The following is a 57671-nucleotide window of genomic DNA, read 5'->3' on the forward strand; positions in this document are numbered from 1 at the left end:
AAACGCTCTTGTAATTTTTCTTTATCGTAGTCTGAAGTAGTGGTCTCAATTTGAGCTTTGATTTGGCCCACACGAGCTTTGATATCTTCAGTTTTACCAGAACCGTTAATTACAGTTGTATTGTCTTTGTCGATAACTACTTTCTCTGCAGTACCTAAGTAAGTTAAATCAGCATTTTCTAATTTGTAACCTCTTTCTTCAGAAATTACGATACCACCAGTTAAGATAGCGATGTCTTCTAACATTGCTTTTCTTCTGTCGCCAAAGCCTGGAGCTTTAACAGCAGCCACTTTCAGTGAGCCACGGATTTTGTTTACTACCAAAGTAGCTAAGGCTTCGCCATCTAAATCTTCAGCAATAATTAAAAGCGGTTTACCAGTTTGAACTGTTTTTTCCAATACTGGCAACAATTCTTTCATGTTGCTGATTTTTTTATCGTAAATTAAGATGAAAGGAGAATCTAACTCTGCTTCCATTTTATCTGCATTGGTTACAAAGTATGGAGAAAGGTAACCTCTGTCGAACTGCATACCTTCTACCGTTTTCACTTCAGTTTCAGTACCTTTTGCTTCTTCAACAGTAATAACGCCATCTTTACCTACTTTTTGCATTGCTTCGGCAATTAACGAACCAATTACCTCGTCGTTGTTAGCAGAAATAGAAGCAACTTGTTTGATTTTGTTGTTGTCTTCGCCAACTGCTTGCGATTGCTCTTTTAAGTTAGCTACTACCGTAGTTACCGCTTTGTCGATACCACGTTTCAAGTCCATTGGATTTGCACCAGCAGCAACGTTTTTAATACCAGCAGCCACAATTGCTTGCGCTAAAACAGTAGCAGTGGTAGTTCCATCACCTGCAATATCAGCAGTTTTAGAAGCTACTTCTTTCACCATTTGAGCACCCATGTTTTCAATTGGGTCTTTTAAATCAATTTCTTTAGCTACCGAAACACCATCTTTAGTAATTGCTGGTGAACCGAATTTTTTATCGATAATTACGTTACGTCCTTTTGGACCTAAAGTTACTTTTACTGCATTTGCTAAAGTGTCAACACCTTTTTTCAGTGCGTCACGAGCTTCAACGTTATATTTTACTTGTTTTGCCATTTCTTTATGAAATTTTGAATGATTGTATGAGAGAATGATTAAATATTCCCTCGGGTTTTATTTAAAATTTTGAATGATTGAGTTTTGAATGAATGAATATAGGTAAGGCGTACATCCTATTCTATCATTCATTAATTCTAAATTCAGTCATTATTTTTATCCAATTACAGCGTAAATATCGCTTTCACGCATAATTAAATACTCTTTTCCTTCGTGAGATACTTCAGTACCAGCAAATTTGCCATAAAGCACTACGTCGCCAACTTTTACAGTCATTGGTTCATCTTTTTTACCAGCACCAACAGCAACTACTGTTCCTTGTTGAGGTTTTTCTTTTGCAGTATCAGGGATATAGATACCAGAAGCCGTTTTTTCTTCAGCAGGTGCAGCTTCTACCACAATCCTGTCTCCAATTGGTTTTAAATTTAAAGCCATAACTCTAATAATATTATTTTGATTTTAAAATGTTTAAATTAACAGTATAACTGTCATCAGTTTTTATGCCAATAGGTTTTGGGTTGACAAAATTTCACCGCTTTGACAGTTGAGGTAAAGATAGTTTATTTTTAGGTGTCAGAGTGACAGGATGTTCTTTAAAAACCGCAGTGTTTATTTTCTAGAAGCGCAACAGCTAAGGCCATCTTTTTCCGCCAGTCCCGCTATCCGCTTTACTTCGCCTGCGGCTTCATGCCCGCTACTATCGGGGCTAGTTAACCCAAGCCATTATCATAAAATAAGGACCAACTTGAGTGTACATTACTGGCTTTGTGGTTGACGGTGCGCTGCCCACGGCAGGAAGGCGTCAACCATAGGTAAATTTGGTCCTGCCTATGGCAGGAAGCTGTCAACCTTAGGTGGACGGGCTGCTGCTTTAGTATTTGGGTCGTCCACCTAAGGTTGATGGGGTCTCGCTATGGTCGGTAAGGTTTTAACCTTTAATCCTCTCTTGGAATAACAAGAGAGTTAAACGTTTCACTTTGTTAGCGGCGGGGATTGGTAGGAGTTTCGTTATTGTTAAGGCGGCGCAACTAAAGAGATTCTTCGCTTCGCTCTGAATGACAAAATGCACATGGCTAATATTAATGGTTGCTTAACCAGCACATTAACTTTCCATCTTGTCATTCCGACGATAGGAGGAATCTCAATGGTTTCACTTTGTTAGTGGCGGGATTGGTAAGTTTCACTATTGTTAAAGGCGTCACAACTGAAGAGATTCTTCGCTTCGCTCTGAATGACAAAATGCACATGGCTAATATTAATGGTTGCTTAACCAGCGTATTAACTTCCCGTCTTTTCATTCCGACGATAGGAGGAATCTCTAAGCTTTCTATACTAATGCTTTCTAAAAGTCAATTCAACTTTTATAGAATTGCTTGGGAGATCGTGAATCTCACCGATGATCACGATCTCTTTTTTCGAGTTCCAACGTAGAACAGAGGTGGCACTGCTTTCACCTCGCGTTAAGGTGATAGAATTTTCTGTCGCAGTAAAAGTTCCATTATCTGATAATTTACCGTCTTGATAAGATTTAAAAGTATTATCGCTAAATACAATATAGGATTCCCCTATTTTGTAGGTTATATTTTCTTCAGTTTTTGTATCCTTACTGGTTTGTACTACATATAATTTAGTTTGATTCCATCTTCCTTCAAGTTTCTCTTGAGGGTCTTTTTTACAGGCGGTAAAGGTGGTGAAGGCAATAAATAATAAGAATAGCGTTCTTTTCATTTTTGAATAAGCGTAAATTAACAGATGCGCTAAAGTAATGATAATTTAGGCAACATCCATTTTAGATGTTAAAAACGGAAGCCCATCCCCACGTAGGTCATGGTGCTTTCTTTCGAGGTACCTATCACCGCTTGTAGTAACAGAAGGTCGGCAGGGGAGAAGAAGATACCGCCGCCATAGCCGTTGTGCCAAGTGTTGGATTGAACACCTTTAGACCAAACTCGTCCGATATCGTGGAAACCAATTAAGCCAACTTTGCCAGGGAAAAGATAGGAGTTGAAATCAAGGACTTTTAACCTTAGCTCAAGATTGTTGAAAGCCAGTGAAGTACCTGTAAAGCGGCCTCTATAAAAACCTCTTAAGTTCACAGATCCACCCAGTTTAACCATCTGGAAAAATGCGGGATCGCCTGCATTCGCTGCTAAGCCACTGCGATTGGCAATTACGAAAGTACCATGCCCATCGGGATTAAGGTAAGCGGTAAAATCAGTATGGAAAGTGCCCGAACGTAAATGGTTTTCGTTCAATTGTTGAAGCCCCCTAAGTGTAGTTTGCCAGTAAAGACCTTTGGTAGGCATTAACGGATTGTTCCTCGTATCGTAAATAGCCGTGAATTTTAAGCCAGTATACCATTTAGTGCTAAAGACATTTTCGCTAGGAAAGGTACTTTGGTAAAGCCCCAAGAATTTATTGCTGTTATTGGAATAGGCACTATTATAAAACTGGTTGCTAATGCCGGCACTTAATTCGAAATTACCAAAGCGACGTTTTAAGCTGATATCGGCATCTACCAAATCATATCGGTTACGGAAAAATGGTATTTTGTCATCCTGATCGTTGTCAAACTCACCATCCTCATCAGGCAAGTAGGCTATAAATTTAGAGTCATTACCGACGCCAAAAAAATTGCCGACGTTGTTTGGGCCTTGCGAAGAGGCTTTAATGTTGAGGTCGTAATTGCCAATAAGTTTCTTCCAGTCGGCCTCGTAAGCTATGGTGAATGATTTTCGAGGGATGGAGTAATTAGCAATCAGTTCATGTTTAAAAGCGTAAGGTTCTTTTCTAAATCCGTGCTTCGTATCTCTAAAGCCAAAATTTACGGATACGCCATTATCATTGTTGTACTCAGGGAGTACTACTATTTCAAACCTGTCGTAAGCAAAGCTCTTGCGGTTATAACTGTGAACAGCGGTATCGTTTGATAATTTAAATGCTGCCAGCTTTTTGTCGGGAAGGCTGTTCTTGCCATCCTTGTTGTCGTATATCAACAGCTTATTGGCATTTGCAAAACCGTTGTCAATTTGATAGGAATCCGAATCTTGTCCACCTATTAGGCGCACCTTAATGCTCGACTTGTGCTGACCTTTTACTTCAAAAGCATTATTGCCGCCATAACCATACAGCCTAATTTCTTTGGTCACTTGCGGAATGAATGTGCGTTGGTAAATAATCCCTTCTACATTGCCTTCTTTTTTGGTTTTATAGATGGTCACCGCTATTTCTCCATTTTCGCGGTAATCCAACACCAGCTTTTCATGCTTGTCGCTGGCAGGAATGTCAATGTAAATCGAAATAAATTGATAGTAGCTTATCGCTTGTTTGGCGAGGTTGTTTCGTCTTTGGATAAAGGTTTCGGCCAATCGCTTGCCCGAAATTTCATAAACTGCAGGCGGCATCCTTTTCATGGCACGATAGACAAGTGAATCGGGTAGGTGTTGTTGTACATAAGCAACTTGCTCTTCCCAATCTTGCTGGTTAAGGCCATTTAGAAATGAACGGTCAAAATATCTAGCATTAAAATTCCATCCGTTGATATCCCTTATTTCATTTTTATAAGGTTGAAATTTAGACTTTAGCCATTGGTGCGATACAATCCAAGGGAAAATACCCGACGTTTGATAATACACTTGGTCACGGTCTCGGGGAATTGGCGTGTATGTCACTTGTTTGCCTACCTTGTTTTTGTCCCATCTCCATTGGTCCTCATGTCTGTCCCAGTCGCCAAGCAGCATATCCAATAAACGTGCCCTCAACACCGTTTTTTGGTCTATTAGCTCATCATTATCCTTCTGTAGGTTTTTAATCAGTTTATCGGTGTTGACACTTTTTTCGCTTTCATCGGGAATGCGTTCTTCGAACAGGAAAACCTGATTGGCAAAATCTTTTCGGTATTCACCAAGTCCTGGGTCATCGGCTACGTAAACCACTTCAGGGTTCATGTGCGGGATATTGAGCGCATTGGCCAAAGGAGGTACGGTAAGTGCGGCAAATGGGTTAGCTGTGGTTACCTGATCCTGCAATATATCTTTGGCAATGGTTTCTTTAAGGTTTTCGGGAAGGGCTCTTTCTGGATATTTTTGTAAGGTGCGCAACACATATTGGCGTCCAGCGTTATCCTCTAGTCTTAAGGAACGCGTTTGCATACCACCGCCCAGCTTTACAATCTTAAGTCCACCTTTTTCCTGCTGAATGTTGAATACTCTTATTTTAACTGGAGCTGCCCAAGTTTTACGGTAGTTTTCGCCAAAGAAAAAGCGATGGAGCTTACCGACATGGTCATAGGTAGGGGCAACGGTAATTTGTATACTATCGGCCCTGTTTTGTGAGTTTGCTGAGTTGGAAAAGAGCAAACAGCCGAAAACGATGAGGAGTAATTTTTTCAAGAAAATAAAATGACTTTCTCAAATATAGAAAATAAATGCTGGGTAGCAATTTGAGCAAGTGTAGATTGTGGGAGAGGTTTAGTTGAATAAAACGTGTTGTACAAAAAAACTCCTTGGCAGTTAACCAAGGAGCTTACATTTATATTTCGTTTTGTAGAAATCTATTTTTTGGTAGTGTCAGCAGTTTTAGGTGCTGTTGCTGCAGGAGCTTGTTTAGTAGTTGGTAAGCCGCCACCAATTGGAGAAGGCGTTGCTGCTTTATTGATATGCTCATCAATTTTTGAACCAGTACCAGTAGTTGAACCTGATTTGCTCATTGCGGTAATCGCTAAAGAGAAAACCACGATTAAAGCTAATAAAACCCAAGTTCCTTTTTCTAGTACATCGCCAGTACGTTGTACACCAAACATATTGCTGCTAGCGCCACCAGTAGCTAAACCGCCACCTTTAGGGTTTTGTATCAATACAAATAGACCTAGTGCTACGCATACAATTACCAATAAAACAATAAATAAGATTAACATATCGTATAATAATTTTAAATTTTCTTTTCCAAAGACTGTATAAGGTCGGCAAAGTAACGGCTTTTTTCTGGAAATTTCAAACTTAATTTTTGATAAGTATCTATCGCCTTGTGATAAAGCATTTGCTCGATATAGATTTGTGCTAAAGTTTCAGATACCATGTCGTAATTGTCCTCGGCACTTCGTTTAGCTTTGTTCTCGTTGTTGATTTGATGTGGCTTTAGCGCCTTTATTTGTGGGTCGTTTTTAATGAACGAATCAATAATTTTACTTTCTTTCCTTGGGCTTTCGGTTGTTGGAACTGGTACATCCTGCCCAGGTTCAAAAGGAGCCTGTATGTGAAAGATATTCTCTATGTATTGTTGCTGCAAATCTGGCGTTGGTGAATTTGCTTTCGCAGGAGAAGCAAAAGGCCTAAAAATCTGCTCGTGGTCTTTACGCGTTTTTGCCAACCACCATAAAAAGGTGAATGGAAGTTTATCATCATCATATTTGCTAATGATATTTTCTTTGGCAGAAACTTCTTCTGCAATGCTTTCTGGTTGCGGCGGCGCTGGAAGTTCTTCTACTTCTTCAATCTCTTCTTCTTCCTCTGGGGCAGCTTCGGTTTCAAAACTAGGATCAAAAGCAAAGAAGTTAGCCTTGGTTAAGCTTTCATCATTTTGTTCCTCAGCTTTATCTGCAACATTGTCAACTTGTGGTTCAACAATAAGCTCCTCTTCAATAATTTCTATTTCCTCGGCTTCTTCAGTTCTATTTTCTTCAAGGGCTGTCTCTTCAACGCTCTTTTCTTCAGTTTCAGCTTTTGATAAATGTTCATCAGTAAGCGTCACTTCGCCAATCTCCTCAAAAATTTCTTGGTCATCAGCTTCTTTCACTTCAACTTCTGGAGAAATGGCCTCATCATTTACTTCCAGTGTAGGTTCACAAACCTTAATGACCTCATTGGGTAATGGTTCCAGATTTTCAATCTCTGGGACCACAAAATCTTGAGGAATGGTTTTGGTTTCTTGAACAGCGGTCGGTTCAACAGCTTCAACACCTTCTGATTTTTCGGCCTCTTTGATTGGTTCCTTTAAAATCACTTCGTGAGGCAAAGGCTCCAAATTTTCAATTTCGGGCGCATCGGCAATGGAAGCTGGTGGTGTTGCCTCTGTAGGAATTGTTGTTGGTACTTCTTCAGTATTTTTAGCAGCAATTGCTATTTGCTGTTGATTGTTCCAAACGGGATTGTTCACCACCGCTATTTCTTCAACTGCTTGTAGATGTGGCTGATGTAATACACGATGTAAAATACTTCCGTTGGTGTATAAAGCTGCTTTGGTAAGTGTACTTTGCTGTTCGGTATTTCCGTTGCCAGCTTTGGCTAACAGTAGGTATAATGGCTGAAAATAGGGATAATCTTCAACAAGATTTTGCAAAAATGGAATATCTTCTTGTGTGACCAAAGCTGGCCTAGCAAGTAGTTTTTCCAATTGTTGCGTTTTCTCTATATTCAACTCCATTGCGCTAAGTTAACAAATGAAAATACATTTTATTTACCATTGCGCAAAAGCGCGGTTAAAAATGTTCTCTGTAAGTTGTGTGGTTACCTTTTTGATTAAAGCTGGTTGCTGAGTTTGTAGGTTTTGGTTAGCTGGAAATTCAGTGAAGGCACTAAATGTTTCGTTGAAGCTTGTTTTTACCTTTCCAGTGTCTAGGTTGTTGGTGTATTTTACTTCTACGGTAATGGTTAAGCGGGTAGCGCCAGCAGTGGGTTGCCTGTTATCGGTAAAAGCTACTGGTCTAAGGTCATATCCCGTAATTCTGCCTTCTATAATGGCATCGGCATCGTTTTGCGTAATGCTTAACCTACTTTGGGTACGTATGCGTTCTTTTAAATCTTCAGTAAAAGACTGCGCAAGTGTAGGAATTACCAATGGGGCGTTGTTTTCAAAAAACCTTACATTAAGGGTTTTCATTGCAGGAGGAATAGAAGCCCCGTTAAATTTATAGCTGCAACCTGCTACAACCACAACCGCTAGAAAAAACAATATTCTTTTCATCAGTATTGTATTAAAGATTTAACTCTTTTATTTTTCTGTAAAGCGTACGTTCAGAAATGCCCAGCTCCTGCGCTGCAAATTTACGCTTCCCTTTGTGTTTCTTCAACGCTTTTTTAATCAAATCCGATTCTTTATCTACCAATGATAGCGATTCTTCCACCTCTTCTGCATCATGGGCAAAATTAAAATCATTAGGCATATTTTGAGAGGGGTGCTTAATGGTTAACGTCGGTTCAGAAGAATGATTGTTCAAATCAACATCTTGATAAAGTTGGTTAATGTACTGCGGATTGTCGGCAATCACGTGGGCCATATTTCCACCACCATTTTGGATGATTTCTGCCACTAGTTTTTTCAGTTCAACCATGTCCTTTTTCATGTCGAACAGCACTTTGTACAGGATGTCACGTTCAGAAAAGTCCTCTTTGCTGTTGCTGCTTACCGCCATTGGTAGGTTGTTGTTCTGCTCGTTAGGGATATAGTTTAACAAAGCAGTAGCAGTTACATTGCGATCTTTTTCAAGCACACAAACCTGCTCCGCAATATTTTTTAATTGCCTCACATTTCCTGGCCAACTATAATTGCTCAGTATTTGGACAGATTCATTATCTAGCTGTATTCCTGGTGTACGGTATTTATTGCTGAAATCTGAAACAAACTTTCTGAAAAGCAGGTAAATATCATCTTTACGTTCCCTTAATGGCGGAATTCGCAAAGGCACAGTGTTTAAACGATAGTACAAATCTTCGCGAAATTTACCTTTACGCACACTTTCATAAACATCAACGTTGGTGGCCGCAATAATCCTTACATCCGTTTTTTGTACTTTCGATGAACCTACACGCAGGTACTCACCACTCTCGAGAATACGAAGTAAGCGGGCCTGCGTACCGAGAGGTAGTTCGGCAACTTCATCTAAAAAAATGGTACCACCATTAGCCACTTCAAAATAACCTTTACGGGCTTCATGGGCACCTGTAAAAGATCCTTTTTCGTGACCGAATAATTCCGAATCAATGGTTCCTTCTGGAATAGCACCGCAGTTCACGGCAATAAAACTTCCGTGCTTACGGGTACTCAATTGATGGATAATATGTGAAAAAACTTCTTTACCACTTCCACTTTCACCAGTAATAAGTACCGACATGTCCGTAGGAGCAACCTGACTAGCTGTATCTATCGCTCGGTTCAACAAAGGCGAATTGCCAATGATGCCGAAACGTTGTTTGATGCTTTGTGTATCCATTTTATCTTATTGGTGTTGCGAGTTATACGTTACGGGTTGTGAGCCCAGTCACGTAACTCGAAACCTGTAACTCGTAACTAATTTACCACTCGTCCAATTAAAGTGGCGGTAGTGCAGCGTTCCACTAACACATTTGCATAATCGCCAGGTTTTACCGAATCTGTTACAGGGAAAACCACCATCACGTTCTCGTCAGTGCGGCCTCTGTATTCCTTGTCAGATTTTTTAGAAAAACCCTCGATAAGTACTTTAACGGATTTACCCACAAAATTTTTAATGTAACTGTATGAACCTTCGTGCTGTTTTTGGATGATTTCATTCAAACGTCTCATCTTTACTTCTTCAGGAATGTCATCTTCATATTTACGTGCAGCTAATGTTCCTGGGCGTTCCGAATAAGCAAATTGGTAGGCAAAACTGTAAACCACGTAATCCATCATGCTTAAAGTATCCTGATGCTCTTCTTCTGTCTCTGTGCAAAAACCAGTAATAATATCTGTTGATATGGCACAACCTGGAATAATACGTTTAATGGCATCCACCCGGTTCATATACCACTCACGGTCGTAAGTACGGTTCATGAGTTTTAAAATTCGGCTGTTGCCGCTTTGTACGGGTAAGTGAATATAGTTACAAATATTATCGTACTTAGCAATGGTGTACAATACCTCATCGGTAATATCCTTAGGATGCGAGGTAGAGAAACGAACCCTTAGTTCAGGGCTTATTTCGGCAACCATCGCCATTAATTGCGCAAAATTTACACTGCCTTCCAGCGCTGCATGACTATGGTCGCCACGTTTTTCAGGCAAGTCGGTTTTGTTCACTAAAGCTTCCAATAACGCATCACCCGTTAAGGTGTTCATGTCATCTTGCAAGTCATCAGCTTTACTTTTTACTTCCTGTCCGTCTTTCCAGTGGTACGAATCTACGTTTTGACCCAGTAAAGTCACCTCGCGATAACCTTGTTCAAAAAGATGAATCGCTTCATTCACAATCGTTTTGGGATCTCTGCTACGTTCACGACCACGAGTGAAAGGCACTACACAGAAAGAGCACATGTTATCACAACCACGAGTGATGGAAATAAAAGCACTAATTCCGTTGCCCGTTAAACGAACAGGACTAATGTCTGCATAAGTTTCCTCACGAGATAAAATCACGTTTACCGCCTTACGGCCATCTTCCACTTCGCCAATCAGCTTTGGTAAATCACGATAAGCATCAGGGCCAACCACTACGTCTACCAACTTCTCTTCTTCCAAAAACTTAGATTTTAAACGTTCGGCCATACAGCCTAAAACGCCTACTACTAATTTTGGATTTTTGCGTTTCTCCACGCCAAACTGTGATAGCCTGTTGCGAACACGTTGCTCCGCATTTTCTCTGATCGAACAGGTATTAATGAAGATTACATCTGCATTATGATAGTCGGAAGTAGTTTCAAAGCCAGTTTCGGAAAGAATGGAAGCTACAATTTCACTATCTGCAAAATTCATTTGACAACCATAGCTTTCTATGTAAAGCTTTTTTCCGTCACCTTTTTTATCTAATACCAACGCTTCTCCTTGGCGAGATTCATCATGTGTTTTATCTTGAAGCTTGAAATCAATCATTAACAAAATTGTTTTAATGGGCTCCAAAAATACAAAAATTTAATCATAAATGACAGAATGGCAGTAATTTTACAATCTCTTTATCATCACAAACAATAAGGCCCTGATTTTGTCTTTAGAGGAACTAATAAAATTTTAATGGACAAACAGGCATTCTATCGTAAGCGTAAATTTTGGTATTGGACTGGCGGTATCGTAGGAGCTATTATTATCCTGCTGGGTATTGCCGCATTGGTTTTAAGTGCCAAATGGAAACCTACGCTAACCACAAAAATTAAAGACGGTGTAAAAGAAGCGTCAAAGGGACTGTATCATGTTGATTTTAAGGATATCCATTTGAATTTACTTACGGGAACAGCCGTTTTGGACAGCATTAGCCTTATACCAGACACTAACGTGTTCAATCAATTGCGGGCAAATAAGGAGGCACCAACCCATCTTTTTAAAATCAAACTAGCACATTTGAAGATATCGAGAGTGGGCGTGTTAACGGCTTACTTTAAAAAGAAAGTGGCCTTGAAAGCCATTATTTTGGACAAGCCTTCCATCGATATGATTTATCACAAAGTGTCCAAACGTAGGGATGCCGCGAAAAAGGAGCAAACGTTATACGAGTTAATTTCGAAGTCGCTAAAATCTATTTCAATAGGACAAATAAAGGTGCAAGATGCTGATTTCGATTACTATAACGGCAAACAAAAACTGAATGCAGTTAAACATCTATCTATAAATGTGAAGGATGTATTGATTGATTCACTGTCGCAATTTGATACCACAAGGGTTTTTCATAGTAAAAATATTGGGTTTGAGTTGTTAGGCTATCAATCGGTAACGAAAGATAAAATGTACACCTTAAAACTGGATACGATTAGAGGATCGGTTACGGGAAAAGATTTGGAGATAAGAGGCTTTAAAATGGTTCCGATGCACCCGAAACTTGCTTTTAGCAGAAAATATAGTGCACAAAAGGATAGGTACGATTTGAGTTTTCAAAAGATCAGCCTGGCGGGAATAGATTATGTAGGGTTGAATAATAATGGAGAACTTTATGTAAAAGAAGTGAATTTAGGACCAGCTAAGGTAGATGTTTTTATGAACCGAGAGTTGCCACCACCAAATATTGATAAAGCTCGGAATTTCCCTCATGTGGCCTTGCGAAGATTGCCCATTTCAACAGTGGTGGAACGTTTAAAAATTGCCAAGGTGGATGTCGCTTACGGAGAGTACAATCCCAAAACAAAGGAGATTGGAACAATCAAACTCAGCGGTTTAAATGGAACGGTCAGCAACCTGACTAATGATAGTGCCCGCTTATCCTCACAAAACCATGCTTATGCAGATTTAACTACCTATGTAATGGGTGTTGCACAAATGAATGTTAAAATTGACTTTAACCTCACGGCCAAAAATGCTGCTTTTCAATATAAAGGCACGGTAAAAGGTTTTGACTTAAAAGCCCTGAATGCCATTTCGAAACCTTTGGGACAAATAGCCATAGAAAGTGGGAAAGTAACGAGTGCCTATTTTGATGTCTCGACAAATAGTAGCGGCTCAAAAGGCGTGGTTAATTTCTTCTACACCGATTTAAAAATTAAAATGTTAGGTGAAGATGAAGATGGGAAAGAGAAAAAGAAAGGGCTGCTTTCATTTTTAGCCAATACCATTTTAATTAAGGATGATAATATTCCAGGAGAAAAAGCCAGAAAGGTGACGGTTATACATGAACGAGTGCCCCAGGCCTCTTTCTTCAACTTAATGTGGAAGACGGTTTTCAAAGGAATGAGGGAAGCCGTTGGTATTGGCATTGTACCGATGAAGAAAATGCCAGAACCGAAGAAGAAGTAATAGTTGGCGTTTACACTTTATCCGTGTAAAAATAATTTCCGTATCTTGGGTTGTTAACCCCGTTTTAACCCCATGACGCTAAAAAAGATTATCAAGAGCAGAAAATTTAAATACATCTCGTTTGTTTTCCTGTTTCTGGTAATCGTAATCCTTGGTGCTTCGTGGTATATCGCTGGAAAAATAAAGCCTCTTGTGCAGCAGGAACTTGGCGCTATCGTTAAAAAAGCTACCAATGGTCTTTATGATATTCATTTCGATGAGGTACGTGTTAATCCGCTAACAGGCAATGCCTCTTTAACCAAAGTAAGATTAGTGCCTGATACCGTTGCCTACCAAAAATTGGTGACTGAACAAAAGGCACCTAACAATTTGTACTTTATCAAACTCGAAAAACTGAGCATCAAGAAATTTCATCCTTTTAAAATCTATTTTGATAAACGTTTGGAGATTGATTTGTTGCTGTTTGATAAACCGCATATTACCATGGTGAATAAGTCTTTCGCTTTTAATGAAAATAAGCCGACTATCCCTGAAAAATCGCCATACGATTACATTAAATCTATTTTTGAAGCCCTGCACATCAAAACCATTGATTTTAAAAACGCAAGTTTTAAGTACGTTAATAAAAACGATTCGATAGTAGAATCAGATACTGTTTCCAACCTCAGCATCACTTTAAAAGATTGGTTAATTGATTCGACTTCAGCAAAAGACAAAACCCGATTTTACCTCTTGAAAGATGCTTATGTATATCTTAATAATTACACTTATGCTACCCCAGATAGCATGTATTATATCAAGGCGAGCCAGTTTGAATTTAGTGCCTCTGCAAAAAAGGTAAACATTAAAGAGTTTGCTTTAACCCCGCGTTACTCTGAAGAGGAGTTTGCCAGAATCAGCGGCTACGCTAGAGACCGTTATTCCTTACAGTTGAATAATATCGACTTGTCTGGGATTAACCTAAGCGCCTACCTTAAGCGAGGAGAGGTGTTTGCAGATGAAATGCATATTGCCAATGGGTTTCTGTCGGTGTTTAACGATAATTCTTACCCTAAACTGGTGAAAGACAAAACAGGTAGGTTTCCTCATCAGTTGCTGCAGAAAATCAAAATTCCCATTACGTTAAAGAAAATTTTACTGCAAAAGCTGGATATCAGTTACGCTGAGTTTGATGCGAGAAGTAAGCAAAGAGGCAGAATTAGTTTTAACAATACTTCTGGCGTGATTAGCAATGTCACCAATCAGGCCAAATACAAAAAAGTAAATCCCATTACGGAGGCTAATTTGGTGAGCCATTTAATGGAGCAAGGCAAGCTCACCGTTAACTTTAAATTTAATACCATTGCTCCTAAAGCCGATTTTACTTATCGAGGTCAATTGCAGGACATGGATGCGCGACAATTGAACTATATTACCAGACCATTGGCTATGGTACAGGTAAAAAGCTGTCTGATTCGTAAACTGGCCTTCGATATTAAAGCAAATGAAGATGTGGCTACAGGAAGGGTGAAATTTTTATACAACGATTTATCCTTAGGATTAATGAAGCAGCATGAAGGCGGACAGCGGCTACAGCGCTTGGGGCTTTTGTCTTTATTGGCCAATGCAATCATCATCCATTCCGATAATCCTTCGAACGACGGAAAGTTTACTGTGGCACCAATTAATTATAAACGTAAACCAACGGGTTCTTTTTTCAATTTTATTTGGAAAACTTTATTTCAGGGGGTGAAGTACAGTGTAGGTTTTACGCCACAGAAAATAGCAGAGATTAAAAGTTACACCACTAAGTTTGAAAATATGAAAGATGAACGTGAGAAACGAAGAATGAGGAGAGAATTAAGAAAATCTAAGCGTTTAAAAAATCGATAAACTAAGGACTGAATTTTTTATTCAGCGATAAATATTTAATATTGCGACCTAACTAACCAGATGGATAACCAACTAACTTACCAGTTGCTATGGGAAAGAATTTGCATGGGCGACCGTGATGCATTCTTTGACCTATACAAGGCGCTTTACTATCGTCTGGTTAATTTTGGTGTGAGGGTTTGTGGCAATACAGATTTATCCAGCCAAGCCACCGACCATGTATTTACGGCTATTTGGGAAAAAAGAGAAAACTTAGCTCGGGTAGAAAATGTAGAGGCTTATCTCAGGACCTTTCTTAAAAGAAAACTTTTGCGCCTTTTGGAAAGAGAGCGAAAAATACATGAAGCGCTTTTTAAAGCTGGCGACGAAGGCGAATGGATGGAAATGAGCTACGAGGAGTTTATCGTAAAGGTACAAAGCGATGAAATTGTTCGCTACCAACTTAAACAAGCCCTTGCGAAACTCACCTTTAGGCAAAAACAACTTATTCATTTAAAGTTTTTTGAAGGACTAAGCTATGAGCAAATAGCGGAACAAACCAATCAGTCCATAAAAACGGCCTACAATACTATCTACGATGCCTTAAAGGTATTACGTAAAGAGCTGAATAGCTTTTAAAAATTATAGATTTTTTTGACGATGTTTAAAAAAAGTTAAAAAATCTTTAGGAAAAAACTCCGATTTGTGGCACTGTCTTTAAAAGGTGCAATTATAATGATAGACAGGAGTAAATTTGAGGCTGAAGATTTTTTAATAGATGCAACATTCCAGCACTATTGTGCAGGTACCGACCAATTATCTATTGATTATTGGACCAAGTATATTTCACAACATCCTGAACAGCAAAAAACAATTGCCGAAGCCGAAAAGCTTTATCGACTTTTAAGTGGTAACAAGTCAAAACTGAATGAAAGAATCTTGGCATTCCAACAATCATTTGAGCAAGTTAAAGTTGTGCCGTTAAAGTCAAGGAGGATTTGGTGGTCCGTGGCAGCAGTGTTGTTAGTACTTGGTTTAGGTTCTATCTTTTTTGCTGAAGAAAAGTCCGTGCCAGTAGCCGTTTATGCCCAAACCTATCAAACCAAGGCGGGAGAACGGAAAAAAGTAACACTGCCAGATGGCTCAACCGTTTGGCTAAATTCGAAAAGTATACTTAAGTTAGACGAGAACTTTAATGAGAGTAACCGCTTAGTGTTATTGCAAGGCGAAGGTTATTTTGATGTTAAGCACAGTAAAAAGCCGTTTAAAGTTCAGACTTCAGAATTTGAAATCAACGTATTGGGAACGGCATTTAATGTGAAAGCCTATCCAGATGAAATTACCTCCGAAGCCACTTTGATTCGTGGTTTGATTACCATGCAGCCTGTAAATGGTGGCGGAATCATTACCCTAAAGCCAAGTCAAAAAATCACCCTGTATAAAAAGACGGCTGCGACCACGCTGCCTCAACAAAAGCGACAACTGAAAATCTCGCATCCAGAAATTACGATAGACCACTACCAATTGGCAAGAGATAGCACGGTGGTAGAAACGGCTTGGGTACAAAATAAAATAGAAATCTTAGACCAAGACTTTTTAGAGATAAAAACCATTCTAGAAAAATGGTACAACGTAAAAATCACATTTACTAGCCCTGAAATAGAAAAATATCGTTTCACGGCTACTTTTAATAATGAAACAATTAAGGAGGTATTAGATGCCTTACAACAAGTAGAAAAATTTAATTACGAAATAAAAGGAGATCAAATTAAGATATCAAAATAAAAAAGAAAGGACGATGTTGACGCATCGCCCTTCGCAATTTTTTTGATGTATTTATGGCAGTGTTCGCTAAAACACTGGCTGCCACAAACCGCAACCAAAACACAAACATAATGATTAATTATTACTTACCGCAAGAGCGTTTTAGGTACAGACGCCTCTTTAAATTTATCATCCTAATGAAACTGTCTTTTTTAGTGGTGTTCATTACCTGTTTAAACGTTTCCGCGTCGGTTTTCTCGCAAGAGAAAATTTCGCTAGATGTGAAGAAGGCCAAGCTTTCGAAGGTATTAAAGCTTATCGAGGAGAAGAGCAAATACCGTTTCGTTTACAGTTCAAACTATGTTCCCATTAACAAAGATGTGAGTATTAAAGTGACCAATATCCCAGTGACTGACGTGCTGAGCGAAATTTTGGAGCACACCAAGTTAAGCTATTCGGTTTCCGACCTAGGCCTCATTGTTATTAGCCGGGTAAAAGATTCTCCTATTAAAGGAACTGTTAAAGACGGAAAAGGGCTCCCATTGCCAGGTGCAAGCGTCAGGGTTAAAGGTACCAGCCGTGGTACCTCAACAGATGTTAATGGAGATTTCTCCATTATAGTGCCTGAAAATGCAGTTTTGGTTGTTTCTTATGAGGGATTTTCATCCCAAGAAATTGCTGTAGGAGGCAAAAAAACTTTAGACGTTGTTTTACAAGAAGACTCCAAGCAATTGGGCGAGGTAGTAGTTACCGCTTTGGGTATCAAACGTGAAAAAAGAGCATTGGGCTATGCCGTTAGTGAAGTAAGAGGTGAGGAATTGACCAAAGCAAGAGAACTTAATGTGATGAGTTCATTGTCAGGTAAAGTGCCAGGCCTAGATGTAAGTAGCACCGCTGGTGGTGCTGGTGCAGCAATAAGTGTCACCATTCGTGGCGTATCAAGTTTGAGCCAAAGCAACCAACCATTGTACGTGATTAACGGTGTGCCAATGGAGAATAAGCCAGTAGGCCTAAATAATGCCAACCCTAATGGAAATAAAGGTAGCCAATGGGATAATGCGCCAGATTTAGGTGATGCCGTAGGAAACATCAATCCCGACGATATCGAAAGTATTTCGGTGCTAAAAGGTGCTGCCGCTGCTGCGTTATATGGCTATCGTGCAAAAGGAGGCGTTATTTTAATTACCACCAAAAGCGGAAAAGGAAGTGGAATTGAATTTAATAGCAATTACGTGGCAGAGCAGGTGGTAGACCGTACCAACTGGCAATATGTTTACGGACAAGGTGCTAATGGCAGAAAGCCAACTACAGCAGCAGGAGCCGCTCAAGTGGGAGGATCAAGCTGGGGTGCTAAGTTAGATGGAAGCGATGTGATCCAATTTGATGGCGTGAATAGACCTTATTCGGCTCAAAAAGACAACATCGAAGATTTCTATAAAACAGGAGGGACTTGGACCAATACCTTGGCATTGAATAAAAGTTTTGATGGCGGTAGTATCCGTTTATCAGGAAGCGATGTCAATAACAACTCTATTGTACCTAATTCGGGCTTAAATAGACAATCGTTTAACTTCGCTGGGATTTTCACACCGATCAAACGTTTAAGTGTCGATGCTCGTGCAAATTACATTTTAGAGCAGGTTAAAAACAGGCCAATGGTTTCAGATGGTGCTGGTAATGCCAATTACAACGCTATCTTTTTGCCAACAAGTATTAACATCAATAGCTTGAAACCTTGGCGAAATGCAGATCAAAGCGAAAAACTATACAATTCGGGTAACGTGTATGCCACCAATCCTTGGTTCGCCGCTTATGAGTTTGTCAACAACACCAAACGTAATCGTTTATTAAGTTCGGTAACGGCAAAATATACCTTAGATAATGGTTTGTTTATACAAGCTAGAGCAGGCCAGGACAGTTACAACGATACCTATAAAAACGTGGTGCCTTCTGGTACTGGTTACTACGCCAATGGTAAAATTGCCGAACAAGCCACCAAGTTTTCGGACATTAACGCAGACGTGTTGGTCGGTAAAACATTCACCTTGACTGATGACTTTTTCTTAACGCCTAATTTGGGAGCAAGTTACCGTAAAACAGATGTGTCTCAAATGACTAATAATGGAACTGATTTTGCAATTTTTGGTGTTTATAATATTAAAAATGCCTTAAATAAGTCTGTAAATTATAGCGAGACCCACTCCGAAACACAATCTGCTTACGGAACCTTAGAGTTTAGTTATAAGGACTGGTTTTACTTAACAGGAAGTGCCCGTTCTGACTGGTTCAGTACTTTGGCAACACCGCTTAAGGATAATAAATTATACATCATTTATCCTTCGGTTAATGCTTCTTTTGTATTCTCGGAACTTTGGAAGCCATCTGTATTAAACTTTGGAAAAATTAGAGCTGGTTATGCTGTGGTAGGGCAGGCTACAGACCCTTATCAAACAGCATTAATCTACGACTTTATGAGCCAGAATTTGAATAATTCACCCTTAGGAATTATTAAAAATGGCAATATCCCTAATTCTTCACTGGTAGCTTCAGAAGCTTCAGAACTAGAATTTGGTACAGAATTGCGTTTTCTGAACAGCAGATTGAATTTAGATTTAACCTGGTATAAAAAACGTTCTAAGAATGAAATCTCATTTGTAACCACTTCTAGCACTACAGGTTATGCGGGTGCCGTATTAAATGCTGGTGAAATAGAAAATAAAGGTTGGGAAATGTTGCTGTCTGGACAACCACTAAAAACAAGAGACTTTATGTGGACTTCTTCTTTAAATGCCACTTATAATAATAATAAGGTACTTTCTCTAGCAGAAGGTGTAGACAACCAATTGATTGCTACTTCGCGTTCTGGTGTAGGTTTTTTACAAAATATCCCAGGTAAAGCAGCCTCTCAAGTGATGGCTTATGATTATAAATATGATGCTAGTGGTAAAATTATAGAGGATGCAAACGGACCCGCGAGAGGAGATTTAAAAGCCTACGGATCTGCCTATAATAAGTGGTTTGCAGGATGGAACAACGAGTTCAACTACAAAGGCATCAATCTTTCTATTTTAATTGATGGTAAATGGGGTGGTAAGATTTTTTCTGCTACTGATTATTATGGCTATATCTTTGGCTTGCATCAATCCACTTTAGCTAACAGAGAGACTTTAGATGCTCCAGGAAATGTAACTGCGGCTAAGTTTTACGAAAATACCGCTAATAATACTTCCTTTCGTTTTGTACAAGATGCCAGCTTTATTAAGTTGAGACAGATTGTATTAGGATATAATTTTCCAGCTAAAATGTTCAACAACAAAATTCAAGGACTTAACGTAAGTTTCGTAGCAAGAAACTTGGCCATTCTGATGAAAAATACCGATAACATCGATCCAGAATCTAGCTACAATGCAACCTTCCCTGGTCTTGAATTGGGAGGTGTTCCTCCAGTTAGAACCTTTGGATTAAACCTAAACGTTAAGTTTTAAAACCTAAAAAACGATTGACATGAAAACAAATTTTCTTAATAAATATAGTTTGCTAGCGATCTTTGTATTGTTTCTTGGCGCAGGTTGCACTAAGGATTTCAAGGATATCAATACCGATCCGGTAGCATATGGGCCAAGCAGCTTTGACCCAAATTATATGCTGTCTACAGCACAACTAACTTACACTGGCAGTATCGATTTCTCTTATGATACTTGGCGTGGAAATCTGATCTATTGCTCCACCATGATGCAAGGTATGTCTACGGTAGTAAGCTATTGGGCAGGCGATAAGTATATGTTAAATGAAGGTTATACCGCTGCTTATTGGGGGAACGGTGCCGTTGGAGCATATATTGAACAAGTTCGCCCAATTGTAGATGCCGTAGAATTTGCCAAAGGAAATGCAAAATACAGTAATTTATACAATATCGCCCGTATTTGGAAGGCAGTAATTTTCGCCCGATTAACCGACTTGTATGGAGATGTACCTTACTTACAGGCAGGGCAAGGCTATTATACGAGCAACTACACGCCGAAGTACGATAAGCAACAAGCCATATACATGGATTTACTGAAAGAAGTGGATGAGGCTACTAACGCTTTAAATTCTGCTGGAGATAAAGTAGTGGGAGATGTTATTTATAAAGGTGACATAGAGAAATGGAAGCGTTTTGGTAATTCCTTCATGTTGCGTTTAGCTATGCGTTTGGTAAAGATAGATGAAAACACGGCCAGAACGTATGCTACTAAAGCTATTGGTAAGACACTTACTTCTAATGCAGACGATGCGATCGTTACTCATGACACCCAAGGAGATCGGGTTACTCAGAACAGAAATAGCCAAGTATTATTGGGCGACGGTGGACAAGAACATTATTATGTAAAATGGTCTAAAACTTTTATCGATTTGTTAAAAACGACAGCAGATCCTCGTTTGGGGAAAGTTGCAGTGACCAAATTGTATTTAAGCGATGGTTCTAAGACTCAAAACGCAAATTTTGATGCCAATCCTTTAGTGCAAAAAGGAATGCCGAATGGTAAGGACTTAAGTAGTGTGCCTAGCCAGAATATCAGCTCTGATCCATTTTATACCACGATGCCAGATTATTCGTCTCCGCATCCTAATATGTTGAAGAGAAATGGCGTCACTTTCATTTTATCTTATTCACAAACAGAGTTGTTGCTTGCGGAAGCTGCTCAACGTTGGGGGATTGGTGGTAGTGCAGCTACGCATTACAATGCCGGTGTAAAAGCGGGCATCACTGGACTTAGTCCGTATGATGCAAGCATGGCTATTGCAGGAACTACGGCAGATACTTATTTATTGGCAAATGCTTATAATACTGCAACAGGTTTGCAGCAAATTAATACCCAATATTGGGTGCAATGTAATGTGCAGCTTGATTTTTATGAGACCTGGAGTAACTGGAGAAGAACTGGTTTTCCTGTGTTAACACCAGTGGTTTTCCCTGGTAATGCGACTAACGGAACTATTCCTCGTCGTTTCCCATATCCAGTAGAGGAAGCAGCTAAAAATGGTGCGAATTATCGTGAAGCTTCTGCGGCAGTTCCAGGAGGAGATAATTTGACCGGTAGAGTTTGGTGGGATAAACAATAGCGCTCAATATTAAATGAGAAAGGCCCCGCATGTGCGGGGCCTTTTGTTTTTTAAGAAAGAAAAGGGATTACGAAATCACCCAATTCCAACCAAAAGTATCCGGAGCTAAACCATATTTAATATCATTTAGCTTTTTAGCAATACTGTTAGAAACGCTTCTGGTCGCAGGATCAGTTAAAGTATAATCTTTACCTTGATAACTGATCTCACCAATGTGTGTTACTGTAGCAGCGGTTCCTGCAGCAAAAGCTTCAGTTAATCTTCCGTTTTCAATACCCTCAATAATTTCTTTTACTGAAAGTCTTCTTTCTTCTACTTCAATGCCATCAGCTTTTGCCAATTGAATAATGGTATCTCTGGTTACCCCGTCTAAAACCGTAGTTCTTACCGCTGGAGTTACTAGTTTACCATCAATAACAAACATTAAGTTCGCCGTTCCCGCTTCTTCGATAAACTCGTGAGTTTGAGCATCAGTCCAAATTAATTGGTCGAAACCTTCTTTTCTGGCAACTTCAAATGGGTATAACGAACGAGCGTAGTTTCCTGCAGTTTTTGCATAACCTACACCACCATCATCAGCTCTAGTAAATTCAGTTTCTACTTTAACTTTTAATGCTTTGCTGTAGTATTTTCCTGTTGGCGTAGTTAAAATTCCGAAGGTATAACTGTCAGATGGTCTAACCCCTAAGTAAGGGTCAGTAGCATACATTACAGGTCTAATGTAAAGGGCATAATCCTCTTGTGCAGGAACCCACTTCTCATCAATATTAATTAGCGTAGCCATTCCCTGCATGAAAATTTCTTCAGGAACTTCGGCCATTGCCATTCTTTTTGCCGATTTATTGAAACGCAGGAAGTTCTTGTCTGCTCTAAAAATGCTGATCTTTCCGTCAGGCAGTCGATAGGCTTTAATACCTTCGAAAATAGCCTGTCCGTAATGCAGGGCAGAAATGGCAGGGCTCATAGGGATTGGACCATAAGGAACTACTCTAGGATTTTTCCATTCACCATCCTGATAGTCGCACAAAAACATGTGATCGGTAAATACTTTACCGAATGGCAATTGCGAAAAATCAGTAACGGTAAGGCGAGTTTGCTCAACCTTTGTTACTTTGATGTCTAATGTTTCGGTCATTTTATAACATTTTTTTAAGATAGCTTTCAATAGGTCGTCATTTCGAACGAAACGTAGTATCGGAACCTTTTACTACCCTCGAAAATGACGGTCGTTTTAGCGACCTCGTGTTTATTTGCTGCAAAAGTACTAAAAATCAAGTGTTTTTTAAGCCTTTACAAAGATTTAATGTTTGTTTTTTAGTGTTTGCAGCACACTAAGTACCCATCCTTTTCCCCATTCTTCCGTCTGCTCATCCGTCCATAAAAACGGGTAGAAAATTCTTTTTTGAAAACGCGGAGGCAAGTACTTTTGCCAATTGGTTCCTCCCGTTGCGGCAATATCTACAGGATCTTTTTCGAGATACCTTACTGCCGATTTATAGTGGGATAAAGGCCACTCCACGTTGACATAAAGGTCTAGTTTGCGTAGTTCTTCTGCTAATTCGCTTACCTCTTCGCCTTTTGCTTCCAATTGTTTGTATAGTGAAGCAAAATTGCTGTGCTCTCTTTCTTTGGCCAATGCTAAAAACTGAGCTGCATATTTATTGATGAACTGTTTTAGGGTTAAAGTCTGTTTACCAGTGGCAAGCTCGGTGGCACCGAATTTCCAATAGATGTATTCGAATTTTTCTTCGATGCTGGCTCCTGCGAGTGCTTCTCTCTTGCTTTTGTCTACCAACTGGGTAAAATCTGTGGCTGATATTTCAATCATGCGGTATTGCCCGCTTTGAAAACCACTTGCAGGTAGTAGCGACATACGGAATTTTAAAAACTGTTCCTTTTCCATGCCATTCACCATCACTTCAAAAGAGGTAGTGAGTGCATTGAAATAAGCATTTATCCTTTTTACACGCTCGGTGAAAAACTTCGCGGTTAAATTTTCATGCGTTGCAATTTGTTTGCACTCGTGTAACGATAGCTTGAAATAAAGCTCTGTTATCTGATGATACATGATGAAAATTTCCTCATCTGGGAAAGGTGTTTTTGGACTTTGCAAGCTCAACAAAGTATCCAAGTGAATGTAATCCCAATAGGTGAGGAAATCGGCGTATAAAAGGCCATCAAGGTACGAGACCATATCTTGTCCCATGGCTTCGTATTTTTCCTGAAGTAGGGCTAATTTTTCTTTAATCTGTGGAGTAAGTTCCATTTGTTTTATCTTAAAATAAAAGGGTTTGCTAATTGAAATTCCTCTAGCGTAAAAGGAGGAAAATAAAAGACAATAACTAGCTTGGCCTATCTATGATAAGAGTGAAATTGAAAATCTGTATCCACGATGAAGATAGCATGGGACTATTTTTAGGCGTTTTGTCATTCAGAGCGCAGCGAAGAATCCCTTTTGGGTTGTATTTGAAATTCTTCGCTACGCTCTGAATGACAGTGCCGATTGTTAAATAACGCTAATCAAATTTAATACAATACCCTAAATTTTATGGTATGTTCAATTTTCTTCAATGATTTGAACAATTGCTTATCGTACTGGGCGTTAATATCGGTAATGGCATAGCCGATGGTGCTATTGGTCATTAAGAACTGCCCTACAATATTAATGTCATGTTTTGCAAAAATGGTGTTGATTTTTGCCATGATACCTGGTACGTTTTTATGGATATGGATTAATCGGTGCGATTTATCAATAGCTGGCAGTTGTAAATTAGGGAAATTGCAGCTTAAATATGTGGTGCCCTTATTCATGAAGTCGGCTACACGTTTAGGTATAAACAGCGAGTTTCTTGGATTTGCTTTAGCATCATCAAAAACAACAATGCCCATTTCATTGCAAATTTGTAGCGATAACTTGTTTCTGGCATTTCCCAAATAGCCAATGGTTTTAAGCTTGACCGCTCTTTTCAACTTTTCTTCTTCAATTTTTTCGCCATTGGCTAAAATCAACATTCCTACGTCAGCCACATATTTCTCTTCAAATTCAGTTTTATGGCGAATAGAGAAACCATCCTTTTTAAGGAAGTTAATCGTGTCGGCAGGAACATCGCCTATTACCAGGCATAAGATTCTGTTCTTAGGGTATGATATCGCCCTTGGCAAATTATTTACATACAAAAACTCGTCGAAACTTGGGGTAACGTGGTCGGCTTTAGTGACAATGCTTTCTCTGGCGATATTCTCCGTAAAGGCATAGAATTTTTTGATCAAACCACTTTCGCGAAGTTGAAAATCAGAATAGCCATCGCCAATACCATATAAATCGCCCTGCAAGTTCAATTGCTGCATCAGTTTTACTTTACCACCTTCTTCGCTTAGCGGATTGGCATGGTCATAATCTATAATTTTACCATCACCTGTAGTAACAAAGGTATTGGCATAAATATTTTCTTTTTTGATATGGTATTGACTTACTACTGGTGTAATAAATTCCTTAAAACCACCAGAAACAATCAGTACTTCATCCGCATGTTTTTTAAAGAAATCCGCATTGCGAGAAAAAGATTTTGATACTTTCTTTTTTAAATGCTTGATGAGTTTTTGCAGGTGTTCTTCATTGGCTTCGAGCAGTTTTACACGTTGGGCCAAGCTTTCTGAAAACGACAGTTTACCTTCCATGGCTAAATTGGTGTAGTCCTCTATCTTTTGGTAGATGGCTTCACGCTCGGGATGCTTGGCTAAGGAAATACGGGCTAGTTCGTCTAAGGCTTCAACTTGGGTAAATGTGCTGTCAAAATCAATGATGTAAAAGTTCTGCTGTTTCATCTGGAGTTTATTTCAAGGCATTGCATACTTCTGCAATACTTTGGTCTAGGGATTTAAATTCGAAGTTTAGGGTGTCTTTTATTTTTTGGTTGCTATAATAACTGAGGTTAAAGCTGCTGCGGGCGGCATCTTTGGTGAGGTCGGGAGCTTTGCCAGTGAAAATGGAAGCCAGTTTGGCTGCTCTCCAAGCAATGCCCAACATCCAAGGTTTTGCTGCTATAGCTGGTGCTTTAATGCCAAAGCCCTGAGCAATTTGAGCAAAAAAATCTTTGTAATGCAGGTTGTCGGCACTTAAAGTAAATCGTTCAGCGGTAATTTCACTATTCATTAGCAAAATCATGGCTTTGGCCACATCTTCTACATCTACAATGCCCGTGGCACCATCGGTGTAAAACTTTAGGCCATCTTTTACCAATTTAAAAATTGCGCCACTACCGTTGTAGCCCGCATTTTTGCCAATTATTACGGCTGGATTTACAATCACGGCATCCAACCCTTCGGCTACGCCACGCCAAACTTCCATTTCGCCTTCATATTTTGAAATGGCATAGTTGTGCGCTTTGGCATCATATTCCCAAAAATGCTTTTCGGTAATGAGCTGTCCTTCCTTGGCAATGCCCAAAGCTGCAATGGAACTTACGTGCAATAAACGCACATTATTTTCCATACAAAGGTTAACAATATTGGCTGTACCTTCAATATTGATCTTAAATAGCTGTGTTTTATCTTTAGGATTAAATGATACAGTTGCTGCACAATGATAAACATGGGTAATACCCTCAAAGGCATCGGCAAGGCTTTCGGTCTCATTCACATCGGCCAAATGCCATGTTAGCAATGGGTTGTTTTGTAGCAAGGCAGGAACGGTAGAACTGGCTCTTTTGATTGCTCGTACCGCTATATTGCTGTCGGTAAGCTGCTTCACCAATTCTGCTCCTAAAAAACCCGTAGCGCCTGTAACAAGTATCATTTCATTTTTTTAAGGATGTTAGAGCCTGCTTTTTAGCGAAACAAGGGATATTTAAAACATAATTTTAAACAGGCTCTTAATATATGCGCCCAAAAATAGATATTTGGGGGCAAACATTTAAATAGCTTTATGACTTTGTCTGATTTTTTTTCTCCAATAGACCCAGAAAAATTTACGCCTAAGAAAGGTTTCTTAACCAGTCAGTTGGGGATGAAGGTAGAATTTTTTACCGACACTTTTCCAGAATTGGAAGAAGGCAAGTACGATTTAGCCATTTTGGGAGTAAAAGACGATAGGGGAGCAGTACACAACAACGGCTGTTCTTTAGCGCCAGATTATTTCCGCGAACAATTTTACCTGCTTAACGAGGGACAGGTAAATACCAAAATAGTAGACCTGGGGAACATTGTTGCTGGACAAGAAATTTCGGATACTTATTTCGCTCTAAAAACGGTAGTTGCCGAATTGGTAAAGTTGAATATTGTGCCTATTGTTATTGGTGGAGGGCAAGATTTGACCTATGCGCAATATATGGGATACGAGCATTTAGAGCAAAAAGTTGATTTATTGGTGGTAGATAATCGTTTTGATATTGATGAAGATGATTCGGAAGGTGTGGCTACCACTTCACAAAGCTATTTAAGTAAGATTTTCCTACATCAGCCCAATTATCTGTTCAATTATAGTAACATGGGCTATCAAACTTATTTTGTAAGTCAGGATAGCCTGCGTGTAATGGATAAACTTTATTTTGATGTACACCGTTTGGGAGAATTCGTCTCAGATCTTTCTGTTTCTGAGCCTGTCATTCGTAACGCCAATATGGTAAGTTTTGATATGGGAGCTATTCGTTCCAGCGATGCTTGTGGGAATATGAACATGGTGCCCAATGGCTTTTATGGCGAGGATGCTTGTCGCATTGCGAGATATGCGGGAATGAGCGATAAACTGACTTCTATTGGTTTTTACGAATTTAATCCAGCTTTTGATAAAGGAAGTCAAACGGCCATGTTGCTTTCGCAGATGGTGTGGTATTTTGTAGATGGATATTATGCCAGAAAAAAAGATTTTCCATTAACTCCGAAATCTCAATACATTATTTACCGGGCAACGGTGAATGATGGCGCTACTGAAGTAAACTTTGTAAAAAGTAAAAAGTCAGATCGTTGGTGGATGCAGGTGCCTTACCCAGCAAATGGCTCTAAAAACGAACGTTTTCACTTAGTGCCTTGTCGTTATGACGATTATAACACGGCTGTTAAAGGCGAAATGCCCGACCTGTGGTGGCGTACTTATCAAAAACTCATTTAAGAATATCAAAGAACTACTAGATATTCGTATATTTGAGTAACAACTTATTATACTAAACGGAATAGGTTCTTTTGAACTTTATATCACTAACACTTTAAACAATGAAAAAAATAATTCTTTCTGCCTTATTGCTTGCTCCTGTGGCATTAATGGCTCAATCAGATTTTACCTTAAAGGGGACAACAAAATCCGTAGCCAATGGCAATAAAGTATACTTGGTATACGCTGAAAATGGCCAGAGATTAACGGATTCTGCTATTGTAAGTAATGGTTCTTTTGAATTCAAAGGAAAAGTTACTGCGCCAGTAATGGGTAATTTGTTCAATAATGTAAATCCATATAAAAAAGGTGCTAATACCCGTAATATGGACTATACAGCATTGTATATCGAACCAGGAAACATCACCATTAACAGTGCCGATAGCTTGAAATCGGGCGTAGCTGGTGGTACTCAAGTAAATATTGACAATGCAAAATTGAATGCTTTGTTGAAGCCTTTCACCGAAAAAGAGAAAGCATTGAACGACGAATATTCGAAATTTACCAAAGAGCAAAAAGAGGATGAGGCTTTTATGGATGCTTTTATGGAGAAATACAATGCCGTTAGAGACCAAAAGACCCCTGTTTATTTAGGCTTCGTTAAAAACAATCCAAAATCATATATCAGTATGGTTCAATTGGCTTCTCTAGCTTCAAATGATAAAGTAGTTGGTGAAGTAGAGAAACTATATGCAGCGCTTTCACCAGAATTAAAAGCCACTAAAACAGGGCAAAACATTCCTAAAACGATCGATGCCACTAAGAAAACTGCAGTTGGTGTAGCGGCAATGGATTTTACACAAAATGATCCTAATGGTAAAGCTGTAAAATTATCAGACTTTAAAGGTAAATATGTGCTGATTGATTTCTGGGCATCTTGGTGTGGTCCTTGCCGTAATGAAAATCCTAATGTAGTGGAGGCTTTTAATAAGTTCAAAGATAAAAACTTTACGATCCTAGGTGTTTCTTTGGATGGTGGTAATACTAGAACAACTAAAGAGCAATGGTTAAAAGCAGTGGAAGATGACAAGCTGGCTTGGACACAAGTATCAGACATGCAAGGCTGGAACAACGAGGTTTCTACTGCTTGGGGAATCAGAAGTATCCCTGCTAACTTTTTAGTTGATCCAAACGGTAAAATTGTTGCAAAAGACTTAAGAGGTGGTGCATTGCATAAAAAACTTGCAGAGCTTTTAGACAAAAAAACAAAATAAAATCTTTCGAAAGATTTCAATAAATGGGCTTCTACTTAAAGGTGGAAGCCCTTTTTTTATGATAACGTAATGCCGCTTTTAAAACAGTGTGGTTAAATTGATAATCTTGGTTCTCTTATAAAGTATAGTGAGAATGCTTCTCCGAATTGTCGGAGCTAGCTGTCGTTTCTTCTCGCAAAGGACTAAGAAGAGAGCGTCATTGCGAAGCATGAAGCAATCTTAATGCAGAATGTATGTTATTCTTACTAAGTATAGTTGATATTCAGTGATATGATAATCCAGTTGCTCAGTTGCTCTTGGAGTTTAGCAGCAGGTGTTTATATGATGATTCCCAACGCAACGAAAACTACTCCTACAAAAGAGATAAGGAATGCTGGCTTGCCAAATAGAAGACCAAGAACCACCCCTGCAATAATTAGGAAAACGCCAATCCAGATGTAGCTGGTCGCATTTGTTTGTTCGTCAGGAGAAAGCTGTGGAGTGTCTTTGTTGCTCTCTGTTTTTACTAAAGCATCTTCTTTGCTGGGTGCTACAGTTGTTTCTGCTTTATTGCTTGGCAAAGCCGCTCTGGTAATGGGTGCTGGTGTTGCAATTTCTTTTTCGGGCTTTGCTTGTTCCTTTACAACTTTAGTAGTAGGTTTCGCTTTGGCAATTACTTCCTCTTTTTTTACTGGAGGGGTGGCAACAGGTTTGGGTGTAGGATTGGGCTTAACTATCGCTTTGGCTACAGTGTTTTCTTTTGTTGCAACCTTGCTTCTCAGTTTTGCGGTATTGGTTGCTTTTGGATTTGCTGCAATAGCTTTTTCTGGCCGAGATTTGGTAGGGACCGCAGTTTTTGCTTTTGCAGTAGTGTAAGCGCTTTTTTTGCTAGATGTGGCTTTAGGCTTACTGTTTACGGTAGTGGGCATGTTGTCTGCAGGCAATTGCACCACCTCTTTTTGAGGAGTAATTTCTTTGGCGGTAACTACTACGGTAACTCTTTTAGGTTGTTCTTGCTGCGAAAAACCTAAAAAAGGGAGCATGAGCATTCCCATTAAGAGGAAAGCGAAATAAAATGGTTTATTTAGGTTGTTGCTCAAGCTACAGTTATATTGTTCTGTTTTGTAACAAAAAAATGTGCCAATTAGCCAGATAGGTAGCTGCAGATAAAAAAATCCCGACCAGCGCTACCGCGATAGAACTAATCGGGATGTGGATAATCGCACCTTGTAACTACAAGTTTACGAAAAATGTTGATAAGTGAGAAATTTTTACCTCAAATTGAGATTATATTAGATCGAAGCCTATATCTTCTCTAAAATATTTGCCGTCAAAATATATCCTAGCGGCATCAGCGGTGGCACTTTGTAGCGCTTCAAACTGGGTGTCTTTTACACTGCTAATGGCTAAAACTCTACCACCATTAGTTTTCACCACACCACCTTCTAGGGTTGTGCCTGCATGGAAAGCATAAGAATCTCTAATGTTTTCTAAACCCGAAATGGCTTTTCCTTTTTCGTATTCTCCTGGATATCCACCAGCTACAATCATTACCGTAGCCGCATTTTTAGGGCTGATTTTGATTTGGTAGTTGCCCAATTCTTTTTTGCTGCTGGCTATAAATAGTTCCAATAGGTCATTCTCAATTCTAGGGATTACGCTTTCGGTTTCAGGATCGCCCATACGGCAATTGTATTCGATAACATAAGGGTCGTCACCTACTTTAATCAATCCAAAAAAGATAAAGCCTGTGTAATCTATGCCTTCGCTGGCTAAGCCGTTAACCGTAGGTTTAATAATTTGTTCTTCAATTTTACTTAAAAACGTAGCATCAGCAAAAGGAACTGGGGAAACAGAACCCATACCGCCAGTGTTTAAGCCAGTATCGCCTTGCCCAATTCTCTTATAATCTTTTGCTTCAGGTAAAGTCACATAGTTTTTCCCATCGCTTAAAACAAATACCGATAGCTCAATACCTGTTAAAAACTCTTCTACCACTACAGTTGATCCAGCCTTGCCAAATTTGCCATCTAGCATCAATCTTAACTCGTCCTGCGCCTCTTGGTGATTGTCTATAATCAATACACCTTTACCTGCGGCAAGACCATCGGCTTTTAATACAATGGGAAGGGTGTGTTGTGCTAAATAGGCTATGCCTTCATTTAAATTCTCATCAGTAAACGATTTGGATTTTGCAGTGGGAATGTTGTGACGCTCCATAAATTGTTTGGAGAAATCTTTACTTCCTTCTAATATGGCACCTTCTTTTTTAGGGCCAATTACTGGAATGTGAGCCAATTCTTCGTCGTTCACAAAAAAATCGTGAATACCCAATACCAAAGGTTCTTCGGGACCAACCACTAACATGTCAATTTGCTCTTTCAAAGCAAGTGCTTTTACTGCTTCAAAATCATTAGGATTGATGTTTACATTTTTTCCGTAACTGGCAGTACCTGCATTACCTGGGGCAATGATCAGTTTGTCGCATTTTTCCGATTGGCTTAATTTCCAAGCAAAAGCACATTCTCTTCCGCCAGAACCTATTAGTAAGATATTCATAGCGCAAAGATATTGCTTTCTGCTTACTGGGGGTATAAAAAGTTAAAAGTGTAATTAAAAATGTAAGTATTTGAGCGTTTTGCTCCTTGAGGTGCTTATATGAAATATTTTGGGAACCTTTTTTCGGCTTATTCGGGTAGTTCAATCGTAAGTAGAATAGCATCATTACTCAGGGCTTCCATCTCGATTTTGTCGGTGGCCCATAATGCAATGCCGTCACGTTCGTGAAGCAATCGTCCATCAATTTCAAAAACACCAGCCAATACAAATGAATATAGGGCGGAGAAAGGTGATAAAGAATATTCGTTTTCTCCTCTGCCTTTAAATCGTCCCACACCAATTTTGAATGGAACAGTATCGCTGGTAATGATATCTAATTGATTTGGTTTGCTCAGGTCTATATCCAAGAAAGAAGGTGAGTTGGTATGTTCTTCTTCACTTTTAATGGCGATTATTAAATAGCTAATGGTAGCATCTGGATAGGGATTCTGTAGTTTGAAAAAAGAATTTTCATTGTGGAAAATCATGACACTTTTGCCCACTTCAATATCGATTTGGTTTTCATCTTCATCAAAATAACGTATGCTGCCCAAAATAGGGATAATGATGACATGCCCCTGCTCACGGTGGAAGAAATTGATGGAAGCATTTGGAGCAAGTGTATCATCATGAAGGGCATATAAATTGCCTATCGGCTCTTTTGCTGGATTGTAAATGTTGTCGAAATTAAAAGTGCTATATCTTTTGATTCTTTCATTCTCGGTTACACTTCTTTGGTCGGAAAGAAATATCTTTCCTTGAGAGATTATTTTCATTGTTGTATACTGTAAATGGAAAGATATGGGCTAATGGTAAAAAGGTCAGTTAAGGTTTCGCCCATATTTTCCGTGTTTTGATTTGTTTTAGAAGTAAGCAAATACTGGTCAATCTGTGCCAGATAGTTAAGCTCATCGCTGTAGAAATTAATTGCTACTACATGTTTATCTATGTCTTTTAAATCAGAATTAACAATTTCAAATCGGAACTGGTCAAAGGTTAAAAACAGCAATCCCAAGTTGTTGGTCACGTCGGGTACAATACCATTAAGCTGTTTCACATAGCCCACAATGGCGCCGCTTACTAAAAAGTGCAACTGGTTGGCATTGGGTGCATTTTGCAGTAATTGGGCAAAAGTATTGTATTTGCCAGCTTGGTTGTAGTACTGTGCCTGCATTTTAAACTCTGTAAAGGAATCGGTAAAAACCAACCTTTCCCAAGTACTCATGCTCTCAATGGTAATTATTTTTCGATAACAGAGTCTGATTTTCCCTTTCATGATTTGTTTTCCTCTTTAATTAGCGCCAATGTGCTTGCTAGAAATACCAACGTAAAAACTAAATTCAATACGATAAGCAAAGCTTTGAAGAGTATGCCGTGACTTTGCTGGCTGGTTTCCGTGTCTAAGCAATTTGAGGTAAGCACAATGGAAGCAATAAGTAAAACGCCGCAAAGCGATGTCAGAAGCCTTTTCATTACGGGCGATTTAAACTGGAACACTGAGTTGTGTTCTGCAATGCCCGATTTCTTGCAGGGATTGATCACCGTGGGAGTAGAGATTGCTCCAGTCAACAGGCTCTTTAAAAAGTTTTTTCTTTCCATATCAAATAAGCTTGGCGAAATACTTATCAAATATGTAAAGTGGCGCTTTTTGTAGCAAGTAAGTGTCGGTTAAGCGGTACTTTGTGCCGACAGAGGAAAAAGTGTTAAGAAAGCTTAAGGTTTAAGCCTTCTTCCATTCATTAATAAATGAAGCGTAAGTGTCGCTAATAGGCAACGAAAGGCCATTGCTAAGCTGGGCTTTTCGGCTGGCCACTTGCTGTACCTGTTTAACGGCAACTACATAGCTGCGGTGTATGCGCTTAAATTTTTCTGCAGGGAGCTTATCGATGACTTTTTTGAGCGTGGTTAGGGTTAAAATCATTTTTCCGTTGCTCAAATGGATTTTTACGTAGTCTTCCAAGCTTTCCAAGTAAACAATTTCCTTGATTTCTATTTTGATGAGTTTGTATTCGGAATAAACAAAAAGATATTCACTGGGGCCTTCCAAATCTTTCTGTTGTTTGTAAAGATGATAGTCTAGTGCTTTTTTTGTAGCCGTTTTGAACCTTGCATGTTCAATGGGTTTCAGTAAGTAGTCAATGGCATTCAGTTCAAAGCCATCAAAGGCAAAATTTTTATAAGCAGTAGTGAAAATCACCATTGGTTTTACGGCTAGCGAACCATACAGTTCCAATCCCGTGATATCGGGCATATCTACATCCAAAAACAGTAAGTCAACTTGAAATTTGCTTAAGTATTCGATGGCTGCAACAGCATCTTCAAAAACATGCACTAAGTTTAATCCTTCGGTGGATTGGATATAGGTTTTAATTAGGGCAAGGGCCAAAGGCTCGTCGTCAATTGCTACGCATTTTAAAGGTTCCATTATACTAGGTGAATTGTGAGGTTAATTTTAAATGTTCTTTGATTATTCTCCACTTCTAGGATATGTCTACCAGGGTAGGTGTATTGTAATCGCTTTTTGGTGTTCTCCATTCCTATTCCTGTGCTCTTTCCGTTTTTCTTGTCATGGTTAATGGTGTTTTCGCAATACAAGTTAATCAAGTGATGCTCTACCGACAGCTTAATCACCAATTTACTATTTTTATGATTACTTACACCATATTTGAATACATTTTCTACAAAAGCCATGAAAATCAGCGGTGCTATTTTCTTGTTAGCAAAGCTCCCTTTTACTTGATAATCCACTTGCGTTTTTTCAGTAAGTCTTAATTTTTGTAGCTCAATATAATCTGTCATGCAGCCAATTTCCATTTCGAGAGGTACCTCGTCATTGCGTGCATCGTCGGTAAGGTAGCGCATCAAGTTGGATAGCTTTAAAATGGCAGGTGCAGTATTGGAATCTTGCGTAAAGGCCAACGTATAAACATTGTTAAGGATGTTAAACATAAAATGAGGATTTACCTGCGCCCTTAAAAAAGCGAGCTCGGCATTGGCTTTCTCGGTTTCGGCCTGCAATGCCCTTTGCATAGTGAGCCTCAATTGCTTGTTGGTTTCTGCGGCAACCCCAATAACCAAAGCCAGTAAAAAAAGAAAAATACTTACAATATCTAATAACGGTCCAGGGCTCCCTTTTTGTGAAGGAGATCCAAGAGGGATAGGCCCTTGGGGAGTTGGTTGCGAAATAAAATAGTCGAAGGGTTTGGCTAAGGCGATAATGACTAGTAATAGAAGTAATATTCCAAAATACAAACCATGCTTTTTACGGGCATAAAGCAACGGGAATAAAATTTTGGTATGAAGGAAATAGATGGCCGTAAATAGTAAACAGAAAGCTAAATAGCCAACAATCATGGTAACGGTGATTGTTTTATTGCTTTGTCCGAAAAAAATAAAAATCGGTAAGGTTAAAATGAATAGTCCAGCGATGGCTTGGATGTTGGTGTACAGCCTTACTTTCTTCTGCATCGTCAAAAAAAGCTAGTAAATGTTAATTAATGATAAATGTATCGGTAATTGGCCTCTTTGTATGGATGAAATAGCACTAAGCTGAGGCTAAATGCTTATCTGCCTGAAATCAAATTTCTGATTATAAAAGAATAAAACTAGATTTGCCGCAATAATGAGGCATCTTGTCACCATATCTCTTGTGTTTTTCAGTCTTTCCCACTTGGCTAAAGCCGACCGTGTGGAAGGTACTCGTTATTTGACCGAGCGTTATTGTGCCAAGCAGCAAACCACTTCCGAGCAAAGTTCTATTCGTTCGATACAGGATTTGCAAGACTTGCCCCACTTTATCTTATCTAACAATCAGTTGAGCGCCATTGGCGTGCTTTCTAGCGAAAACTGTATCAAATATAATGTCCGTAATCAGCCCCTTGCTTATTCGGTTACGTTAGAAAATCCAAGGAACAACAGCCCCTAGCACTGCTAAAAACCACAATCATAATATTTCGTTGATAACGGGTAGAAAATGCTGCAGCTGTCAAGTTGACCTGCGATAAGGGTATGGCTTGGTTGTTGTATGTTCATTTACGATTTTACCTGCCTGTGGTAGATAGAGATTGACGAAATACAATTGTTGAAACCTGGTAGCTGGCAATTTTCGAAACAATTAGCCGATTAAACAGTTAACCCACTTTCAACAATTAACCAATTAAACAAATAATACCATTTAACAACAGAATAAACATGTTAGGATTTTTAGCCAAGATTTTTGGAAGCAAATCAGAAAGAGATATAAAGGCACTACAGCCTATTGTAGCGCAAATTAACGAGGAATACGCAAAGTTAGCTTCGTTAAGTAATGATGAACTTAGAAATAAGACCATTGAATTTAAAGCGACCATTGCTTCGGCATTGGCTGACATCGATGAAAAAATCGCCAATTTAAAAACACAAGCAGAGAGTACTGAACTTTCATTGCAAGAAAAAACCAATTTATACGATGAGGTTGATGCCCTTGGCAAAGAGCGCAATGTAGAGTTGGAAAAAGTATTGCAACAAATATTGCCTCAAGCTTTTGCGGTAGTCAAAGAAACTTCACGTCGTTTAAGTGAAAACGAAACGTTGGAAGTAAGCGCTACCGATTTTGATAGAGAGTTAGCTACTAGAAAAAACAATGTTAAAATTGTTGGCGATAAAGCTTTGTGGGCGAATAAGTGGGATGCTGCAGGTACACAAGTAGCTTGGAACATGGTACACTACGATGTACAGTTAATTGGCGGTATGGTGTTGCACAGTGGTAAAATTGCTGAGATGGCTACTGGTGAGGGTAAAACCTTGGTGAGTACATTACCAGCTTATTTAAATGCATTGGCTGGACAAGGTGTGCACATTGTAACAGTGAACGATTACCTTGCCCGTCGTGACTCGGAGTGGAATGGTCCATTGTTCGAGTTCCATGGTTTGAGTGTAGATTGTATCGATAAACACCAACCGAATTCGGAAGAAAGAAGAAAAGCTTACTTAGCAGATATTACTTATGGTACCAACAATGAGTTTGGTTTCGATTACCTGCGTGACAATATGTCGCAAACGCCAGAGCAATTGGTGCAACGTAAATTGCATTTTGCCATGGTGGATGAGGTCGATTCAGTTTTAATTGATGATGCTCGTACACCATTGATTATTTCGGGTCCAGTTCCTTTTGGTGATCAACATGAGTTTCACGAATTGAAACCTCGTATCGAGCGTTTGGTAAATGCACAAAAAGCATACGTTACACAAGCTTTAAATGCGGCAAAAAACTTAATCAACAGCGGTAACGTAGGTACAGAAGAAGGTGAAGGTGGCTTAGCTTTATTGCGTGCGCACCGTGGTTTGCCTAAAACTAAAGCTTTAATCAAGTTCTTAAGCGAAGGTAACAACAAACAAACCTTACTTAAAACAGAAAACTACTACATGGCTGATCAATCTAAGAACATGCCTAAAGTAGATGCTGAATTGTTTTTCCATATTGATGAGAAAAATAACCAAGTGGAATTGACTGAAAAAGGGATTGAGTTGATTACCCAACAAGGTGAAGATCCAAGCTTTTTCGTATTGCCAGATGTGGGTACTGAAATTGCCGAGATCGAAAAATCGAGCTTAAGCAATGAAGAGAAAATTGCACAAAAAGATGCTTTGATGCGTGATTATGCCGTGAAAGCAGAACGTGTTCACTCGATTAACCAATTATTAAAAGCTTATGCCTTATTTGAAAAAGATGTAGAATATATCATTGACGAAGGCAAGGTTAAAATTGTAGATGAGCAAACTGGTCGTATCATGGAAGGCCGTCGTTATTCAGATGGTTTACATCAAGCGATTGAGGCAAAAGAGAATGTGAAAGTAGAAGATGCTTCACAAACTTATGCGACGGTGACTTTACAAAACTATTTCCGTATGTACCATAAACTTTGCGGTATGACGGGTACAGCAACCACAGAAGCTGGCGAGTTTTGGTCAATCTATAAATTGGACGTAGTAGAAATCCCTACCAACCGAGTAATTTCTAGAAAAGACGAACAAGATTACGTTTACCGTACGGTAAGAGAGAAATACAATGCAGTAGCAGAAGAAATCGTAAAATTAACAGAAGCTGGCCGACCTGTATTGGTGGGTACAACCTCGGTAGAGATTTCGGAATTGCTAAGCCGTATGCTGAAATTGAGAGGTATTAAGCACAACGTATTGAACGCGAAAATGCACCAAAGAGAGGCGGATATCGTGGCTGAAGCAGGTCAAGCAGGTCAAGTAACGATTGCGACTAACATGGCTGGTCGTGGTACCGACATTAAGTTAGGCCCAGGCGTTAAAGAAGCTGGAGGTTTGGCCATTATCGGTACGGAGCGTCACGAGTCTCGTCGTGTAGATAGACAGTTACGTGGTCGTTCAGGTCGTCAAGGTGACCCAGGTACTTCGCAGTTCTTTGTATCCTTAGAAGATAACTTGATGCGTTTATTTGGTTCAGAGCGTATCTCCAACATCATGGTACGTATGGGGATCGAAGAGGGTGAAGTAATTCAGCATTCTATGATTACCAACTCAATTGAGAGAGCACAGAAGAAAGTAGAAGAAAATAACTTCGGTGTACGTAAGCGTTTGTTGGAGTACGATGATGTGATGAACTCACAACGTTCGGTAATTTATGCTAAACGTCGTAACGCCTTATTTGGTGAGCGTTTAGACGTAGACATGAACAACATGATTTTTGATGTTGCTGAAGATATTGTAACCGAATACAAAGAAGAATCGAACTACGAAGGCTTTAAGCTGGAAGTGATTAAAAACTTCTCGGTAGATACCGAAATCACTGAGCAAGAATTCAACAGTAAAAAAATCCACGATTTAACAGATAAGTTGTTCGAAGAAGTAACTACTTTCTATATCCGTAAATCAGAAGCGGTAGTGAACCAAGCGATGCCTGTATTGCAACAAGTGTTTGCAGATAGAGGCGATGTAATTGAGCAAATTGTGGTTCCTTTTACAGACGGTATCCGCCATATTCAAGTTCCTGTAGAGCTTAAAAAAGCAATCGAGAACAACGGTAAGGAAATCACCAAATCTTTCGAGAAAACCATCGTGTTGGCTTTAATTGACGATAGTTGGAAAGAGCACTTGCGTGAAATGGATGAATTGAAACAATCGGTACAAAATGCCGTTTACGAGCAAAAAGATCCATTGATTATCTACAAAATGGAAGCTTTCAACTTGTTCAAAAACATGCTTAATGTAGTGAACAAAGAGGTAGTAAGCTTCTTGTTTAAAGGTGGTATTCCAATGCAGCAAGAACCTGAACAAGTAAGAGAAGCGGTTGCTCCAAAACCTCAGCCCAAATTGAATGCTACCAAGCAGGAGTACGGTGACCAATCTGATTTGGATTTAGTAGGTGATACTCGTGAGCCTCAGCCTTTGCAACCAATTAGAAAAGAAGCAACGGTTGGTCGTAACGAACCTTGTCCTTGTGGAAGCGGCAAGAAGTTCAAAAACTGCCACGGTGCAAATCTTTAATGATTAAAATACAGACTTACGAAGTTTTATAAACTTCGTAAGTCTAAAAAAATAAAAGCCCTGAGTGTTAAAACGCTTGGGGCTTTTTTGTGTTTTTATTCTTGCATCGTTTGTCATTTCGACGATAGGAGAAATCTCTGGGGGACATTTCCTGACGAATTTCAGCTAGATATTGCCCAATTGCAGGTAATGAAATTTGTATTAGCAGTTTAGAATGCCGATTTTTGTAAGGAGTTCAGCATTTTGATGCATCATTTCCTGAGGCTTAGTTAAAAAAGCAAAGGAAAACCACCCAAAAATATGAGAATTGTAGTTTTATTTTCTTTACTGTTTGCTTGCCATTTTTCTTTTGCACAAAACAAAGGCGAAGTTACTGTCGTCAAAGATCCTTTGATTGATAGCTTGATTGCTAAGCGCATTGAATTGAATAAAGTAAAACCCACGGTAACCAATCCAAGCGGGAATACTATTGTGTCGTCAATGGGATTTAGGGTACAGATTTACTATGGAGCTGATAGGCGTGAAGCCTTTTCGGAGCAAGCCAAGTTTAAAGCAAGCTATCCAAAACTCAATACCTATATTACTTACAAAGAACCCAATTATTACCTGCGGGTAGGCGACTATCGGACCAGGCTTGAGGCACAGAAATTTTTAAACGAATTGCGGCCTAGCTATCCAACCCTGTTTATTTTTAGGGAAAAGATCAATGCGCCAATATTAGAAGTAGATAAATAATGTTTAATTGTATAAATCGCTTAATTGTTTAATCGATTGTAGTTTACAGTTAACCAAATAACCAAATCAACAGTTAACCTAAAATAAGTAATGAAACAAAAAATACAAGAACTATCCGCTCAAATATTTAACGAAGTGGTAGGTTTTCGTCAACATATACATGCCAATCCAGAATTGTCTTTTCATGAATACGAAACTTCTAAATATGTTAAAGATAAATTGACCAGCTGGGGCATTCCTTTTACAGAAATGGCCAATACTGGTGTGGTGGGTTTAATTACAGGGGCTAAGGCTTCTGATCAAGTCATCGCTTTGCGTGCCGATATGGATGCATTGCCTATTAACGAAGCAAACGACAAGCCATACAAATCAAAAAACGAGGGGGTAATGCATGCTTGTGGTCACGATGTACATACCTCATCACTACTGGGTACAGCGTACATCCTTAACCAATTAAAAGAAGATTTTGCTGGGACCGTGAAATTGGTTTTTCAACCTGCCGAGGAGTTGTTGCCAGGGGGGGCAAGTATCATGATCAAAGAAGGGGTATTGGAAAATCCAGCCCCACAGGCCATCATGGGTCAACACGTAATGCCTTTAATTGAGACTGGAAAAGTAGGTTTTCGTTCGGGAATTTATATGGCTTCTACTGATGAGCTTTACGTAACCGTAACGGGTAAGGGCGGACATGGTGCACAGCCACATCAAAATATCGATCCTGTGTTGATTACTGCACACATTATTGTCGCCTTACAACAAATTGTAAGCAGAAATGCCGATCCACGTTTGCCATCTGTATTGTCTTTTGGTAAAGTTAATGCAAATGGAGCAACCAATGTTATTCCAAATGAAGTAAAACTTGAGGGAACCTTTAGAACTTTGAACGAAGAGTGGAGAAATGAAGCCCATCGTTTGATGAAGAAGATGGCTGAAGGCATTGCTGAAAGTATGGGCGGAAGCTGTCATTTCGATATTCACAGAGGTTATCCGTTTTTAATTAACGAAGAGAAGTTAACCGATAATGCCAAAGCGCTTGCCGAAGATTATTTGGGCAAAGAGAACGTGATCGATTTGGATATTTGGATGGCTGCGGAAGATTTCGCCTATTACTCACAAGTGACCAACGCTTGCTTTTATCGTTTAGGAACTGGAAATGCGGCAAAAGGAACTACGTATTCGGTACATACCCCGAATTTTGACATTGACGAAGATGCGCTGAAAACCTCAACAGGTTTAATGGCTTATCTTGCCCTGAAACAATTGGGTAATTAACTCGTTAAACAAATGTTAGGCATATAAATTGCTAAAGTAAAAGGTATTTGCTTTTTACTTTAGTATTAACTTTTATCATGAAGAGATTTTATTTCCTTATTGTTTCACTACTGTTTTTTGTGGAGGCCAAGGCCCAACAAATTCCTCGTTTTAATCCCGATACGATCAAAACAATCATGCTTGATTCGGTGGTGAACATTAAAGCGAAACGACTGAACATTGAAACTTTTATTGATGCCATCATTAATGACACCAGTTTCTATCAGGCTTTCCGTAATATGAAAAAATATACTTTCATTGCCGAAAACAGGGTGTTTACCTACGACAAGAAAAATCAGGTGGACGGCCGCATATATCGGAAAATACGCCATAATAATGATGGTCCATACAAAATGGAATATCTGGTGAAAGAAGATAATGGCAAGGTATACAAGAAGAACGGAAAATACCAGTTGTATACGGTTGAAATGTTCGATTATATCTTCATGAATGCTTACAATACTGATTTTGTGCCTAACTCGGCTCCAAGTACTGGAAAGGGAAAGAAAAGTACCAACGAAGGTTATAAGGACAAGCTAAAAACCTTAATATTTAATCCTGGACGGCCTATTAAAGGCTTACCGTTTATCGGTAGCAAGACAGAAATTTTCACGGCGAATATGCGCCAGAATTATGATTACACCTTTCACAGCGGGATGTACTTAGATTCTATTCCCGTTTATCGTTTTAAAGTTGCGGTAAAACCTGATTTATCCAAGTGGACCAAAGACGGTATCATGATCAAGGAATTGGTCACTATTTTCGATAAACGCAATTTCGAAATCCTAGGTCGTTATGTAGACATGAAGTACAGCAATATGCTATTCGATTTTGATGTACAGATGAATATTGAAATGAGTTATTTTGATGAGGTAAAGCTCCCTACCAAAATTACTTATCAGGGCAATTGGGATTATCCGTTTAAAAAAGAAGAGAGAGCCAGCTTTTTAGTGCTGCATAAAGATTATCAATTGGGCAAAGGAAAGTAACTACGGCTTCAAGGCAACATCATTAACGATGTATTTGCTTAATTTTTGTGAGATATTGTTGTAGTCTATAGTTTCTTTTTTAGCATCTATTTTAAGTTCTGCGCCGTGAATCACATTGTGTAAAACCATACTTAAGCTCACCACGGCAGCGGTTCCACCTATTCCAACCAACACGGCAACATTAGCGTCGTCAATAGACTGGGCAGCCACAATAGTACCTACCGCTAAAGCCCCCGTAACTGCAGCATAACCCACATCACTACGGTGTTTGTAAACTTTTATGCGCTTTATTTTTTGGTAGGCAATGGGATGAGCAACATCTCTCTTGTCTACCAATACCAAGGCTGATTCATTAATGTCGGTAATTTTTCCGTGTACCTTCTGGTTTCCTTCCACAAAAACGATTGCCGTAAAAGGCGCTCTTTTCTTTTGAGCAAAGCTGACATTTATAAATAGGAGAGTTAATAGAAGAGCAAGTGAAGATTTAGCCAATAATTTCATCAGTACGGGTCGAAAAATTTAATCAAAGATAGAAAATAAATGCGATGTTGATATTTACAGTCAAACAATTAACTTTAGTGCATAAAAAATTGACGAATGAAAACCATTTTAAAACTATCAGTGATGGCGTGTGCCATTTTTCTTCTAATTGCTATGAAATCTAACCGTAAACGTGTGGTATTTTTTGGAGATTCTATTACCCAAGGTGGTGTGAAAGGAAATGGTTATATCAACATGCTGAAAAAACAGGTAGATACCAACAAATTTGAATTGATTGGTGCAGGTATTGGAGGCAATAAAGTCTACGATTTGTATTTGCGTTTAGAGGATGATGTGCTATCAAAAAAGCCTGACTTGGTATTCATTTACGTTGGAATTAACGATGTTTGGCATAAACAAACTTCAAAAACAGGAACCGATTATCCTAAATATATCAAGTTTTATCAGGCATTGATAGACAAGATTAAAGCTTCTGGTAGTAAAGTGGTATTGTGTACCCCATCAGTAATTGGAGAGAAAAAAGCAGGCGCCAACGAAATGGATGCCGAGTTGGAGAAATATTCAACCGGGATTAGAGAGCTGGCCGCTAAAAACAATCTTCCGCTTTGCGATTTAAGAAAGGCCTTTGCCAGCTACGAAGAACAAAACAATGTGCAGGATTTAGAAAAAGGTGTTTTAACGACCGATCGTGTACATTTGAACGATCAAGGCAATTTATTTGTGGCCCAGCAGATGCTGCCTTTTGTTAAACTGTAGGAGATATTGTGTTTCCTACCACCTGGAAATTTTCTTCCATGTGGCGTAGATTCTGACATTTCTTAGCAGTCGAAGATGGTAAAAAATGCTAAATTTGAAGTCCCATTTAGGAAGGATTAGCGAGCAATGATTACAGCAGAAACCATAGAGAAAATTAAGGAAACCGCACGAATAGAGGAAGTGGTTGGTGATTTCGTGCACCTTAAAAAACGTGGTTCAAGCTTAATTGGGAACTGTCCTTTTCATGGAGAAAAAACACCTTCGTTTCACGTTTCGGTAAACAAAGGCATCTACAAATGTTTTGGATGTGGGGTAGCTGGTGATTCAGTACGTTTTGTAATGGATCATGAGAAATACACCTATCCAGAAGCCTTAAAATACCTCGCCACCAAATACAATATTGAGGTTGAAGAAACAGTAGAAAGCAAGGAGCAGATTGAACTAAACAGTGCAAGGGAAAGCCTTTACATTGTTTCGCAGTTTGCCGCCAACTATTTCGAAGAGCAACTTTGGAATAGTGACGATGGGAAAGCCATTGGTCTTAGCTATTTTAAAGAACGCGGTTTTAGGGAAGACATCATTAAAAAATTCAACTTAGGTTACTCGCCCGATGTTTGGGATGCGTTAACGCTGGAAGCAGTCAAAAATCAGCATGCCGAAGAATACCTTGAAAAAACAGGACTCTCTATCAGAAATGATAAAGGGAAGCTGTATGATAGGTTCCGTGGCCGTGTCATGTTCCCTATCCACAACTTTACAGGTAGGGTAATTGGTTTTGGTGGACGTACCTTAAAAACGGATAAAAACGTACCCAAATACGTTAACTCTCCAGAGAGCGATATCTACCACAAATCAAATGTGCTGTATGGTTTGTACCATGCTAAAAAGGCCATTCGCGATCAAGATAATTGTTATTTGGTAGAAGGTTACGCCGACGTTTTGGCGGTTCATCAGGCCTATATTGAAAACGTAGTGGCCTCTTCGGGAACCTCATTAACCATTGAGCAAATTAAGCTCATCAGTAGGTTTACCCAAAACGTGACCATTTTATATGATGGTGATGCGGCGGGGATCAAGGCCTCTTTGCGTGGGCTCGACATGATTTTGGAAGAAGGACTGAACGTAAAAGTTGTTTCCTTCCCAGATGGTGACGATCCTGATTCGTACATGCACAAAGTGGGTGCTGGTGCATTTAAAACCTACATTGAAGAGCAGCGAAAAGATTTTATCCTATATAAAGCCAATATTTTGTTGGCCGAAGCAGGAAAAGACCCTATCAAGCGAGCTGGTATCATTAGAGATATTGTAGAGAGTATTGCCAAAATACCCGATAATATCAAAGCATCTGTCTTTGTAAGAGAATGTAGTCATCTCTTGGAGATTGAAGAGCGGGTGTTGCTCACTGAGCTGAATGCCATCAAACTGGCTAAAAGCAAAAAAGCAGTTACTTCTAGTGCGCCAAAATCATCAGGTTATGGTCATCCCGATATGCCGCCCGATGATCTTTTTGCTGAAGAAGGAGCAGTGGCAGCTCCTACACAAAGCACCACTGAGCAAATTAGTTCAGACCTTTTGCAGGAACATGAAATAGTGAGGCTGTTGCTCACTTTTGGCCACGAACTAGCCACATGGGAGCAAACGGATAACATGTACGTTGGCTCATTCATTATCCAGAACCTTAGTGACGTTACCTTTGATAACGAAATGTGTAATCGTGTGATCGATTATTATCGTACTGAATTGGAAAATGGCCAGCTGCCAACCATCAATCAGTTTTTAAGAAGTGAGGATGAAGAAATTGCTAATTTAGCCATCACCTTAACCACTTCACCTTACAATTTGAGCGAAAACTGGTTGAACAAACATCAAATTTATGTGAAAGATGAAAGCCAAAATATTAAAGCAGCAGTGCTTGGCGGTCTATATCATCTTAAAAAACGGAAGGTAGATAAAATGCTAACCGATTTGATGAACCAGATCAAGGAAGAAAAAGACGTAACGAATCAAGATATCCTGATGGGCCGTTACGCACAAGTGAAAAATGTGGAGCGCACTATTTCTAAATTTTTGGGCTCGGTAATTGTTAAATAATGATTGAATGATAAAAGGAGTGAATGATTGAATAGCGATGTTAGTAATATTTACCATTCAATAGTTTTAAATGATGGTGGTTGGATGATATAAGGGATATTTACTCATTCAAAACTCACTCATTCAAAATTTCAAAAAATGGCAATTCACAACGACAGAGGTAAAGCTGGCGAAAAAGCAGCAATACAATTTCTCCAAGAAAAAGGATATGAAATTTTAGATGAAAACTGGACTTTTGGCAAAGCCGAAGTAGATATTGTTGCGCTTCATTCAAATACCATTATCTTTATAGAAGTTAAAACACGCAGTTCGGTGGCTTTTGGGATGCCCGAAGATTTTGTAAGTTTGGCCAAACAGCGACAATTAGAGCTCGCATCGCAGGCCTACATCGAAATCATGGATCATCAAGGGGAGATTAGATTTGACGTAATTGCGGTGCTTTTAACCAAAAATAACACGTTTAACATCAACCATATCGAAGATGCTTTTTGGCCCTACACGTAAAATATCCCTCATCTTATTAGGATGTATTTCTCTTTTTCAGTTTGCCTGTAATAACAAGGTAGCGAATTACATTACTTTTAAAAATCCGCTACAGGGCGAAAGTTTCCATGCAGGAAAGCCAGTTAAGGTGGAACTTGACATTCCTGAAAAAACGGAAGTACAAAATATCAGCTATTTAATAGATGGAAAACCCTTTGCAGAAAAAAACACGAAAGAGTTTGTGTGGTTAGATACGCAGAATTTACCGTTGGGTTATAGAATGCTTACCGCTATTGTAAAAGCAGGCAGCCAGATAGACACGATTACCAACAATATTATTTTAACCACCGATAAGAAGCCAGAAAAGCTAAAATATACCTTGGTGAATACTTTTCCCCATGATACTTCTTCTTATACACAAGGTTTAAGTTTTGTAGATGGCAAGTTGTTGGAAAGCACAGGCCGTAAAGGGCTATCGCAATTGCGCTGGGTTAATTTGACTAATGGAAAAGCCATTAAATCTGTGCCTTTAAAACCCGAATACTTTGGCGAAGGTTCTGTAAAAGTAGGAGATAAAATCATTGTGCTCACTTGGCAAGAAAGTGTAGGCTTAGTTTACGATGCGGCTTCTTTACAAGAGATTAGCACTTTTCCTTACCAAAGTAGTGTAGAAGGTTGGGGACTTACCTATGATGGCTCACAGTTGTTGCGTAGTGATGGCTCTAACCGTATCTGGAAAATGAACGCCCAAAATTATAAAGAAGAGGGCTTTGTTGAAGTTTATGACAACAAAGGTCCAGTAGAACGTTTAAATGAGTTGGAGTACATTGATGGAAAGTTATATGCCAATGTTTATGGCTCCAACAGAATTGTCATTATAGATTTGAAAACAGGCGTGGTAGATGCAGAGGTTGATCTTTCTAAATTGGTTCCTAAAAACTATTTCAAAACAGATGAGGAAATAGGCAACAATGTGCTGAATGGCATTGCTTATGATCCTGCTACCAAACGCTTATTTGTAACGGGAAAAAAATGGCCTAACCTTTTTGAGATAAAGTTGGACACAAAGAGGTAACCCCTCCTAAGTGCTTTTCTCTCCATTTTAGGGAGAGATGTCTGAAAGACAGAGAGGATTTTTAAGAATATTTAATCTTATTCTTCTAAAATAAGAAAGCCACTCTTTTTAAAGTGGCTTTAAATCATCTGTTACTTATCTCCGTTTTCTTTCAAGTAACCTTGATAAGTGACAGATTGCTTATTGTTACTGTTCAACGAAAGCGTCACATACCCGTTGTCACTAATATTAAAGGCCAAACGGTAACTTTCCCTGGCATCTTTAGTTTCAATTAAGGTGTCCCATCCGTGTTTTTTACCTTTTGTAGACTTATATTCGAACTTTTTTGAAGTAAACTTAACCCCGCCATCATTTTGGTTAATTGGCGCACTAAATGATCTTCCATAATAAGGTAAAAATGCTACCACGCTGTCGGGTGTTACCTTCACTTCATAATAAGTTTCGGTTAAGTTAATAACACCTCCCTGCATCGCTCCCGGCATTTTACTCATCACATTACTGATATCTTGAGTATTTAAAGGTGTCACCGACCTTGCTACAAAAGTGTAGGTTTTGGCCTCCACAATTTTTGCAGTGGTTGCCTTATCTGTTTGGGCGACTGCATTTAACCCACTAAAGGCTAATGCAGTAATTAATAATGTTTTTAACCTATTCATATCTGTGCATTTTTATATCAATTTATAACTATGATGATCGAAATAAGCAAAATCCATAAATACTTTTCTCACCCGTTTGGGGTGATTATCGCCAATCCTTGTACTGATTAATCAGTCCGTTGGTGGATGAATCATGCGAATTTACAGGTTCATTTCCTTTCAATTCTGGTTGTATTTTTTGGGCAAGTTGTTTGCCTAACTCTACGCCCCATTGGTCAAAGCTGAAAATATTCCAAATAATACCTTGTACAAATATTTTATGCTCATAAACGGCAATTAAGCTTCCTAAGCTAAAAGGGGTTACTTTTTTCAATAAGATAGAGTTGGTAGGTCTATTACCTTCGAAAACCTTAAAGGGAGCAAGTTTAGCAATTTCGTCGTGTGTTTTACCCGCTTTGGTCAATTCAGCTACCACTTCTTCCTCATCTTTGCCATTCATTAACGCCTCTGTTTGGGCAAAAAAGTTAGAGAGCAAAATCGGATGGTGATCGCCTAAAGGATTTAAGCTTTGTGCTGGTGCAATAAAGTCCGAAGGGATTAATTTAGTGCCTTGGTGGATCAGTTGATAAAAGGCGTGTTGTCCGTTGGTGCCAGGCTCGCCCCAAATTACTGGGCCAGTTTCGTACATCACAATTTCACCATTACGGTCTACATACTTACCATTACTTTCCATATCTCCTTGTTGGAAATAAGCCGCAAAGCGATGTAGGTATTGGTCATAAGGTAAAATAGCCTGAGTTTCCGCACCAAAGAAATTGATATACCAAACCCCCAACATTCCTAAAATTACTGGAACGTTTTCTTCAAAAGGAACCGATGAAAAATGTTTATCTGTAGCATGTGCGCCAGCTAACAGTTGTTTAAAGTTGTCGAAGCCAATGCCTAAACTGATAGAAAGCCCGATGGCACTCCATAAAGAATAACGACCGCCTACCCAATCCCAAAACTCGAACATGTTTTCGGTATCAATGCCAAAAGCAGCTACATCTTTAGCATTAGTAGACAGTGCAGCAAAGTGCTTGGCAATATCAGCTTCTGTAGCACCTTGGTTCAGGAACCAGCTTCTTGCTGTGTTGGCATTGCTCATGGTTTCCTGTGTGGTAAATGTTTTTGAAGCCACTAAAAACAGGGTAGTTTCTGGATCTACGGCTTTCAGTGTCTCTGCAATGTGCGTACCATCCACGTTAGAAACAAAGTGCAAATTTAACCTCGTTTTATAGTGCTTTAAAGCTTCAGTAACCATTACTGGGCCTAAATCAGAACCGCCAATACCGATATTTACCACGTCGGTAATTTGCTTGCCTGTGTAGCCTTTCCAATCACCCGAAATAATGGCATTGCTAAATTTTTCCATTTTAGCCAAAACCGCATTCACCTCAGGCATTACATCTTTACCATCTACTAAAATTGGGGTATTGCTTTGGTTGCGCAAAGCGATGTGAAGTACCTCACGACCTTCAGTTTCATTAATCTTTTCACCATTGAACATAGCCTTTATCGCTTCATCCAATTTACACTCTTTAGCCAACTGGATTAAAAGTGCCATGGTTTCGTCGTTGATCCTGTTTTTTGAATAATCAAATAAGATATCCTCAAACAGTATTGAAAACTTATTGAAACGATTAGGATCTTCAGCAAATAGTGCTTTTATATCCGTTTGATTGATGTTGATATAGTGATCGGCTAGATATTGATAAGCCTTAGTCGTAGTAAAATTGATTTTTGGCAACATATAATGGAGTTTTTAGTCTTGTAAAAATACAAATCTGTAAGTTAAATGTTCGTTAATTGAGCCACAGATATACAGATATTTTATATTTAGATGATGATCTGGAAATTTCACCCAAATAAGTACTAGAGGAAAGTGATGCTCATTTTCAATATTTTAACTATCTTGGATAGAATTTAAAAGCTACACTATGTTAGAAAATTTAGAACAATTAGTAAGGGATAATTCCCAAGAATTGGTAATTGACAATGCACAAATACCAAATGAACAAAATGAGCAGGTTATTCAAGCTGCTTCTGGATCCATTGTAGAGGTATTGAAAGACAAGATTGGCTCAGGTAACATTACGGATCTGATTAGCTCCTTTACCCAAGGAAATGGTACGGGTGGAAATGTGCTAGAACAAGCAACGGCTAGCTTTACCGATAAGCTGGGAGGTTTGGGTATCAATGCCGAAACGGCAAAAAACATCGGATCTTCCTTAATTCCAACAGTGCTGTCGAAGTTTTTTAATAAGACCGCAGATCCAAACGATAGTTCTTTTAACCTGCAAGATATTTTAAGCCAGTTTGGTGGTGCCGACGGAAAGTTTGATTTCAATGATGTTAAAGACCTGTTGGGGGGAGGAGCTAAAGGTGAGAACGGCGAAGGAGGCCTATTGGATAAACTGAAAGGATTATTTTAACAGAGATTTGTAGTTTCGTTTTTCTTAAATGGTTGAAATTGATTTTAGCTACTACATCACTATTTGTAGTAGCTAAAAATGCCTATCTTGTATGCAAACCTAAACTAAGATGAAGAAACTTTTATTTTTAAGTGCTGCATTGCCTTTGTTTGCTGCAGCCCAAAACAATACCCTAAAAGTTGACGCCGACAAAAGAGCTGAAGCCATTACCCAAAAAGTAATTGATTGGCGAAGAGATTTTCACCAACATCCAGAATTGGGCAATCAAGAAACACGTACTGCTGGAATTATAGCCAAACATTTGCAAGCTTTAGGCTTAGAAGTAAAAACTGGTGTCGCCAAAACAGGTGTAGTAGCAGTGTTAAAAGGAGGGAAGCCTGGGCCAGTAGTCGCTTTACGTGCGGATATGGATGGCTTGCCTGTAACCGAACGTGTGAACTTGCCTTTTGCCTCAAAAGTACGAACAACATATAATGGTCAGGAAGTAGGTACAATGCACGCTTGCGGTCATGATTCGCACGTGGCCATTTTAATGGGTGTTGCCGAAGTGCTTACCGGAATGAAGAAAGATATAGCAGGGACAGTGAAATTTATTTTCCAACCTGCGGAAGAAGGAGCACCAGTAGGTGAAGAAGGCGGTGCCGAATTGATGGTGAAAGAAGGTGTGCTGGAAAATCCTAAAGTAGAAGTGATTTTTGGATTGCACATTAACTCGCAAACTCCAGTGGGACAACTTACCTACAAACCAGGAGGAACCATGGCTGCTGTAAACGATATGAAAATTACCGTAACTGGGCGGCAAGCGCATGGGGCGTATCCTTGGAGTAGCATTGATCCCATTGTCGTGTCGGCACAAATTGTAAATAACCTGCAGACCATTGTAAGTAGGAATTTGAATGTGACCGAAAACCCTGGGGTGGTAACCATTGGTAGCATTCAAGGTGGGGTTCGATCGAACATCATTCCAGAAAAAGTAGAGATGTTAGGTACGGTGCGTAATTTTACCAAAGAAGATGAGGCGATGTTTATCGATCGCATTAAAACCATTGCCACTAAAACCGCCGAAGCGGCTGGCGCAAAAGCCGAAGTGTTGATTCCTTATAGTGCACATTATCCAGTAACCTTTAATGATATTGCGTTAACTGAAAAAATGCTGCCTACCTTACAATATACTGCTGGAGCAGATAACGTTAAATTGAAACCTCCTGTAACGGGTGCCGAAGATTTTTCTTTTTATCAGGAGAAGGTACCTGGGTTATTCTTCTTTTTAGGCGCAATGCCCAAAGGCCAAGATCCATTAAAAGCACCATCGCATCACACCCCAGATTTCTTTATTGATGAAAGTAGCTTCAATTTAGGAGTAAAAGCTTTGTGTAATTTAACGTTGGATTATATGGGGATGAAGAAGAAGTGATGTTTTGACGTTTAAATAAAAATAAACACCTTAGACATTTTAATTTTTGAACCATTAAGAAGTTCAGGGACATTAAGTTTTTAACCGTCTTAATTTCTTAGTCGTATAGCTTAGATGAACTAAGGTGTCTAAGGTGGTTTTTTATCTTACCATTTTAGATTTTATAGTTCCATGCCTTAATTATCTTCATTTCTTAATGGTTTTTAAATTTAGCGCTTAGATGTGTTGAGTGATGATAGTTAAAATGAACCACCTTAGACACCTAAGAACATTTTAGTTTTTGAACCATTAAGGAGTTAAGGGACATTAAGTTTTTTCAACCATCTTGATTTCTTAGTCGTATAGCTTAGATGAACTAAGGTGTCTAAGGTGGTTTTTTATCTTACCATTTTAGATTTTATAGTTCCATGCCTTAATTATCTTCATTTCTTAATGGTTTTTAAATTTAGCGCTTAGATGTGTTGAGTGATGATAGTTAAAATGAACCACCTTAGACACCTTAGAACATTTTAGTTTGGCCTATACCTAATAAACTTAGATGTCTAATTCATTGTCGTATTGTTTTCTAAAAACCTTTCAACTTTACAACCTTCCAACAAATTAATAACCAACTTTCCTATATTTGCCCTTATGACTAAAGAACAGTTACAGGATTTAAGAGATAGACTAGCTTCTCTGAGGAGGCATCTTTGACGTCGATGAACTTTTATATCAAATAAGCGAAGAAGAAAAAGTCACCCTCGATCCTAATTTTTGGGACAACCCTAAAAAAGCCGAACAGATACTAGCCCAAATTAGCACTAAAAAGAAGTGGACAGAAGATTTTGCACAAGCGAATACTGCTTACGAGGATACCGCCGTACTTTATGATTTCCAACAAAGTGGCGACGCTACCGAGGAAGAAGTGGAGGAACAATATCAACAAGCCTTAAAAGTGGTGGAAGAGCTGGAGCTAAAAAACATGCTCAACAGTAAGGAAGACCAGTTGAATGCTGTATTGCAAATTACTGCAGGTGCTGGTGGTACCGAAAGTTGCGACTGGGCGAGTATGCTCATGCGGATGTATATCATGTGGGCCGAAAAGAATGGCTACAAAGTGAGTGAACAAGATTATCAAGAAGGAGAGGTTGCTGGTGTAAAAACAGTAACCTTGGAAATTAACGGTGAATTTGCTTATGGCTATTTGAAAGGTGAAAATGGGGTGCATCGTTTGGTGCGTATTTCTCCGTTCGACTCCAATGCACGTCGCCACACTTCTTTTGCGTCGGTGTATGTTTACCCCTTGGTAGATGATACTATAGAAATTGAAGTTAATCCTGCCGATATTGAATTTGAAACTTTCCGTTCGGGTGGTGCTGGTGGACAGAACGTAAACAAAGTGGAAACTGCAGTGCGTTTATATCACAAGCCATCTGGAATTATCATTAAAAACCAAGAATCCAGATCGCAGTTACAAAATAAAGAGAACGCCATCCGTTTATTGAAATCGCAGTTGTACGAAATAGAAATGCGTAAACGCATGGAAGCTACCGCCGCCATTGAAGGAAGCAAAAAGAAAATTGAATGGGGTTCGCAAATTAGAAGTTATGTATTGGATGATAGAAGGGTGAAAGACCACCGTACCAATTACCAAACCTCTAACCCTGATGCAGTACTAAATGGCGATATCAATGAGTTTTTAAAAGCTTATTTGATGGAATTTTAATAGGAATTACGATATTAGTTTGACGAGTACGATTTTGTCCCAATCAATTTAAATAATTAAGCAACTAACAATGACCATATCCTCCTCCTTTCGGAATTTCGGATTATTCACTTTTCTTTTATTTGTGGCGACTAATCTGAACGCTCAACAGGCCATTTCTTTATATGGCGGTGCTATTCCAGGGGCAAAACCTACACCAGCCAGTTATGTGGAAGAAACCATTACCCGTGAAGACAAGGTAGTGAGGACAAGCAAAGTTTCTAAACCTGAACTATATGTTTATCAGCCAGCATCACCAACAGGTACAGCCGTAATTATTTGCCCAGGCGGTGGCTATGGTATTTTAGCGATTGACAAAGAAGGACATGATGTAGCCAAGAAATTTCAGGAGATGGGCGTCACTGCTTTTGTACTGAAATATCGCTTGCCTAGCGATTTAATTATGAAAGATAAAAGCTTGGGGCCTTTACAAGATGCCTTGCAAGCTATTTACTTGGTAAGGAAAAACGCTGCGCTATGGGGAATTGATCCTAATAAAGTAGGTATCATGGGCTTTTCGGCGGGAGGACACTTAGCCTCTACAGCCAGCACCCATTTCTCGGACATGAAGATTGATAATCAGGAGAACATCAGCTTGAGGCCTAGCTTTTCTATCTTGATTTATCCCGTAATTACTTTCGGTACCAATACACACGCTGGCTCGGTAAAGAATTTATTGGGAGAAACACCCACAGATGAACAAAAAAAATATTTTTCTTCGGAACGACAAGTAACGCCCCAAACCCCACCAGCTTTTTTGGTGCATGCCAATAGCGATAAAACAGTGCCTGTACAAAATAGTTTAAGGTACAACGAAGCTTTGGTGAAATACGATGTTCCTGCAGAAATGCATATTTACCAAGCAGGTGGGCATGGCTTCGGCTTGTATAATAAAACAACCAAAGACGATTGGTTTGAACGTTTAAAAAATTGGATGCAAGCCAATAAGTTCTAAGCCTTTTGGTAGGCAAAGTTTTTCTTCCAAATCTGTATCAAATTTCTATTTTTGAGACTTAGTTTAAAATTAAAATAACCTTAATGAACAATTGGTTAAACAAAAATGGCATTCATATTGCCATTCTAGCAGCATTTGTAGTAATCTGCTTTATCTATTTCAGTCCTGTTTTACAAGGTAAAGCGCCGGCACAAAGTGATGTCCTCCAATCTAAAGCCATGCAAAAAGAAATCATGGAGTACAAAGAGAAGGATGGCAAAGGGCCACTTTGGACCAACCAAATGTTTGGAGGTATGCCAGCTTATCAAATTTGGGTGCAGTACGCCTACAATGGCGCTACCTATGGTATTGCTTTAATTACCAAGGCGCTTCCAAATCCGGTAGGTACCGTATTGCTTTTGTTGGTTGGTGCTTATTTTCTTTTTATCACTTTAAAAGTAAATCCCTGGCTAGCTGCGGCAGGGGCCATTGCCTTTGCTTTTACCACTTATAACTTTGTGTTAATTGCTACTGGCCATAGTAATAAAGCCTTAGCCATTGGTTTTTTTGCGCCTATCATTGCCAGTCTATTCATCACCTTACGTGGGCGTTATTTGCTCGGAGCCAGTTTAACGGCCTTGTTTTTAGCTTTAGAAATTAGAGCTAATCACGTTCAAATGACTTATTACTTGTTCCTTTCTTTATTGATTTTGGTAGGAATAGAATTATATCAAGCTTATAAAAATAAAACCTTGCCTGCTTTTGGTAAAGCCATTGGTTACTTGGCCGGTTCGGTAGTTTTAGCGGTAATGATTAATGCCAGCTTATTGTGGACGACGTCTGAATATGCGGGCGAAACCAACAGGGGTAAATCTAACTTAACCGACACCTTAAGTCAAGAAAAAGCAGGAATGAGTAAGGAATATGCTTACGGCTGGAGTCAAGGCGTGGGCGAAAGTTTCAGCTTTTTAATTCCTAATTTATACGGCGGTGCTACTGGTGTTGACGAATTGGTGAAACCAGAAAGTAATATGTATAAAGCCGTAGCTGCAGATTTTTCAGGCGGGGATCCAACACAAACCACTCAAATTATCCAACAGTTGGCAGGTAGCTTCAACATGCAAGAATACTGGGGCGAAAAACCTTTCACTGCTGGAGGATACTATTTTGGAGCCATTGTATGCTTTTTATATGTCTTCGGATTGTTCATTGTGCGTAGTCGCATCAAATGGTGGATTTTAGCAACCACGGTACTCTTCATGCTATTATCCTTTGGTAAAAATTTCCCGTACGTGTCTGATTTGTTCTTCGACTACTTCCCACTTTACAATAAATTTAGGGCAGTCGAATCTATTTTGGCCGTGGTAGGATTAATGGTGCCAATCTTGGCTTTCTTAGCTTTAAAAGAGGCGCAAGAGAGCAAGCTGGAACAAAAGGAGTTGGTGAAAAAGCTAACCTGGTCTGCTGGTATTGTTGGCGGCTTTGCCTTAATTGTAGCGCTGGTACCAACTTTGTTCTTCAGTTTTAAAACCAATAACCATGCGGATATTGTGCAAGCCTTAACACAAGCTTTGCAAAACAATGCAGCCGCCGCACAAAAATTAGCTAATGCACTTGTGCAAGATAGAATTGCTATTGCTAGGGCTGATGCCATTAGAGCTTTCTTATTTGTTGCGTTCGGCTATGCCATTGTTTGGGCCTTTATCACTAAAAAATTAAATACACAAGTAGCATTTGGTCTATTGGCCTTTGCCGTATTAATTGATATGTGGCAAGTGGATCGTAAGTATTTGAACAGCAAAAATTTTGAAAGCAAATCAACGCTTAATAACTATTTCCAACCTAGAGATATTGATCATTTGATTGCCAGCGATAAAGATCCTAACTATCGTGTATACGATCAAACCATTAATACTTTTAGTGATGCAAGTACCTCTAACTTCCATAAAACTATTGGTGGTTACCATGCCGCTAAATTGAAAAGATATGATGAGTTGATTCAGCATCAGTTTAGTAAGAGCGTGAACCAAGATGTGTTGGATATGTTGAATACGAGATATTTCATTACCAAAGATCCTGAAAACGGATCGTACCGTATGAGCAGAAATGCTACGGCGTTGGGTAATGCTTGGTTGGTGAAGAGCGTACAATTTGTAAAAAACGCTGATGAGGAAATGAAAGCCATTAGCAGCTTTGACCCTAAAGTTGAGGCGATTGTAGATGAACAGTATAAAAAACTATTGGACACTACCCGTTTAGGAGCTGATCCAAATGCTTTTATCAAAATGGAGAAGTACCACCCTGATCATATTGAGTACAGTTACAGCGCACCACGTGATGTGATTGCGGTGTTTTCAGAGGTTTATTATGATAAAGGTTGGAACATGTATGTTGATGGGGTACAAAAACCTTACTTCAGAGCAGACTATGTACTACGTGCCGCTCAGTTAGAAGCAGGTAACCACAAAGTGGAATTTAAATTTGAGCCTAAATCTTATTACATGGGCGAGAAGATTTCATTAGCAGGAACCATTTTATTGGTGCTTTGTCTTGGCTTTGCGGGTTATAGCGAAAACAAAAAGAAAAAAGCAACCGCATAATTATATTAACTGGTGGTTTTACTGATTAGCATATCAGTCATCACAAAGAAAGGCCGTTGAAAAATCAGCGGCCTCTCTGTTTTATATCAATAAACTACAATGAAACTTAGGCCTCTCTCACAAACCAAATATTTATGGATGCTCATCATTCTGCTTTCCATTATTGCCATCATTTTAAAATCAACTTATAGGCAATACATTTATGCAAATCAGATCAATGATTATGGTATTGCAGATTCTTCACCAAACTTCTTTGCAGGATTGATCATCGTGTTACTCTACTTTGTTCAAGATCAAAAGACAACATTGCAAAAGCATGCCTTGTCTGCAGGTCTGGGACTTGTGGGTTATGAGTTAATTCAAGGAAGTGTTTTTAACAACAATGTCTTCGATTACAAAGATATTATTGCTTCAATCCTTGGTGCCTTTATTGGCTATTTCATTTGCTTGAAATTTAAAAACAATGAAGCGGTGAATGTACAATAATAGAGCTAAAGTAAGTGTCTTTCTAAGACTTACGAAGTTTTTAAAACTTCGTAAGTCTAAATAAATTAATTTGATCTTAAATCTTATTACATAGGCAAGAGAATATAGTTACTCGAGGATCAGTGATTAGAACACCAATTATCCTCAAGAAAGGCCGCTGAAAGATCAGCGGCCTTTTTATTTAAAGCAAATTTTATACTTGGGTTAGCTTATTAGCTATGAAAAGGTACGTTAAAGCTGATGCTGAAATAAATTCAGCATGACGGAACGCCCCTTTAGCGTCACCCTGAATTTATTTCAGGGTCTGCAATGCAAGATTGTGATATGGTAATTAGATGTTGTCATATCATCATATATCTATGTCGTAAAGCAACTGGTTTTTTGTTGTATCACAATGGATTTTAATATGGAGATAATTTTTTATTTTTATGAGTATCAAATCTAACCACTATGAAAAAAGCAAGCATTGTAACCTCTTTTGGCAGGTATAGCGATACCGAACTCATGATAAAAGCACAAGTAATTGTGGAAAAAATGAAGGACAATGTTTATTTTATTGAT

The 57671-nt window shown here is 39.1% G+C and carries 47 protein-coding genes (2 of these 47 running past the window's edge); 25 read left to right on the top strand and 22 right to left on the bottom strand.

The annotated features are described in order from the left end of the window. From groL to DUT70_RS14060, 9 genes are all read right to left on the bottom strand, one after another. A protein-coding gene (groL, locus tag DUT70_RS14020; protein ID WP_113647971.1) for a chaperonin GroEL crosses the window boundary here: on the bottom strand, window positions 1–1106 show its 5' portion. It extends 535 nt beyond the left edge of the window; only the first 1106 of its 1641 coding nucleotides appear in the window; it begins with the start codon at window positions 1104–1106; its stop codon lies off the left edge, out of view. Window positions 1107–1262: 156 nt separating this feature from the next. After that, a complete protein-coding gene (locus tag DUT70_RS14025) occupies window positions 1263–1541 on the bottom strand; it encodes a co-chaperone GroES (RefSeq protein ID WP_113647972.1) in 279 nt (92 codons plus the stop codon). Window positions 1542–2438: 897 nt separating this feature from the next. Then, complete coding sequence (locus DUT70_RS14030) at window positions 2439–2834, bottom strand: hypothetical protein (RefSeq protein WP_113647973.1); 396 nt, start codon at window positions 2832–2834, stop codon at window positions 2439–2441. A 68-nt stretch (window positions 2835–2902) separates the two neighbouring features. After that, window positions 2903–5497 carry a BamA/TamA family outer membrane protein gene (locus tag DUT70_RS14035; protein WP_113647974.1) on the bottom strand — a complete coding sequence of 865 codons (2595 nt, stop codon included), beginning with the start codon at window positions 5495–5497 and terminating at the stop codon, window positions 2903–2905. A gap of 161 nt (window positions 5498–5658) precedes the next feature. Continuing rightward, complete coding sequence (secG, locus tag DUT70_RS14040) at window positions 5659–6021, bottom strand: preprotein translocase subunit SecG (RefSeq protein ID WP_113647975.1); 363 nt, start codon at window positions 6019–6021, stop codon at window positions 5659–5661. 14 nt (window positions 6022–6035) lie between these two features. Further along, entirely contained in the window at window positions 6036–7526 is a 1491-nt protein-coding gene (locus DUT70_RS14045; protein WP_113647976.1) for a hypothetical protein, read from the bottom strand. Window positions 7527–7559: 33 nt separating this feature from the next. Next, window positions 7560–8066 carry an LptE family protein gene (locus DUT70_RS14050; RefSeq protein ID WP_113647977.1) on the bottom strand — a complete coding sequence of 169 codons (507 nt, stop codon included), beginning with the start codon at window positions 8064–8066 and terminating at the stop codon, window positions 7560–7562. A gap of 10 nt (window positions 8067–8076) precedes the next feature. Then, the gene (locus DUT70_RS14055; RefSeq protein WP_113647978.1) at window positions 8077–9312 is read right to left on the bottom strand and encodes a sigma-54 interaction domain-containing protein; all 1236 of its coding nucleotides are present in this window, start codon (window positions 9310–9312) and stop codon (window positions 8077–8079) included. A 77-nt stretch (window positions 9313–9389) separates the two neighbouring features. Then, window positions 9390–10928, bottom strand: a complete 1539-nt coding sequence (locus DUT70_RS14060) for a MiaB/RimO family radical SAM methylthiotransferase (RefSeq protein WP_113647979.1) — start codon at window positions 10926–10928, stop codon at window positions 9390–9392. A gap of 138 nt (window positions 10929–11066) precedes the next feature. On the opposite strand from DUT70_RS14060, the gene DUT70_RS14065 reads away from it, so the two are divergent. The 6 genes from DUT70_RS14065 to DUT70_RS14090 all read left to right on the top strand — a co-directional run bounded on the left by DUT70_RS14065 (window position 11067) and on the right by DUT70_RS14090 (window position 21491). Beyond that, the gene (locus DUT70_RS14065; protein WP_113647980.1) at window positions 11067–12773 is read left to right on the top strand and encodes an AsmA family protein; all 1707 of its coding nucleotides are present in this window, start codon (window positions 11067–11069) and stop codon (window positions 12771–12773) included. Between the two features lie 72 nt (window positions 12774–12845). Beyond that, window positions 12846–14645, top strand: coding sequence for an AsmA family protein (locus DUT70_RS14070; protein ID WP_113647981.1), 1800 nt, complete (start codon window positions 12846–12848; stop codon window positions 14643–14645). A 60-nt stretch (window positions 14646–14705) separates the two neighbouring features. Further along, window positions 14706–15263: an RNA polymerase sigma factor gene (locus tag DUT70_RS14075; protein ID WP_113647982.1), complete on the top strand. Its 558-nt coding sequence runs from the start codon at window positions 14706–14708 to the stop codon at window positions 15261–15263. Window positions 15264–15359: 96 nt separating this feature from the next. Then, window positions 15360–16409: a FecR family protein gene (locus DUT70_RS14080; RefSeq protein ID WP_113647983.1), complete on the top strand. Its 1050-nt coding sequence runs from the start codon at window positions 15360–15362 to the stop codon at window positions 16407–16409. Between the two features lie 110 nt (window positions 16410–16519). Continuing rightward, a complete protein-coding gene (locus tag DUT70_RS14085; protein WP_113648169.1) occupies window positions 16520–19873 on the top strand; it encodes a SusC/RagA family TonB-linked outer membrane protein in 3354 nt (1117 codons plus the stop codon). A 19-nt stretch (window positions 19874–19892) separates the two neighbouring features. After that, the gene (locus tag DUT70_RS14090; protein WP_113647984.1) at window positions 19893–21491 is read left to right on the top strand and encodes a SusD/RagB family nutrient-binding outer membrane lipoprotein; all 1599 of its coding nucleotides are present in this window, start codon (window positions 19893–19895) and stop codon (window positions 21489–21491) included. 67 nt (window positions 21492–21558) lie between these two features. On the opposite strand, the gene DUT70_RS14095 is transcribed toward DUT70_RS14090, so the two are convergent. The 4 genes from DUT70_RS14095 to DUT70_RS14110 all read right to left on the bottom strand — a co-directional run bounded on the left by DUT70_RS14095 (window position 21559) and on the right by DUT70_RS14110 (window position 26286). After that, window positions 21559–22626 carry a branched-chain amino acid aminotransferase gene (locus tag DUT70_RS14095; RefSeq protein ID WP_113647985.1) on the bottom strand — a complete coding sequence of 356 codons (1068 nt, stop codon included), beginning with the start codon at window positions 22624–22626 and terminating at the stop codon, window positions 21559–21561. A 165-nt stretch (window positions 22627–22791) separates the two neighbouring features. Continuing rightward, window positions 22792–23757, bottom strand: coding sequence for a tryptophan 2,3-dioxygenase family protein (locus tag DUT70_RS14100; protein ID WP_113647986.1), 966 nt, complete (start codon window positions 23755–23757; stop codon window positions 22792–22794). A 260-nt stretch (window positions 23758–24017) separates the two neighbouring features. Next, the gene (locus DUT70_RS14105; protein ID WP_113647987.1) at window positions 24018–25316 is read right to left on the bottom strand and encodes an HAD-IB family phosphatase; all 1299 of its coding nucleotides are present in this window, start codon (window positions 25314–25316) and stop codon (window positions 24018–24020) included. Window positions 25317–25323: 7 nt separating this feature from the next. After that, on the bottom strand, window positions 25324–26286 hold the full coding sequence (locus tag DUT70_RS14110) for an NAD-dependent epimerase/dehydratase family protein (protein ID WP_113647988.1): 963 nt from the start codon (window positions 26284–26286) through the stop codon (window positions 25324–25326). Window positions 26287–26415: 129 nt separating this feature from the next. Here DUT70_RS14110 and DUT70_RS14115 point away from each other — a divergent pair, with 129 nt between their 5' ends. Next, window positions 26416–27597, top strand: coding sequence for a formimidoylglutamase (locus tag DUT70_RS14115; RefSeq protein ID WP_113647989.1), 1182 nt, complete (start codon window positions 26416–26418; stop codon window positions 27595–27597). A gap of 101 nt (window positions 27598–27698) precedes the next feature. Continuing rightward, on the top strand, window positions 27699–28850 hold the full coding sequence (locus DUT70_RS14120) for a redoxin domain-containing protein (protein WP_113647990.1): 1152 nt from the start codon (window positions 27699–27701) through the stop codon (window positions 28848–28850). A 317-nt stretch (window positions 28851–29167) separates the two neighbouring features. On the opposite strand, the gene DUT70_RS21190 is transcribed toward DUT70_RS14120, so the two are convergent. The 4 genes from DUT70_RS21190 to DUT70_RS14140 all read right to left on the bottom strand — a co-directional run bounded on the left by DUT70_RS21190 (window position 29168) and on the right by DUT70_RS14140 (window position 32703). Continuing rightward, entirely contained in the window at window positions 29168–29929 is a 762-nt protein-coding gene (locus DUT70_RS21190) for a DUF308 domain-containing protein (protein WP_205529803.1), read from the bottom strand. A gap of 187 nt (window positions 29930–30116) precedes the next feature. Continuing rightward, entirely contained in the window at window positions 30117–31388 is a 1272-nt protein-coding gene (purD, locus tag DUT70_RS14130; RefSeq protein ID WP_113647991.1) for a phosphoribosylamine--glycine ligase, read from the bottom strand. A 128-nt stretch (window positions 31389–31516) separates the two neighbouring features. Further along, complete coding sequence (locus DUT70_RS14135) at window positions 31517–32203, bottom strand: pirin family protein (protein WP_113647992.1); 687 nt, start codon at window positions 32201–32203, stop codon at window positions 31517–31519. After that, on the bottom strand, window positions 32200–32703 hold the full coding sequence (locus tag DUT70_RS14140; RefSeq protein ID WP_205529804.1) for a hypothetical protein: 504 nt from the start codon (window positions 32701–32703) through the stop codon (window positions 32200–32202). Before DUT70_RS14140 ends, DUT70_RS14135 begins: the two co-directional genes overlap by 4 nt. A gap of 147 nt (window positions 32704–32850) precedes the next feature. Between DUT70_RS14140 and DUT70_RS21195 the strand changes: the two genes are divergently transcribed. Beyond that, a complete protein-coding gene (locus DUT70_RS21195) occupies window positions 32851–33081 on the top strand; it encodes a hypothetical protein (RefSeq protein ID WP_128353371.1) in 231 nt (76 codons plus the stop codon). 66 nt (window positions 33082–33147) lie between these two features. Here DUT70_RS21195 and DUT70_RS14150 read toward each other — a convergent pair whose 3' ends face one another. Both DUT70_RS14150 and DUT70_RS14155 read right to left on the bottom strand, forming a co-directional pair. Beyond that, window positions 33148–33852 carry a LytR/AlgR family response regulator transcription factor gene (locus tag DUT70_RS14150; RefSeq protein WP_113647995.1) on the bottom strand — a complete coding sequence of 235 codons (705 nt, stop codon included), beginning with the start codon at window positions 33850–33852 and terminating at the stop codon, window positions 33148–33150. Next, on the bottom strand, window positions 33852–34895 hold the full coding sequence (locus DUT70_RS14155) for a sensor histidine kinase (RefSeq protein WP_113647996.1): 1044 nt from the start codon (window positions 34893–34895) through the stop codon (window positions 33852–33854). Before DUT70_RS14155 ends, DUT70_RS14150 begins: the two co-directional genes overlap by 1 nt. A 154-nt stretch (window positions 34896–35049) precedes the next feature. Between DUT70_RS14155 and DUT70_RS14160 the strand changes: the two genes are divergently transcribed. The 5 genes from DUT70_RS14160 to DUT70_RS14180 all read left to right on the top strand — a co-directional run bounded on the left by DUT70_RS14160 (window position 35050) and on the right by DUT70_RS14180 (window position 41956). Then, window positions 35050–35352: a hypothetical protein gene (locus DUT70_RS14160; protein WP_128353372.1), complete on the top strand. Its 303-nt coding sequence runs from the start codon at window positions 35050–35052 to the stop codon at window positions 35350–35352. A 266-nt stretch (window positions 35353–35618) separates the two neighbouring features. Then, window positions 35619–38921: a preprotein translocase subunit SecA gene (gene secA / locus DUT70_RS14165; RefSeq protein ID WP_113647998.1), complete on the top strand. Its 3303-nt coding sequence runs from the start codon at window positions 35619–35621 to the stop codon at window positions 38919–38921. A gap of 300 nt (window positions 38922–39221) precedes the next feature. Beyond that, a complete protein-coding gene (locus DUT70_RS14170; protein WP_113647999.1) occupies window positions 39222–39656 on the top strand; it encodes an SPOR domain-containing protein in 435 nt (144 codons plus the stop codon). 90 nt (window positions 39657–39746) lie between these two features. Beyond that, on the top strand, window positions 39747–40928 hold the full coding sequence (locus tag DUT70_RS14175) for a M20 metallopeptidase family protein (protein WP_113648000.1): 1182 nt from the start codon (window positions 39747–39749) through the stop codon (window positions 40926–40928). Between the two features lie 77 nt (window positions 40929–41005). Continuing rightward, window positions 41006–41956 carry a hypothetical protein gene (locus DUT70_RS14180; protein ID WP_113648001.1) on the top strand — a complete coding sequence of 317 codons (951 nt, stop codon included), beginning with the start codon at window positions 41006–41008 and terminating at the stop codon, window positions 41954–41956. Here DUT70_RS14180 and DUT70_RS14185 read toward each other — a convergent pair whose 3' ends face one another. Next, complete coding sequence (locus DUT70_RS14185; protein ID WP_113648002.1) at window positions 41957–42457, bottom strand: hypothetical protein; 501 nt, start codon at window positions 42455–42457, stop codon at window positions 41957–41959. Between the two features lie 96 nt (window positions 42458–42553). On the opposite strand from DUT70_RS14185, the gene DUT70_RS14190 reads away from it, so the two are divergent. From DUT70_RS14190 to DUT70_RS14205, 4 genes are all read left to right on the top strand, one after another. Continuing rightward, window positions 42554–43213, top strand: a complete 660-nt coding sequence (locus DUT70_RS14190; protein ID WP_113648003.1) for an SGNH/GDSL hydrolase family protein — start codon at window positions 42554–42556, stop codon at window positions 43211–43213. Between the two features lie 126 nt (window positions 43214–43339). Next, complete coding sequence (gene dnaG / locus DUT70_RS14195) at window positions 43340–45304, top strand: DNA primase (protein WP_113648004.1); 1965 nt, start codon at window positions 43340–43342, stop codon at window positions 45302–45304. A 138-nt stretch (window positions 45305–45442) separates the two neighbouring features. Further along, a complete protein-coding gene (locus DUT70_RS14200) occupies window positions 45443–45808 on the top strand; it encodes a YraN family protein (RefSeq protein ID WP_113648005.1) in 366 nt (121 codons plus the stop codon). After that, window positions 45786–46862, top strand: coding sequence for a glutaminyl-peptide cyclotransferase (locus tag DUT70_RS14205; protein WP_113648006.1), 1077 nt, complete (start codon window positions 45786–45788; stop codon window positions 46860–46862). Before DUT70_RS14200 ends, DUT70_RS14205 begins: the two co-directional genes overlap by 23 nt. A 131-nt stretch (window positions 46863–46993) precedes the next feature. On the opposite strand, the gene DUT70_RS14210 is transcribed toward DUT70_RS14205, so the two are convergent. Continuing rightward, window positions 46994–47518, bottom strand: coding sequence for a DUF4251 domain-containing protein (locus tag DUT70_RS14210; protein ID WP_113648007.1), 525 nt, complete (start codon window positions 47516–47518; stop codon window positions 46994–46996). 85 nt (window positions 47519–47603) lie between these two features. After that, window positions 47604–49250 carry a glucose-6-phosphate isomerase gene (pgi, locus tag DUT70_RS14215; RefSeq protein WP_113648008.1) on the bottom strand — a complete coding sequence of 549 codons (1647 nt, stop codon included), beginning with the start codon at window positions 49248–49250 and terminating at the stop codon, window positions 47604–47606. A gap of 187 nt (window positions 49251–49437) precedes the next feature. On the opposite strand from pgi, the gene DUT70_RS14220 reads away from it, so the two are divergent. The 7 genes from DUT70_RS14220 to DUT70_RS14250 form a co-directional block, all read left to right on the top strand. Next, window positions 49438–49932 carry a hypothetical protein gene (locus tag DUT70_RS14220; protein WP_113648009.1) on the top strand — a complete coding sequence of 165 codons (495 nt, stop codon included), beginning with the start codon at window positions 49438–49440 and terminating at the stop codon, window positions 49930–49932. A gap of 109 nt (window positions 49933–50041) precedes the next feature. After that, window positions 50042–51346 carry an amidohydrolase gene (locus DUT70_RS14225; RefSeq protein WP_113648010.1) on the top strand — a complete coding sequence of 435 codons (1305 nt, stop codon included), beginning with the start codon at window positions 50042–50044 and terminating at the stop codon, window positions 51344–51346. Window positions 51347–51976: 630 nt separating this feature from the next. Next, window positions 51977–53051 (top strand): peptide chain release factor 2 gene (gene prfB / locus DUT70_RS14230; protein WP_205529805.1). Its coding sequence is split into 2 segments (ribosomal slippage): window positions 51977–52036 and window positions 52038–53051, totalling 1074 coding nucleotides; the frame shifts between segments, so codons are not numbered across the junction. 70 nt (window positions 53052–53121) lie between these two features. Next, a complete protein-coding gene (locus DUT70_RS14235) occupies window positions 53122–54045 on the top strand; it encodes an alpha/beta hydrolase (protein ID WP_113648012.1) in 924 nt (307 codons plus the stop codon). Between the two features lie 83 nt (window positions 54046–54128). Further along, a complete protein-coding gene (locus DUT70_RS14240) occupies window positions 54129–56624 on the top strand; it encodes a YfhO family protein (RefSeq protein WP_113648013.1) in 2496 nt (831 codons plus the stop codon). Window positions 56625–56723: 99 nt separating this feature from the next. After that, a complete protein-coding gene (locus DUT70_RS14245; protein ID WP_113648014.1) occupies window positions 56724–57110 on the top strand; it encodes a VanZ family protein in 387 nt (128 codons plus the stop codon). A gap of 450 nt (window positions 57111–57560) precedes the next feature. Further along, window positions 57561–57671, top strand: partial view of a fibronectin type III domain-containing protein gene (locus DUT70_RS14250; protein ID WP_113648015.1) — the 5' end (the start) only. 498 nt of this gene lie beyond the right edge of the window; only the first 111 of its 609 coding nucleotides appear in the window; its start codon is at window positions 57561–57563; its stop codon lies beyond the right edge, outside the window.

Source organism: Pedobacter chitinilyticus, from assembly GCF_003313385.1.
In the GTDB taxonomy this organism is placed as follows: Bacteria; Bacteroidota; Bacteroidia; order Sphingobacteriales; family Sphingobacteriaceae; genus Pedobacter; species Pedobacter chitinilyticus.

Excerpts from the sequence above, each read along its gene's own strand:
- DUT70_RS14025 (WP_113647972.1), bottom strand. The coding sequence starts at position 1,541 with ATGGCTTTAAATTTAAAACCAATTGGAGACAGGATTGTGGTAGAAGCT.
- DUT70_RS14030 (WP_113647973.1), bottom strand. The coding sequence starts at position 2,834 with ATGAAAAGAACGCTATTCTTATTATTTATTGCCTTCACCACCTTTACC.
- secG (WP_113647975.1), bottom strand. The coding sequence starts at position 6,021 with ATGTTAATCTTATTTATTGTTTTATTGGTAATTGTATGCGTAGCACTA.
- DUT70_RS14045 (WP_113647976.1), bottom strand. The coding sequence starts at position 7,526 with ATGGAGTTGAATATAGAGAAAACGCAACAATTGGAAAAACTACTTGCT.
- DUT70_RS14050 (WP_113647977.1), bottom strand. The coding sequence starts at position 8,066 with ATGAAAAGAATATTGTTTTTTCTAGCGGTTGTGGTTGTAGCAGGTTGC.
- DUT70_RS14055 (WP_113647978.1), bottom strand. The coding sequence starts at position 9,312 with ATGGATACACAAAGCATCAAACAACGTTTCGGCATCATTGGCAATTCG.
- DUT70_RS14060 (WP_113647979.1), bottom strand. The coding sequence starts at position 10,928 with ATGATTGATTTCAAGCTTCAAGATAAAACACATGATGAATCTCGCCAA.
- DUT70_RS14065 (WP_113647980.1), top strand. The coding sequence starts at position 11,067 with ATGGACAAACAGGCATTCTATCGTAAGCGTAAATTTTGGTATTGGACT.
- DUT70_RS14070 (WP_113647981.1), top strand. The coding sequence starts at position 12,846 with ATGACGCTAAAAAAGATTATCAAGAGCAGAAAATTTAAATACATCTCG.
- DUT70_RS14075 (WP_113647982.1), top strand. The coding sequence starts at position 14,706 with ATGGATAACCAACTAACTTACCAGTTGCTATGGGAAAGAATTTGCATG.
- DUT70_RS14080 (WP_113647983.1), top strand. The coding sequence starts at position 15,360 with ATGATAGACAGGAGTAAATTTGAGGCTGAAGATTTTTTAATAGATGCA.
- DUT70_RS14085 (WP_113648169.1), top strand. The coding sequence starts at position 16,520 with ATGATTAATTATTACTTACCGCAAGAGCGTTTTAGGTACAGACGCCTC.
- DUT70_RS14090 (WP_113647984.1), top strand. The coding sequence starts at position 19,893 with ATGAAAACAAATTTTCTTAATAAATATAGTTTGCTAGCGATCTTTGTA.
- DUT70_RS14095 (WP_113647985.1), bottom strand. The coding sequence starts at position 22,626 with ATGACCGAAACATTAGACATCAAAGTAACAAAGGTTGAGCAAACTCGC.
- DUT70_RS14100 (WP_113647986.1), bottom strand. The coding sequence starts at position 23,757 with ATGGAACTTACTCCACAGATTAAAGAAAAATTAGCCCTACTTCAGGAA.
- DUT70_RS14105 (WP_113647987.1), bottom strand. The coding sequence starts at position 25,316 with ATGAAACAGCAGAACTTTTACATCATTGATTTTGACAGCACATTTACC.
- DUT70_RS14110 (WP_113647988.1), bottom strand. The coding sequence starts at position 26,286 with ATGATACTTGTTACAGGCGCTACGGGTTTTTTAGGAGCAGAATTGGTG.
- DUT70_RS14115 (WP_113647989.1), top strand. The coding sequence starts at position 26,416 with ATGACTTTGTCTGATTTTTTTTCTCCAATAGACCCAGAAAAATTTACG.
- DUT70_RS14120 (WP_113647990.1), top strand. The coding sequence starts at position 27,699 with ATGAAAAAAATAATTCTTTCTGCCTTATTGCTTGCTCCTGTGGCATTA.
- purD (WP_113647991.1), bottom strand. The coding sequence starts at position 31,388 with ATGAATATCTTACTAATAGGTTCTGGCGGAAGAGAATGTGCTTTTGCT.
- DUT70_RS14135 (WP_113647992.1), bottom strand. The coding sequence starts at position 32,203 with ATGAAAATAATCTCTCAAGGAAAGATATTTCTTTCCGACCAAAGAAGT.
- DUT70_RS14140 (WP_205529804.1), bottom strand. The coding sequence starts at position 32,703 with ATGAAAGGGAAAATCAGACTCTGTTATCGAAAAATAATTACCATTGAG.
- DUT70_RS21195 (WP_128353371.1), top strand. The coding sequence starts at position 32,851 with ATGGAAGCAATAAGTAAAACGCCGCAAAGCGATGTCAGAAGCCTTTTC.
- DUT70_RS14150 (WP_113647995.1), bottom strand. The coding sequence starts at position 33,852 with ATGGAACCTTTAAAATGCGTAGCAATTGACGACGAGCCTTTGGCCCTT.
- DUT70_RS14155 (WP_113647996.1), bottom strand. The coding sequence starts at position 34,895 with ATGCAGAAGAAAGTAAGGCTGTACACCAACATCCAAGCCATCGCTGGA.
- DUT70_RS14160 (WP_128353372.1), top strand. The coding sequence starts at position 35,050 with ATGAGGCATCTTGTCACCATATCTCTTGTGTTTTTCAGTCTTTCCCAC.
- secA (WP_113647998.1), top strand. The coding sequence starts at position 35,619 with ATGTTAGGATTTTTAGCCAAGATTTTTGGAAGCAAATCAGAAAGAGAT.
- DUT70_RS14170 (WP_113647999.1), top strand. The coding sequence starts at position 39,222 with ATGAGAATTGTAGTTTTATTTTCTTTACTGTTTGCTTGCCATTTTTCT.
- DUT70_RS14175 (WP_113648000.1), top strand. The coding sequence starts at position 39,747 with ATGAAACAAAAAATACAAGAACTATCCGCTCAAATATTTAACGAAGTG.
- DUT70_RS14180 (WP_113648001.1), top strand. The coding sequence starts at position 41,006 with ATGAAGAGATTTTATTTCCTTATTGTTTCACTACTGTTTTTTGTGGAG.
- DUT70_RS14185 (WP_113648002.1), bottom strand. The coding sequence starts at position 42,457 with ATGAAATTATTGGCTAAATCTTCACTTGCTCTTCTATTAACTCTCCTA.
- DUT70_RS14190 (WP_113648003.1), top strand. The coding sequence starts at position 42,554 with ATGAAAACCATTTTAAAACTATCAGTGATGGCGTGTGCCATTTTTCTT.
- dnaG (WP_113648004.1), top strand. The coding sequence starts at position 43,340 with ATGATTACAGCAGAAACCATAGAGAAAATTAAGGAAACCGCACGAATA.
- DUT70_RS14200 (WP_113648005.1), top strand. The coding sequence starts at position 45,443 with ATGGCAATTCACAACGACAGAGGTAAAGCTGGCGAAAAAGCAGCAATA.
- DUT70_RS14205 (WP_113648006.1), top strand. The coding sequence starts at position 45,786 with ATGCTTTTTGGCCCTACACGTAAAATATCCCTCATCTTATTAGGATGT.
- DUT70_RS14210 (WP_113648007.1), bottom strand. The coding sequence starts at position 47,518 with ATGAATAGGTTAAAAACATTATTAATTACTGCATTAGCCTTTAGTGGG.
- pgi (WP_113648008.1), bottom strand. The coding sequence starts at position 49,250 with ATGTTGCCAAAAATCAATTTTACTACGACTAAGGCTTATCAATATCTA.
- DUT70_RS14220 (WP_113648009.1), top strand. The coding sequence starts at position 49,438 with ATGTTAGAAAATTTAGAACAATTAGTAAGGGATAATTCCCAAGAATTG.
- DUT70_RS14225 (WP_113648010.1), top strand. The coding sequence starts at position 50,042 with ATGAAGAAACTTTTATTTTTAAGTGCTGCATTGCCTTTGTTTGCTGCA.
- DUT70_RS14235 (WP_113648012.1), top strand. The coding sequence starts at position 53,122 with ATGACCATATCCTCCTCCTTTCGGAATTTCGGATTATTCACTTTTCTT.
- DUT70_RS14240 (WP_113648013.1), top strand. The coding sequence starts at position 54,129 with ATGAACAATTGGTTAAACAAAAATGGCATTCATATTGCCATTCTAGCA.
- DUT70_RS14245 (WP_113648014.1), top strand. The coding sequence starts at position 56,724 with ATGAAACTTAGGCCTCTCTCACAAACCAAATATTTATGGATGCTCATC.